General features: G+C 40.9%; 54 protein-coding genes, 2 rRNA genes and 2 riboswitches (2 of these 58 cut by a window edge). Of the genes, 12 read left to right on the top strand and 44 right to left on the bottom strand.

Translation table 11 applies throughout. The annotated features are described in order from the left end of the window. From G8O30_RS00330 to G8O30_RS00320, 3 genes are all read right to left on the bottom strand, one after another. Positions 1-258: the start of a histidine phosphatase family protein gene (locus tag G8O30_RS00330; protein ID WP_239673031.1), read on the bottom strand. The gene continues 309 nt to the left of window position 1, outside the view; only the first 258 of its 567 coding nucleotides appear in the window; its start codon is at positions 256-258; its stop codon lies off the left edge, out of view. A gap of 538 nt (positions 259-796) precedes the next feature. Then, on the bottom strand, positions 797-1,126 hold the full coding sequence (locus G8O30_RS00325) for a hypothetical protein (protein WP_239673030.1): 330 nt from the start codon (positions 1,124-1,126) through the stop codon (positions 797-799). A 403-nt stretch (positions 1,127-1,529) separates the two neighbouring features. Then, the gene (locus G8O30_RS00320; protein ID WP_239673029.1) at positions 1,530-1,763 is read right to left on the bottom strand and encodes a hypothetical protein; all 234 of its coding nucleotides are present in this window, start codon (positions 1,761-1,763) and stop codon (positions 1,530-1,532) included. A gap of 147 nt (positions 1,764-1,910) precedes the next feature. Between G8O30_RS00320 and G8O30_RS00315 the strand changes: the two genes are divergently transcribed. Together G8O30_RS00315 and G8O30_RS00310 are read left to right on the top strand one after the other, a co-directional pair. Next, entirely contained in the window at positions 1,911-2,231 is a 321-nt protein-coding gene (locus tag G8O30_RS00315; RefSeq protein WP_239673028.1) for a PadR family transcriptional regulator, read from the top strand. Next, the gene (locus G8O30_RS00310) at positions 2,224-3,426 is read left to right on the top strand and encodes a DUF2812 domain-containing protein (RefSeq protein WP_239673027.1); all 1,203 of its coding nucleotides are present in this window, start codon (positions 2,224-2,226) and stop codon (positions 3,424-3,426) included. Before G8O30_RS00315 ends, G8O30_RS00310 begins: the two co-directional genes overlap by 8 nt. 69 nt (positions 3,427-3,495) lie before the next feature. Here the strand turns inward: G8O30_RS00310 and G8O30_RS00305 are convergent, their stop codons facing one another. Together G8O30_RS00305 and G8O30_RS00300 are read right to left on the bottom strand one after the other, a co-directional pair. Then, positions 3,496-3,678: a hypothetical protein gene (locus G8O30_RS00305; protein WP_239673026.1), complete on the bottom strand. Its 183-nt coding sequence runs from the start codon at positions 3,676-3,678 to the stop codon at positions 3,496-3,498. Positions 3,679-3,770: 92 nt separating this feature from the next. Beyond that, positions 3,771-4,124: a DUF2200 domain-containing protein gene (locus G8O30_RS00300; RefSeq protein WP_239673025.1), complete on the bottom strand. Its 354-nt coding sequence runs from the start codon at positions 4,122-4,124 to the stop codon at positions 3,771-3,773. A 249-nt stretch (positions 4,125-4,373) separates the two neighbouring features. After that, positions 4,374-4,479, top strand: a riboswitch (TPP riboswitch). Between the two features lie 125 nt (positions 4,480-4,604). Between G8O30_RS00300 and G8O30_RS00295 the strand changes: the two genes are divergently transcribed. Genes G8O30_RS00295 through G8O30_RS00280 form a run of 4 tightly spaced genes read left to right on the top strand, consistent with a single transcriptional unit; the run spans position 4,605 to position 8,024 of the window. After that, positions 4,605-5,246, top strand: coding sequence for a Ykof family thiamine-binding protein (locus G8O30_RS00295; RefSeq protein WP_239673024.1), 642 nt, complete (start codon positions 4,605-4,607; stop codon positions 5,244-5,246). After that, positions 5,236-5,829: an ECF transporter S component gene (locus tag G8O30_RS00290; RefSeq protein ID WP_239673023.1), complete on the top strand. Its 594-nt coding sequence runs from the start codon at positions 5,236-5,238 to the stop codon at positions 5,827-5,829. Before G8O30_RS00295 ends, G8O30_RS00290 begins: the two co-directional genes overlap by 11 nt. Further along, entirely contained in the window at positions 5,819-7,303 is a 1,485-nt protein-coding gene (locus G8O30_RS00285; RefSeq protein ID WP_239673022.1) for an ABC transporter ATP-binding protein, read from the top strand. Before G8O30_RS00290 ends, G8O30_RS00285 begins: the two co-directional genes overlap by 11 nt. Then, positions 7,278-8,024 carry an energy-coupling factor transporter transmembrane component T family protein gene (locus G8O30_RS00280; RefSeq protein WP_239673021.1) on the top strand — a complete coding sequence of 249 codons (747 nt, stop codon included), beginning with the start codon at positions 7,278-7,280 and terminating at the stop codon, positions 8,022-8,024. Before G8O30_RS00285 ends, G8O30_RS00280 begins: the two co-directional genes overlap by 26 nt. An 80-nt stretch (positions 8,025-8,104) precedes the next feature. Here the strand turns inward: G8O30_RS00280 and G8O30_RS00275 are convergent, their stop codons facing one another. The 7 genes from G8O30_RS00275 to rlmD all read right to left on the bottom strand — a co-directional run bounded on the left by G8O30_RS00275 (position 8,105) and on the right by rlmD (position 16,446). Then, positions 8,105-9,442: a glycoside hydrolase family 30 protein gene (locus G8O30_RS00275; protein ID WP_239673020.1), complete on the bottom strand. Its 1,338-nt coding sequence runs from the start codon at positions 9,440-9,442 to the stop codon at positions 8,105-8,107. Between the two features lie 121 nt (positions 9,443-9,563). After that, positions 9,564-10,292: a DUF421 domain-containing protein gene (locus G8O30_RS00270; RefSeq protein WP_239673019.1), complete on the bottom strand. Its 729-nt coding sequence runs from the start codon at positions 10,290-10,292 to the stop codon at positions 9,564-9,566. A gap of 101 nt (positions 10,293-10,393) precedes the next feature. Further along, positions 10,394-11,299, bottom strand: a complete 906-nt coding sequence (locus G8O30_RS00265) for a hypothetical protein (RefSeq protein ID WP_239673018.1) — start codon at positions 11,297-11,299, stop codon at positions 10,394-10,396. A gap of 88 nt (positions 11,300-11,387) precedes the next feature. Next, complete coding sequence (locus G8O30_RS00260) at positions 11,388-12,839, bottom strand: MBOAT family O-acyltransferase (protein WP_239673017.1); 1,452 nt, start codon at positions 12,837-12,839, stop codon at positions 11,388-11,390. Positions 12,840-13,017: 178 nt separating this feature from the next. After that, positions 13,018-14,406: an AMP-binding protein gene (locus G8O30_RS00255; RefSeq protein ID WP_239673016.1), complete on the bottom strand. Its 1,389-nt coding sequence runs from the start codon at positions 14,404-14,406 to the stop codon at positions 13,018-13,020. Continuing rightward, entirely contained in the window at positions 14,399-14,647 is a 249-nt protein-coding gene (locus G8O30_RS00250; RefSeq protein WP_239673015.1) for an acyl carrier protein, read from the bottom strand. Before G8O30_RS00250 ends, G8O30_RS00255 begins: the two co-directional genes overlap by 8 nt. A gap of 422 nt (positions 14,648-15,069) precedes the next feature. Beyond that, positions 15,070-16,446 (bottom strand): 23S rRNA (uracil(1939)-C(5))-methyltransferase RlmD, encoded by a 1,377-nt coding sequence (rlmD, locus tag G8O30_RS00245; protein ID WP_239673014.1) that lies wholly within the window; start codon positions 16,444-16,446, stop codon positions 15,070-15,072. Between the two features lie 171 nt (positions 16,447-16,617). Between rlmD and G8O30_RS00240 the strand changes: the two genes are divergently transcribed. Both G8O30_RS00240 and G8O30_RS00235 read left to right on the top strand, forming a co-directional pair. Further along, positions 16,618-17,142, top strand: a complete 525-nt coding sequence (locus G8O30_RS00240) for an RNA polymerase sigma factor (RefSeq protein ID WP_239673013.1) — start codon at positions 16,618-16,620, stop codon at positions 17,140-17,142. Continuing rightward, entirely contained in the window at positions 17,135-18,403 is a 1,269-nt protein-coding gene (locus G8O30_RS00235; protein ID WP_239673012.1) for a DUF4179 domain-containing protein, read from the top strand. Before G8O30_RS00240 ends, G8O30_RS00235 begins: the two co-directional genes overlap by 8 nt. Before the next feature lie 71 nt (positions 18,404-18,474). Here the strand turns inward: G8O30_RS00235 and G8O30_RS00230 are convergent, their stop codons facing one another. Continuing rightward, the gene (locus G8O30_RS00230; RefSeq protein WP_239673011.1) at positions 18,475-18,897 is read right to left on the bottom strand and encodes a DUF4395 domain-containing protein; all 423 of its coding nucleotides are present in this window, start codon (positions 18,895-18,897) and stop codon (positions 18,475-18,477) included. A 136-nt stretch (positions 18,898-19,033) separates the two neighbouring features. Between G8O30_RS00230 and G8O30_RS00225 the strand changes: the two genes are divergently transcribed. Then, complete coding sequence (locus G8O30_RS00225) at positions 19,034-19,567, top strand: GNAT family N-acetyltransferase (protein WP_420844582.1); 534 nt, start codon at positions 19,034-19,036, stop codon at positions 19,565-19,567. Positions 19,568-19,597: 30 nt separating this feature from the next. On the opposite strand, the gene G8O30_RS00220 is transcribed toward G8O30_RS00225, so the two are convergent. The 7 genes from G8O30_RS00220 to gatC form a co-directional block, all read right to left on the bottom strand. Further along, positions 19,598-20,278 carry a YdcF family protein gene (locus G8O30_RS00220; protein ID WP_239673010.1) on the bottom strand — a complete coding sequence of 227 codons (681 nt, stop codon included), beginning with the start codon at positions 20,276-20,278 and terminating at the stop codon, positions 19,598-19,600. 111 nt (positions 20,279-20,389) lie between these two features. Beyond that, positions 20,390-21,304: a diacylglycerol kinase gene (locus G8O30_RS00215; RefSeq protein WP_239673009.1), complete on the bottom strand. Its 915-nt coding sequence runs from the start codon at positions 21,302-21,304 to the stop codon at positions 20,390-20,392. A 502-nt stretch (positions 21,305-21,806) separates the two neighbouring features. Continuing rightward, the gene (locus tag G8O30_RS00210; RefSeq protein ID WP_239673008.1) at positions 21,807-22,607 is read right to left on the bottom strand and encodes an arylamine N-acetyltransferase; all 801 of its coding nucleotides are present in this window, start codon (positions 22,605-22,607) and stop codon (positions 21,807-21,809) included. A gap of 198 nt (positions 22,608-22,805) precedes the next feature. Then, positions 22,806-23,348 (bottom strand): thioredoxin family protein, encoded by a 543-nt coding sequence (locus tag G8O30_RS00205; RefSeq protein WP_239673007.1) that lies wholly within the window; start codon positions 23,346-23,348, stop codon positions 22,806-22,808. Positions 23,349-23,480: 132 nt separating this feature from the next. Next, positions 23,481-24,911 (bottom strand): Asp-tRNA(Asn)/Glu-tRNA(Gln) amidotransferase subunit GatB, encoded by a 1,431-nt coding sequence (gatB, locus tag G8O30_RS00200; protein ID WP_239673006.1) that lies wholly within the window; start codon positions 24,909-24,911, stop codon positions 23,481-23,483. Between the two features lie 13 nt (positions 24,912-24,924). Next, the gene (gene gatA / locus G8O30_RS00195) at positions 24,925-26,382 is read right to left on the bottom strand and encodes an Asp-tRNA(Asn)/Glu-tRNA(Gln) amidotransferase subunit GatA (RefSeq protein WP_239673005.1); all 1,458 of its coding nucleotides are present in this window, start codon (positions 26,380-26,382) and stop codon (positions 24,925-24,927) included. 12 nt (positions 26,383-26,394) lie between these two features. Then, positions 26,395-26,685 carry an Asp-tRNA(Asn)/Glu-tRNA(Gln) amidotransferase subunit GatC gene (gatC, locus tag G8O30_RS00190; RefSeq protein ID WP_239673004.1) on the bottom strand — a complete coding sequence of 97 codons (291 nt, stop codon included), beginning with the start codon at positions 26,683-26,685 and terminating at the stop codon, positions 26,395-26,397. Positions 26,686-27,025: 340 nt separating this feature from the next. Between gatC and putP the strand changes: the two genes are divergently transcribed. Beyond that, positions 27,026-28,519, top strand: coding sequence for a sodium/proline symporter PutP (gene putP, locus G8O30_RS00185; protein ID WP_275576505.1), 1,494 nt, complete (start codon positions 27,026-27,028; stop codon positions 28,517-28,519). Positions 28,520-28,979: 460 nt separating this feature from the next. Here putP and G8O30_RS00180 read toward each other — a convergent pair whose 3' ends face one another. From G8O30_RS00180 to G8O30_RS00145, 8 genes are all read right to left on the bottom strand, one after another. Beyond that, positions 28,980-30,152: a CamS family sex pheromone protein gene (locus G8O30_RS00180; protein ID WP_239673003.1), complete on the bottom strand. Its 1,173-nt coding sequence runs from the start codon at positions 30,150-30,152 to the stop codon at positions 28,980-28,982. Positions 30,153-30,169: 17 nt separating this feature from the next. Then, positions 30,170-32,173, bottom strand: coding sequence for an NAD-dependent DNA ligase LigA (ligA, locus tag G8O30_RS00175; protein ID WP_239673002.1), 2,004 nt, complete (start codon positions 32,171-32,173; stop codon positions 30,170-30,172). Positions 32,174-32,199: 26 nt separating this feature from the next. Continuing rightward, the gene (gene pcrA / locus G8O30_RS00170; protein ID WP_239673001.1) at positions 32,200-34,467 is read right to left on the bottom strand and encodes a DNA helicase PcrA; all 2,268 of its coding nucleotides are present in this window, start codon (positions 34,465-34,467) and stop codon (positions 32,200-32,202) included. A 63-nt stretch (positions 34,468-34,530) separates the two neighbouring features. After that, the gene (gene pcrB / locus G8O30_RS00165) at positions 34,531-35,220 is read right to left on the bottom strand and encodes a heptaprenylglyceryl phosphate synthase (RefSeq protein WP_239673000.1); all 690 of its coding nucleotides are present in this window, start codon (positions 35,218-35,220) and stop codon (positions 34,531-34,533) included. 479 nt (positions 35,221-35,699) lie between these two features. Further along, the gene (locus tag G8O30_RS00160) at positions 35,700-36,080 is read right to left on the bottom strand and encodes a hypothetical protein (protein ID WP_239672999.1); all 381 of its coding nucleotides are present in this window, start codon (positions 36,078-36,080) and stop codon (positions 35,700-35,702) included. Between the two features lie 229 nt (positions 36,081-36,309). Continuing rightward, entirely contained in the window at positions 36,310-36,624 is a 315-nt protein-coding gene (locus G8O30_RS00155) for a YerC/YecD family TrpR-related protein (protein WP_239672998.1), read from the bottom strand. Positions 36,625-36,639: 15 nt separating this feature from the next. Then, the gene (locus G8O30_RS00150) at positions 36,640-37,680 is read right to left on the bottom strand and encodes a DUF3048 domain-containing protein (protein ID WP_239672997.1); all 1,041 of its coding nucleotides are present in this window, start codon (positions 37,678-37,680) and stop codon (positions 36,640-36,642) included. Between the two features lie 35 nt (positions 37,681-37,715). Continuing rightward, positions 37,716-39,458, bottom strand: coding sequence for an adenine deaminase C-terminal domain-containing protein (locus G8O30_RS00145; RefSeq protein WP_239672996.1), 1,743 nt, complete (start codon positions 39,456-39,458; stop codon positions 37,716-37,718). Positions 39,459-39,567: 109 nt separating this feature from the next. Here G8O30_RS00145 and G8O30_RS00140 point away from each other — a divergent pair, with 109 nt between their 5' ends. Continuing rightward, the gene (locus tag G8O30_RS00140) at positions 39,568-39,963 is read left to right on the top strand and encodes a YgaP family membrane protein (protein WP_239672995.1); all 396 of its coding nucleotides are present in this window, start codon (positions 39,568-39,570) and stop codon (positions 39,961-39,963) included. 453 nt (positions 39,964-40,416) lie between these two features. After that, positions 40,417-40,527 (top strand): EYxxD motif small membrane protein, encoded by a 111-nt coding sequence (locus G8O30_RS16195; RefSeq protein WP_338040646.1) that lies wholly within the window; start codon positions 40,417-40,419, stop codon positions 40,525-40,527. On the opposite strand, the gene purD is transcribed toward G8O30_RS16195, so the two are convergent. The 16 genes from purD to G8O30_RS00060 form a co-directional block, all read right to left on the bottom strand. Continuing rightward, positions 40,484-41,776, bottom strand: a complete 1,293-nt coding sequence (gene purD, locus G8O30_RS00135) for a phosphoribosylamine--glycine ligase (protein WP_239672994.1) — start codon at positions 41,774-41,776, stop codon at positions 40,484-40,486. The genes G8O30_RS16195 and purD overlap by 44 nt on opposite strands. A gap of 20 nt (positions 41,777-41,796) precedes the next feature. Beyond that, positions 41,797-43,332 (bottom strand): bifunctional phosphoribosylaminoimidazolecarboxamide formyltransferase/IMP cyclohydrolase, encoded by a 1,536-nt coding sequence (purH, locus tag G8O30_RS00130; protein ID WP_239672993.1) that lies wholly within the window; start codon positions 43,330-43,332, stop codon positions 41,797-41,799. Continuing rightward, a complete protein-coding gene (purN, locus tag G8O30_RS00125) occupies positions 43,310-43,921 on the bottom strand; it encodes a phosphoribosylglycinamide formyltransferase (RefSeq protein WP_239672992.1) in 612 nt (203 codons plus the stop codon). Before purN ends, purH begins: the two co-directional genes overlap by 23 nt. A gap of 24 nt (positions 43,922-43,945) precedes the next feature. Next, positions 43,946-44,965 carry a phosphoribosylformylglycinamidine cyclo-ligase gene (purM, locus tag G8O30_RS00120; RefSeq protein ID WP_239672991.1) on the bottom strand — a complete coding sequence of 340 codons (1,020 nt, stop codon included), beginning with the start codon at positions 44,963-44,965 and terminating at the stop codon, positions 43,946-43,948. Positions 44,966-44,977: 12 nt separating this feature from the next. Then, positions 44,978-46,399, bottom strand: coding sequence for an amidophosphoribosyltransferase (gene purF / locus G8O30_RS00115; RefSeq protein ID WP_239672990.1), 1,422 nt, complete (start codon positions 46,397-46,399; stop codon positions 44,978-44,980). Continuing rightward, the gene (gene purL / locus G8O30_RS00110) at positions 46,384-48,597 is read right to left on the bottom strand and encodes a phosphoribosylformylglycinamidine synthase subunit PurL (RefSeq protein ID WP_239672989.1); all 2,214 of its coding nucleotides are present in this window, start codon (positions 48,595-48,597) and stop codon (positions 46,384-46,386) included. Before purL ends, purF begins: the two co-directional genes overlap by 16 nt. After that, positions 48,581-49,264, bottom strand: coding sequence for a phosphoribosylformylglycinamidine synthase subunit PurQ (gene purQ, locus G8O30_RS00105; RefSeq protein ID WP_239672988.1), 684 nt, complete (start codon positions 49,262-49,264; stop codon positions 48,581-48,583). The genes purL and purQ overlap by 17 nt, the downstream gene beginning before the upstream one ends. Then, complete coding sequence (purS, locus tag G8O30_RS00100; protein ID WP_239672987.1) at positions 49,264-49,518, bottom strand: phosphoribosylformylglycinamidine synthase subunit PurS; 255 nt, start codon at positions 49,516-49,518, stop codon at positions 49,264-49,266. Before purS ends, purQ begins: the two co-directional genes overlap by 1 nt. Continuing rightward, positions 49,511-50,236, bottom strand: coding sequence for a phosphoribosylaminoimidazolesuccinocarboxamide synthase (purC, locus tag G8O30_RS00095; RefSeq protein WP_275576504.1), 726 nt, complete (start codon positions 50,234-50,236; stop codon positions 49,511-49,513). The genes purS and purC overlap by 8 nt, the downstream gene beginning before the upstream one ends. Positions 50,237-50,320: 84 nt before the next feature. After that, positions 50,321-51,616 carry an adenylosuccinate lyase gene (purB, locus tag G8O30_RS00090; protein ID WP_239672986.1) on the bottom strand — a complete coding sequence of 432 codons (1,296 nt, stop codon included), beginning with the start codon at positions 51,614-51,616 and terminating at the stop codon, positions 50,321-50,323. After that, positions 51,613-52,761: a 5-(carboxyamino)imidazole ribonucleotide synthase gene (gene purK, locus G8O30_RS00085; RefSeq protein ID WP_239672985.1), complete on the bottom strand. Its 1,149-nt coding sequence runs from the start codon at positions 52,759-52,761 to the stop codon at positions 51,613-51,615. The genes purB and purK overlap by 4 nt, the downstream gene beginning before the upstream one ends. Beyond that, a complete protein-coding gene (gene purE, locus G8O30_RS00080) occupies positions 52,754-53,236 on the bottom strand; it encodes a 5-(carboxyamino)imidazole ribonucleotide mutase (protein ID WP_239672980.1) in 483 nt (160 codons plus the stop codon). The genes purK and purE overlap by 8 nt, the downstream gene beginning before the upstream one ends. A 159-nt stretch (positions 53,237-53,395) precedes the next feature. After that, a riboswitch (purine riboswitch) is annotated at positions 53,396-53,497 on the bottom strand. A 74-nt stretch (positions 53,498-53,571) separates the two neighbouring features. Continuing rightward, positions 53,572-53,760, bottom strand: coding sequence for an NETI motif-containing protein (locus G8O30_RS00075; protein WP_239672984.1), 189 nt, complete (start codon positions 53,758-53,760; stop codon positions 53,572-53,574). Then, positions 53,757-54,299, bottom strand: a complete 543-nt coding sequence (locus G8O30_RS00070) for a DUF2179 domain-containing protein (RefSeq protein WP_239672979.1) — start codon at positions 54,297-54,299, stop codon at positions 53,757-53,759. Before G8O30_RS00070 ends, G8O30_RS00075 begins: the two co-directional genes overlap by 4 nt. A gap of 1,622 nt (positions 54,300-55,921) precedes the next feature. Then, positions 55,922-56,038, bottom strand: a 5S ribosomal RNA gene (gene rrf, locus G8O30_RS00065). Between the two features lie 86 nt (positions 56,039-56,124). Continuing rightward, positions 56,125-57,671: ribosomal RNA gene (locus G8O30_RS00060) — 23S ribosomal RNA — on the bottom strand (it continues 1,384 nt past the right edge of the window).

Genomic DNA, 57,671 nt, shown 5'->3' with positions numbered 1-57,671 from the left:
GTCTGCATGCGATAACATACCTTCCCTAAGGCGCTCATCTACTTCTACAACTTGATTAAGTGATTTCGCATACTCCTCCACAGTTTGAACGGCTCTCGTATATGTACTAGAGTATATTCTATTAACTTGTTCTTTCGTCAAAATATCCGTCACTGCGCTGACGTCGTTCCACCCTTTTTCAGATAATTCTCTTAATCTTTCATTTTTAAGGTCGAAATGAGAATGTGCGTGCCGGACGAAGTAGATGGTTGTGTTCATTGTGAGTCTCCTATTTATATATTTGTATATAGTAAGACGAAAATAGTCTGGAAGGAGTTTCATTTTTTCTTAATGTATGGTCTGAAGTTATTTTCTGCTGTCTAGAGCGCAGGTTTTTTCATTATCGTGTGCTCTAGAGTGCTTTTTCACTCGCTTGAACGCACGTTATTCCTTTATCGTGTGCTCTAGAGCGCTTTTCCACTCGCTTGAGCGCACGTTATTCCTTTATCGTGTGCTCTAGAGCGCTTTTCCACTCGCTTGAACGCACGTTATTCCTTTATCGTGTGCTCTAGAGCGCTTTTCCACTCGCTTGAACGCACGTTATTCCTTTATCGTGTGCTCTAGAGCGCTTTTCCACTCGCTTGAACGCACGTTATTCCTTTATCGTGTGCTCTAGAGCGCTTTTCCACTCGCTTGAGCGCACGTTATTCCATGATCGTGTATTCTAACTTCCTTATTTCTCGGCTAGGCACCCATAGAAAAAGTGAATCTGCTTTTAAACAAATTCACTTCCCTATTAACACTTATTGAAAATTAATCACCCAAAATAAACCTGCACTTTCCCTTCTCGATGTGCGGTTTCTTTACAGTTAGTTAAAAAGGTTGAAATTTGTTGGATATCATGGTGGGCGAGACTGCCCGGAGGAATGTTACGAAGATCTTTTGTATGTCCTAAGAATGTTTTACGTGCGGATTCCATTTGATGAAAGTCAAAGTCTGCTACTGCACCAATGCCACTTACTCCGCCATCTTTGTCTTGAGCGTTAAGTACTCGATACAAAATTCTAGCATTACTGTTACTCATACTAAATCTAGCATAAGCGATTTCTTTTCCTTTTTTGTTTAGTCCATAAATATCATGACCCATTACTATCCCTCCTGATTTGTTGTAATTGAATGGTAAGACTTACGTTTCATCCATTACATACCTATCACCTCCTATAAAGAGGACTAGCAACAATGGTAATCAATGTTTTATTAGTTTTAGGGATAAAAATATAGCAGAAGGTTTTAGGGATTTCGAGGTTTGTGCGAAGCTTTCGAGGCTTATAACTTTATTTTTCCATCATAGATATAATATGTCAAATTTTAAACAACCTATCATATAGAATTACATAAACGTTACCACTTGATAACACCGATGGAAAAGAATCTTATAGTAGTTCCCTTTCCATCGATATTGTTTCTATAAATCTAAAAAACAATCACCCACATTTCCACGATGGGAGATAGATAATTTCTTTCAACTCACTGTCTATTAGGTCATAGAGCTAATCACTAGAAACTAATTTCTGATCAATAAAAATACGACAATGGATTTTAAAAATACCACCAAGCGTTACCTTAATTTCTTCTCCCGTACTTAACTTCCCCCATAGTCTAGCTCTAGATGCTACACCAATAAGTTCATCTTGCAGTTCTCCGTTTACGTATAATCTCTCACCAAACCATCTATTTTCTACAGTGACTTTATTATTATTATAATTAATCTCCCAACCTTTCATCTTTTCTCTCCTATACTTTCTATTTTTCCCATTGTAACATCACTTTTTTACCAATCCAACCCAATTTATCTTTACATTCAATCATCAAACCCTTACTGTTATGTCATACGATATATCGCGTAACATAATAATAAATGAGGTGACAATATGGCATACACCGGCGGCCCAATGACCGAAGCTATGTACTATGTACTACTAGCACTCATGCGACCAAACCATGGGTATCAGTTAATGCAGTCTATTTCGGAAGTATCGAGAGGCAGAATTAGCATGGGGCCTGGAACCCTTTATGGCGTTCTCTCTCGCATGGAAAAAGATAGACTGATTTCACTCGCTGAAAATGATGGACGACGAAAAATTTATCAGATTACACCTGTCGGAGAAAAGGCATTACGTCAAGAGTATGTGAGATTACAAGCGCTGATTGAGGATAGTCACATTTTAGAGGAGGGGAACAATCATGGATAAGCATGTCTATAAGTTACGGCCAAGTGACTACTGGAAGATTGGGGAGCATGAGAGTTGGTTTTCCGATATGGCTGCGGAAGGGTTACATTTAAAGAAAATCGGGGTCTTGTTTGCAAAATTTGCTAAAGGCGAACCGAAAGACATGAATTATAGAATAGAGCTCACATCAAAAAGATATATATCTTCAGAACAGAAACAATTCTATCAAGAAAATGGTTGGGATTACGTTGCGAAGTATGGAATGTATCATATATTTGCCTCTCCTGTTAAAGTAAACGCTCCAGAGTTACATACAGATCCTGCAGAGCAAGCCTACACTTTAACGGAGTTAGACAAAAAATTAAAATCTAATGCTATCACTTCAGTTGTAGCTGCCATTTTCTTAACAGGAATGTTAGGAGCAAATCTCTTTCTAGACGGCACACCTTTCCTACAATTGATAGATGGTGGATTACTTCATTTGAACTTAATTTCCTTATTTTTAATCTTTGCAACTTACCAAACCATCATAGGTGCTAAATCTATCCATACATTGAAAAAAGACTTGGCTGCAGGGAAATCCATAGATCATAGAGCAAAATGGAGTAAAAATAGTAAAAGACGAACCATTATCTCTCTCCTATTTACTATTCTCTTACTTTTCAGTTCCATAGTTCCTTTTTATAAATTAGTTCAAGATACTACGGAGACTTTACCAGAATCCACCCCATCTCTACCAATTGTACGACTTGCTGAAATTGAAAATAATCCAAATCTTCTTAGACAAGAACCTGAGTATTTTGGTGGCGATGATGTAGACTGGGCTAACCGCTTATCCATCAGTTGGGATCCATTAGCACCAGTACAATATGAAACAGATGAAAATGGATATGTGCCAGGAGAACAATGGGCTGATCAAAGTGGTGAATACTCTCCTTCGTTATCAACTGAATACTATCAATTACAATTCTCTTTTTTAGCAGAACCGTTACTGAATGACTTGAGAAAGAGAAATCACTACCCAGGAAGAGGCATAAAATTAGTCCATTCAGAAAATAAATCTTTTGATACCTTCTATGCTTATGAAGAACAAGAATCCAAGGAAGTATACGCATCTATAGGAAATGTTGTGGTTTACGTTCGCTATCATGGATTCGCAAAAATAGAAGATATTATTATTAAAATGGAAGAAAAAGTTACCCTTATGGAACTTTAAATTTACTCTTTTCATCACATACAACAGCTAACAAAGGTCTAACCCACGTCGGATTAGACCTTTTCTGAATTATTGCATCCCATTCCATTCCCCTTGGTTTTTGGATGCTTTTTCTTTCTTAGCTTTCTCTTTATGTGCTGCATTAGCTGCTGCACTACCGAATTCTTTTGAGAACTCCGAATCTGTTTGACTAGAGTCAAAGCCTTTTTTATTCTTTTGTTGTGCATCAGTTTGACCGTTACGTTTTGCCATATCTCTCACCTCTTTTCACTATTATTATGAGAATTTTGATGAGATTTATTCGGCAAGAACTGTAGGCTTTAATAACTCCATACTAAATTTCTTTACACACTCCTAAGTATCTTCTCCATCTTCTTTCCTTTTGCCAATTCATCAATTAACTTGTCCAGATAACGAATTTCTCGCATTATTGGCTCTTCAATATCTTCTACTCGAACTCCACAAACCACACCTTTTACTAATGCTCTTGCAGGATTCATATTTGGCGCTGTCTCAAAGAACGTCTCAAAGTCTTTCTTCTCTGCCAACACTTCTGCCAACTGCTCTTCCGTGTAACCTGTTAACCAGTAGATAATTTCATCGACTTCTTCTTTTGTTCGTCCTTTTCTTTCTGCTTTGGAAATGTAATGAGGATAGACACTTGCAAAACTCATGGTGTAAATTTTATGTTTCGTCATGAAATTTTTCTCCCTCTCTAATTATCAAAATTGGTATAACCATTCTTAAGGCCATTACCTCTACAAACTCACATAACAATCATTTAACTTTTATCATTCTCAGAAAAATTTCAAAGATCTAACCAGCGTCATACTTACTCTCATCTTACAAAAAACAACCTCATTAAATCAATTCGTGATTAGTACACCCCTTTACAAACTACTTGTACCAAATGTACAATGACTTAGAAAACGATTAACAACTGCATACTTGTGCACTAGGGGAGCTCCATTACGGGGCTGAGATAGGTTCGTGCCTAGACCCTTAAGACCCGATCTAGATAATACTAGCGTGGGGAAGTGCAGCGACGACACGAATCGCTTTTACTAGTTTACTAGGCTATTGTCTAGTAGGTTATCTACATATCGTGCTCCGACACTGCATCTTTCTAACAAGGTGCAGTGTTTTTTCGTTTATCTCGAAAGTAGGAGCTGATAGTGATGACAAATCAACCAGTAGTTTGCGGTACTAGCCGTATTGTAGGATGTAATATCTCCCTACATCCAATGACAGACAATTTTTTAAACATTATTTTAGGTACTTTAGAAAAGGTGGATACATCACGAGTATGGATGAAAACAGATGATGTCAGTACATGTATCCGTGGTAAAGCTCATCATGTGTTTGCAACAGCAAAAGCAATCTTGGCTTACGCTTCCACTCATGAAGTACATGTAGCATTCCACGCAACATTTTCCATTGGTTGCCCTGGAGATACAGCAGGTGATGCTTACATGGAGGCAGATGACTCTGTTCCTAATAAGGAGCAAGTGCGTGAAGTAGCTGACTCTATTTATGTAGGAAGCCAGTTTGCTCTTTATCCAATGAATGAACCAAACTATATGGGGCTTATATACGACGCGATCGGTACCGCTACCAAGCATGGAACGTATTCTCAAAGTAAGCATTACGCTTCTCGACTAGATGGGTCTATTGAGGAAGTTTTCCATTCCTTAGAACAAACATTTACAGAAACAAGTGAGAAAACTAGTCATGTTGTGATGACGTTTCATGCCTCTGTCCATAGTCCATCACACAGTGGCAATGAGCTAGAAATACGAGGTAGCGCACATGTTAAGTAAATGGTCTCTTCGTGAAGTAATGGTGATGTCTGCTTTGGCAGTTGTCTTTGCTGTCGTCTATTTATTATTTTTACAAGTTGGAAATGTATTGTTCGGCGTCATGGGACCGATGGGATACGAAGTGATTTTTGGGATTTGGTTTATCGTTTCCATCATTGCCATGTACATTATTCGCAAACCTGGAGCTGCTGTGATTTCGGAGACAATGGCAGCCACAATTGAAGTGCTAATTGGTAATGCCATAGGACCGTCCTTAATTTTATCTGGTTTGATTCAAGGGCTCGGGGCAGAAGCTGCTTTTGCGCTAACACGATATCGTAGTTTCTCCACACTTACCCTTATCATGTCTGGTGTAGGTGCAGCTGTATTCAGTTTTGCATGGGGATTTTATGTATCAGGTTTCGCTCAATTAAATCCTTGGCTTCTAGGTAGTATGTTTGCGGTACGCTGCCTATCTGGTGCCCTTCTTGCTGGTTTACTTGGAAAATGGTTAACGGAGAAACTTGCTGATACTGGAGCATTAAATAGCTTCCCAATCGCCAAAGAGAGAAAAAATCGAGGAGGCGGTTCGCATGCCGCATAACGAAATCATAAAGGTTGACAATTTATGTTTCTCCTACGAGGAAGAGAGCCCACCTCTCTTTCCTCCTCTTTCTTTTTCTTTACAAAAAGGTACGATAACACTCTTAAAAGGTCCAAGTGGAAGTGGTAAAAGTACCATTCTACGATGTATAAATGGGCTTTATCCTCGTGGTCATGTAGAAAGTAAACTTGACGGAGAGATAACTGTTTTTGGAAAAAAGGTAGAAGACTATCCTCCAGGTGAACTGGCAAAGCATGTTGGCATGGTTTTTCAAAACCCTCGTCATCAGTGGTGTATGCGAACGATCCGAGAAGAAGTGGCCTTTGGACTAGAGAATATCGGAATACCAAGAGAAGAGATGGATCTTAAAATCGATGAAGTCCTTCGTTTAGTTGGTTTGACACCTTTCGGAAACACTCTGATTGATCAATTATCAGGGGGCTATCAACAACGATTGGCATTAGCTTGTGTTCTTGTTATGGAGCCTAGTATATTACTACTTGATGAACCGACGTCTCAACTTGATCCGTATACACGCAAGAAGTGGATAGATCTGCTGTTACACCTGAAGAACACTCTTGACCTTACTATATTGGTAGTAGAACACAATACACGTGATTGGTTACCGATAAGTGACCAGGTAATTTCTATAGGTCAGCAGTCACCTGATTCCCAAGTTACCTTTTCCCCTTCCTTGAGAAAAAGAAGCATAGGAGACGAGATCATACGGTTGGAAAGAGTAGACTTTCGTTATCATAAAAAAGCTCCGTTACGTATCAAAGATATCAGTGCCTCCGCCAAAAAAGGAGAACGTATTGCAATAATCGGGGCAAACGGTTCTGGAAAGAGTACTGTATTGTCCCTTCTCGCAGGTTTGAGGAGACCAACAAAAGGAGATTGCTACTTAGAATTAAAAGGTTATCAAAAGTGGAAAGAAACAATACTTCATGAGCGGTTAGGATTTGTTTTTCAAAATCCTGATTGGCAATTTGTTGAGGACACTGTTTTAGAAGATGCACTTGTATCTGTTGCTACTAACCCAACATTAGTAGAAAAAGGAAAAGAGTATTTGAAAAACTTTGGGCTTGGTGAAATGTTTTACCACCACCCTTTGTCTTTAAGCGAAGGTCAGAAAAAAAGATTAAGCGTTTTAACAGCAATTCTTCCTAATCCCACAGTACTTCTACTGGATGAACCGACGTTTGGTCAAGATGCCAACACAACAGCAATACTCTGGAAAACATTAGAAGAGTATACGGAGGCAGGTGGTACGCTAATTTGTGTCACACATGACATGGAGTGGGTAGATGCATTTTTCGATCGGGTATGGTTAATAGATCAAGGGTCCGTGATTTTTAACGGGGCGCCAAGACAGTTATGGAAGCATAAAGACTTGGTAGAAAAGTGTCACTTACTCCCGCCAAAGGAAAAAAAGGACGGTGATTACCATGCAGAATTATTTGTACCATGTTAACCCTTTGGTGAAAATGGGGATGATAGTTGTTCTTATTTTTTGGCTCACTACTAAATTTTCCATCTATGAACCTCTCATTGTATGCATCTTCGCAATTGGGTTAACTTGGATTTTGGGTAAGATAGATGGAAAACGTTGGTTGTTATCCTTCCTACCCTTCTTGTTCGTTTGTGTAATTTACATATGGAATGCGCTGTTGTTCCCCTCTCAACAATTAAAAACTAGTGGAGAAGTACTGATGGAGTGGGGCTTTGTTATTGTTACGACAAAATCATTAACTTATGCTCTCTCTCTTGGCTTACGGGTGCTAGCGTTTACTAGCTTATCTTTACTTTTTATTCACACCACAAAGCCTGAAAATCTAATTTTGAGTATGGTACAGCACGGGAAATTATCTCCCAAAATAGCTTATAGCATTCTTGCAGGCTATCAGTTTCTCCCTTCCATGAAAGAGGAATTCTTTTTGATTCAACAAGCAAATATGGTAAGAGGTGTTCCTAAAGCGCGCTCTATACGAGGTAAAATCTTAGAGATGAAGAGATACGCCATTCCAATGATGGCAAATGCCATAAGAAAAGCAGAACAGACTGCTTTTGCTATGGAAGCACGTGGATTTACTGGAAATCGAGAAGGACGAACGTATTACCATTGGGTACCTTTTAGCTGGAGAGATCCGTTGTTTGTAGCACTACTCACTATTCCGATTGTAGTTAGTTTGTAAATGGTGAAATTAGTATGTATTTCTAGAAATTAAAAAGAACAAACTCCCCTGAGTTTGTTCTTTTTTACTCTCTTGAACTCTTATTCTATAATACCTGTCAAAATTGTATTCGCAGCAATAGTAAACTCTGCAACCTGTCCTTTCCATCTTAGAGCAACAGGCATATCTTCCTTAGTGCGATTGAGTGCAACAAGTACTATCTCCCCTGTGGGATTCTTCATGGCTACTAGTTCCACCTTGTCTGAATACCTGGTAAAAGCAATTCTCTTCGCACCAGGAGCAATATAACGACTAAAATGTCCAATGTAGGAGAATGAAAGGTTTTCTAGTATCGCATCATTCTCCGTATCACACATAATCGGCGCATTACAATAATTCCCCACATGGTTTGGACCACCTTGTTGATCCAAGATAATATTCCAATCAATGAAAGAATTCATTCCCGCATTGATATTCCCAATAATGTCGTGCGCGTACATTTGAGCATATTGCAATTGGCTTGCATCTGCAAATCTACTATATTCCACACAACCTTCTGTGAAATAAAGCTTCTTATTCGGGAATCGTTCTCTCACTAATTGGATTGCCTCAAAGTGATCGCCAGAATACCAGTGAAAGGCTACTCCATCTACCATTTTATCCGTCTCTTCATCTATAATAGCAGCCGCTCTTTCATACATTCTTTCTTTATTATGATCCCAAATAAACACTTGAATATCTTGCATTCCATTCTTTTGAAACGCAGGGTAAAGATAGTCTCGTAAAAATACTTTCTCTTCTTCTGCAGTATAAAGACAAGAATCCCACGTTTGCCTTGCATTTGGTTCGTTTTGAATCGTCATCATCTTAATAGGGAACCCACGTTTTTGATACTCTTTAATATAATGAGCAATATACTCCGCCCAAAATGCTCGGTATTCTGGCTTCAGAGAACCTCCATCAACACGTTGTCCATTTGTTTTCATGAATGCTGGAGGTGACCATGGTGATAGCATCATCTCTAAATTTTGCGTAGAAGTTTCTTTTACTTTTTCTAGCAAAGGAATAATATATTCTTCATCACGCTTTAATGAAAAGGATGTAAATGCTCGATCTGTAGGATCACTCATCGCTTCATATTGCCCTAGAGAAAAGTCACAGCTATCGATATGCGTGCGAATCATATTATAGTTATTACCACTCTCACTAAAATACGCATCTACTAACTTTTTCTGTGATGCTTCACTCATCTTGGAAAACGTATAGGCAGATGCTTCTGTAATCGCTCCACCAAATCCATCAAATGTTTGATATTCTATCTCTGGATAAATGTTAATGACGTTCATTTCTACGTTGTTGTCCGTTACAAATCTAACTGCGGCTTCGTTTGTTTCTTTTTGGTTATCTTCATATGTTGTGCTAATAAGTTTTAGTTCCATCACATAAATCTCCTAACATACTAATTTATGAAAACGTTTTATTTACAATAACATTCACCGCGAAGGAACACAAACGGTATATAGAAACCTAAAAAAAAGAACAAACTGCATCAGTCTGTTCTTAATGGTATATCGGGGCAAGTCCTTCCCCATTTTCCTTATAACCTTTTAAAGATACGTGTAACTCCTGTTTATCATTAACAGATGCAAAGAAGATCTCTTCTTTCGTGGTAAAACCAAGATTCACTAGCTGATCTTGCAGCCATTTTTCACTCAATTGTAATTTCTCTAATACATCCACATATATCTTCCCGTCTACAATGACTGGATAAGATATGGTCGCGGATTTTTTCTCTAAATTCATATCCTCTAGAGTAACAGTAGCCTTTGTTTCCTTTTTCAAGATAGAAATTCTACCATTCGCCTCAATGATACCTAAATGTACATCGCTAATATCAAAGACATCTTTTTCCCTTAGCATTTGCAACACATTATCGACAGAGTATCGAAGTCTTTTTAAATTTTTAATGACTAACTGTCCATCTTGAATAACAATGGTAGGCTCAAAAGTAATTAAGTGCCCTAGTTTTCTAAATTTGATAATGGATTTAGAAACTATTATTTGAAAAATACCTATAAAAACAATAGCTACTCCTGTATGGATATGTGGTATATCTGGGTCAGCGATATCTGCTCCAACCACCGCTCCAAGAATAATGATGACTAGAAAATCAAAGACTGGTAGCTCACCAATAGACCGCTTCCCCATCAATAAAGCTACGATGAGCATCAGAGGAATAATGGTCACTATTCTTCCTATTACCATGACCAATTCTTTCATTAATTCCATTTCATATCAACTCCAAAGTACTTTCCTACTTGTTAGTATGATCTATTAAATGGAATTTATTACTTGAAAGGAAGATGGAAGTTAATTATTGGTTCATTTACTTATAAATAACCCAAATCCTTGAGGTCTTTATACACTATCCAAGATAACTTCTTTCTTCCATCACTATTCAAATGGTCCGGGTCCAGATAATAATTTTTGTTAGTGGAAAATCTCTCATCCCTCATATAATTTAAAAACGGGACATCCAGTTCATGAGGTTTTAAGTACTGAAAGACTAGTTGATCCATGACTTCCTCATTAAAATACTCTTGATAAGACTGATGCACAGGCTCCATCGTTAAAACTACCTGATACCCTTTGTCTTTACAATATTCAACGATATCTACTAACTTCTCTACACTTTGTTTTATGTTATTAGTTTCAGAAGCTTGTCGGTATTGTTCTTGTACCATCTCAAACTTTCTTTTCGAATAGTTTTTACCGTTGTTCGCCCATGTTTGATGAGCATTCCATTTAAATGTTTTCCATTTACGTGAGAGCGCTGAAGTAAAGATCCCACTGTTTGTTCCAGGTACGTACATATAACTGTAATAATCCACTAAGTGAAAAGGGTCAATATCATTACGATCTAATATTCTGTAATACTTACCGATACTGTCGACCTCAGAATCGACGAAAGAAATTTGGGAAATAGAAATAAGCACTATTCCATTTGGTTTAAGATATTTTCCATACTCCTTTATCAGCTTTAAATCGTATTCAAATGTCTGACCAGGAAGCGCTAAATCTAAATGGGCCAACCCAGTCGGTTTAAAATAATAACCGTACATAGAATGAGATGCACCCAAATTAACGATATCAATGGAAATTGGGTTCTTTTTAAAACCTTGTATTTCATGACTTATGTTGTAATCATAAGAATTCTTTACAAAGTTATTTACTGGGATGAATAGTAACAAAACGCCAGTAACAATCATTGTTACCTTCATGAATAAACGTTTCATAGTAGATCCTTTCCATACTGTGTTTCTTTTACTTAAATGACAAAACATCACTGTTCATCTGTGTTAGATAAACCTGATTGCACCTTTATTAAAACCTTCCATAAACAAACCCATCACCAGAAACACCAAATACAAGTACTGATAGGATAATAAAAATATAAAACGCATATCTAGTAATAAGGGAACGCTGGGATAGCAATTTCCATGTGGAAACTTTTTTTCTTTCGATATATTGAAACAGCTGTAAAATAATAAAGAAGAAACTAAAAACGACAAAATCTAGTAACGTAAATAATTCCAATGCCTTGAAGATTCCAACTGGGCTCCATGAACTGATAGATAAGAATAATTGCGCATTTTCAAAAGCTTGTGAGACGGAATCCGATCGGAAGAAAACTCTTGCAAAGCATATTAGGAAGAAAGTGATGGAAATCTTCATCCATCTGTGTAGCGTCGGACTTCTATCCAAACGAGTGAATGAAACCACTTTTTCTCGATAATGTTTTGTATAATCCCCAAATACTCTATAGATGCCGTGAATAAGACCCCATAAAACAAAAGTCCAAGCAGCACCGTGCCAAACACCACTTACTAGAAAAGTGATGATAATTGCTACATAAATGTCACTTCTTTTCTTCTTGCCCTTACAAAGTGGGAAGAAGATATAGTCTCTTAGCCATGTAGAGAGCGTTATATGCCATCTATTCCAGAAATCCGAAATGGATACGGCAAAGTGCGGTTGCTTAAAGTTTTCCGATAATTTTATTCCTAGTATTCTAGCACAACCGATTGCGATATCACTAAGCGCTGAAAAGTCAGCATACAGTTGTATGGAGAATAATATAGTACCTACCACAACCTCGGAACCAGTCGGATTAGGACTATCGAATACACTAGATACAATAGGTGCTAGTCGATCTGCAATCAGTGTTTTCTTAAAGAACCCCCATGCAATACGTTTCATCCCATAACTTATATTTTCATACTCTAAACTTTGTTCCGCTCTCAATTGTGGAAGTAACTTCTTCGCGCGTTCTATTGGTCCAGCAACCAATTGTGGAAAGAATGCAAAATAAATGGAGAAATAGCCATAATGTCTTTCAGCCTTTTGCTTCCCCTTAGAAACATCTACAAGGTAACTTACTGCTTGAAAAGTATAAAAAGAAATTGCTATTGGTAATAGTATTTCTTGGTATGGTATGGAATAATTCCAATTAAAATATTCTGCAACCGCTCGAAGAGATTCATTTACGAAATTAAAATATTTAAACCAACCGAGAAAGAATAGTAGAATAGAAATGCCCAAAAGCATAACGTGTTTTTTTTGTTTTTTCGTCTCCTGCTTCTCAATTACTATTCCAAAAAAATAAGTACACACTGTACTTAAAATGAGTAACGGTAAAAATTGAACATTGATCATTCCGTAAAATACATAACTTGCTACTAATAAGAGAATCCATCTAAATTGATGAGGAATTAAATAATAAATACATACAATTATTGTGAAAAATAACAGAAACTCAATAGATATGAAACTCATATAACCACCTGATAAAAGTAAACTTAAAACTCCGCAATATGTTGACAAATAATGTAGAACTCCTATACCATACACCACTGTGGCTTAACATTTTTAAATGTAGGTAGTACCCACCGTTTTATTATGAACTAGTTAGGTTTGTCCGTAGTACATATTTACTTAGTACGGTTTTTAATGATTATTTTGGTAACTCTGCATAAAGAATTTTCCCATATTGATTACGAGGGATCTCATCGATTTTCATAATAGTAATGCCCTTTAAGTTTACTTTTTCCTTCATTATTTTTTTAATCTGAACATCATCATCTTTTAACGTGTAAATATACAACTTGTCATCCGTGCCAGCGCAAATACACTCATGACCATACTCAGATAAAATTCCTTCTACTTCGTCAAGACTGATACGGTTCCCATAGTTTTTAATCATTCTTTTTATCCGACCACATATAAAAAAGTATCCATCTTCGTCAAAATAAGCTATATCACCTGTACGTAAAAAACCTCTGTTTTCATCTGGGTTTGAAAGATCATCTATCGACTCTGCATACCCCATAGAAACATTTTCACCTTTGTAGATTAATTCACCCCTACTATTAGGTTCTGTAATAGCGTTCCCATGTTCATCTTGCAGACTTAGCTCTCCACCTGGAATAGCAATACCAATACTTCCAACTTTCTCAACGTTTTTTTCGCACGGTAAATAGGCCATACGCGCTGTCGCTTCCGTTTGACCATACATGGAGAAAAATTGTATCCCTTTTTCCCTACATACTTTAGCAAATTTAGTAGAAAGAGAATCACTTAATTTTCCACCTGCTTGCGTTAGCTTCTTTAGACTTGGTAGTTGAAAATTTTCGAACTTAAGTCTATCGAGCATCTCATACAAGAAAGGAACTCCGCCAAAAGTTGTTGCTTCTTGGTCTCTACATAAGTCCCAAAATTCTTTAGAAATAACAGATGCATTCGTAACAATTATTGACGCCCCACAGATCAGATGACTATTAATGATTGATAGTCCATAGGAATAATTCATCGGTAATGTGGTGATAGGTTTATCCTCTGCAGTAATGTCCAGGTACGTTGCTATTGATTTAGCATTTTCAAAAATATTTTCATAGCTTAGTCGAACAAGTTTGGGACTACCTGTACTACCAGAGGTTGTCAAAAGTAAGGCTAGGCTTTCATGAAGATTATGTTGATGTGGTGACGGGGACCTAAACAAAGTATAATCTCCAAAAGAAAATGAACTTTCCATTGTATTTACTAAATACTGATCTTTGCTTTTTGCCCAAATATACGTAGGCTTATATAGGTCTATCAATCTTCTCAACTGATCCATTTGAATAGAAGCGTCAAGAAGAACAGGCACAACACCACCTCTAATAAAGCCCACGTAGCCAAATAAAGATTCTTTATTGTTGGAACATAGGCAAAAAACAAGCGTTCTACCACCTACATTACTACCTATATCATCAGCAATTTCTAGCATTTCAGAGTAAGAGTAATTTCGATCAGCATATACAGCGGTGTTGTTCCCAAAATCATCTAGTGTTTGGAAACTATTCATTAATAAAGTCCACTCCTAAGCGTTTCAATAATTCCAGCCCTGAACTATAAGAGTTAAATTCTGTCATCCACTCCGCATCGATGGAAACGTCAAACACATCTTCCATCTCAGAAATAAGTCCCATATGTCCAATAGAGTCCCATTCTCTAATATCGCCAAGTGCTAGATCTTCTCTTACTTCACTTTCTTCTATATCGAGTGCAGTAATAAATGCATGTTTATATTTGTCTATGTTTCTCATTTCATTACATCCTTCCCTTTATGTTCATTAGTGTAGTTATCCCTAGTCTATAAGCGAAAGAAAATGATGAGTGAATTGTGCCCCCACCAATTCCCAATAATCGATTGATAACAATTATCATTTTCATAGAGAATTTTAGCATATTGCTTTTTATATGGTCAATGACTCATGAAGCTTTTTTAATAGTGGCTTACGAATTCGGAGGATAATGGATATCCAAAATCGAAAATATGACCATCTGAAACTTCACATCGAATAATCAACCAAGTATATAAAGGAAACTTATCTGAGTAAGGACCACATCACGTGGTCAATGATGAGTTGTTGCTGTTCACGTAACAAAAAATGTCACTCCGGTATTATAATACCGAAGTGACACACGATAAAATATAAGTAAAATATTCCGTTTATATACTTTGTTCCTATTTTAAGGTCAGCATGGCGACTGCCTCGACATGACTTGTCTGCGGGAACATATCTACAGGCTGCACTTTCACAGTCTTATATCCACCATCTTCTAACACGCGTAAATCTCTAGCTAACGTTGCTGGATTACACGACACATACACCACACGCTTTGGTTTCATAGCCATAATGGTATCTAATAAAGCTTGATCGCAGCCTTTTCTTGGTGGGTCTACTACTAACACATCAGCCGTAATTCCGTTTTTATACCAATTAGGAATAACAACTTCAGCAGGTCCCGCCTCAAAAGTAGCATTGGAGATGTTGTTTAACTTTGCATTTACCTTCGCATCTTCAATAGCTTCTGGAACAATCTCCACTCCGTATACATGCTTTGCTTGCTGTGCCAAGAATAACGAAATCGTCCCAATGCCACAATATGCATCGATGACATTTTCTTCACCAGTCAACTGTGCATACTCTAACGCTTTATCATATAACACCTTTGTTTGAACCGAATTAATCTGGTAGAACGAACGTGCTGAAATAGCAAAGCGAATGTCGCCAATGTTATCATAAATAACATCCGCTCCCCATAAAGTATTCGTTTCCTCACCAAAAATCACATTTGTTCGCTTATTATTAATATTGTGGACAACTGAAGTAAGTCCAGAGATCTTTTCGGTTAAAGCACTTACCAATGCTTCTTTCTGCGGGAAAGATGGTGTTCGAGTAATCAGCACCACCATAATTTCTCCAGAAGTTCTTCCAACCCGTGTCATCACGTGGCGAAGCGTTCCCTTATGTGTTTTCTCGTCATAAGGACGGACCCCTAATCGTTCCGCTTCTGCTTTCACAATTTGCAATACTTCATCGTTCTTCTCCTGCTGAATTAAACAATGATCCATATCAATAATCTCGTGCGTACGCTTCGCATAAAATCCAGCCACTAACTTTCCATCCTGCTCTCCTACTGGCATCTGCGCTTTATTACGATAGTTCCAAGGATGCTCGTCCATTCCGATTGTTGGATGAACAGGAACGTCTGGTAGTTTCGCAACTTTCTTCATTAAGTCTTTTACCTGTTTTTGCTTCGCTCGTAGCTGCCCATCATAGGAAAGATGTTGTGTTTGACAACCTCCACAACGACTATAAATAGGACAAGGTGGCTCTACTCGATCTGGGCTTTCTGAAATCAATGTCTGTAAACGACCAAACGCATACCCTTTTTGCGTCTTCACAACGCGGATTTCAGCTTTTTCACCTGGTAAGGTATTGGGTGTGAATATAGGATACCCATCTACTTTCGCGACTCCTAACCCTTCATGCGTTAAATCCTCCGCGGTTACTTCCACGACATCATTCTTTTTGACTGGTGCTGTAAATTTACTCATTTCATTTCCTTCACTTTCCGTTCGATTTCGATTTGTTTATTTTATCACACGAAAGGCTATTGGAGAAATGTCTCTCTTTACACTTACAATTATTGTTACAATAAAATTAATTTTCCTTTTAATGAACTTTTTCCATACTTATATACTCTTATTAGGGAGAGAGGTGAGGCAATGATTATCAAGGATTTAGTAAAGAGCGCAAAACAAGGAAATAAAGAAGCGCTCCTGACACTAATTTTAGAAGATAAAGACGATTACTACCGATTAGCCTATTCCTATGTTGGAAACCAACACGATGCGATGGATGCAATGGAAGATATGATCGTAAAAATATATGAAAAGATACATCAATTAAGGAAGCCTGAGATGTTTTATAGCTGGAGTCGTTCGATTTTGGTCAATAGTTGTAAAGATCAGTTAAGAAAAAGAAAGAAAATTATATTAGTAGATGAATTTGCCACTACGGCGGATGCACATAACCCACATACACAACAAGAAGCAGTGCTGGAAGTTCACTATTTGCTTGAACATATAAATGAACACCAACGGGAAGCCATCACCTTGAAGTATTTGCACGATCTAGATTATAAAACTATCGCTGCTATCACCAATGTTTCTATCGGAACAGTGAAGTCAAGGATTTTTCAAGGAATGAATAAATTGCGTGACATCGTTAGGAGGGATTTAAATGACTAGATTGGAAGATCAATTCTTAAAAGACAAGCAAAAATTGGAGCAATTGCAGGTTCCAACTGACCTAGCAGACCGATTACAGGGAGCGCTTGATCAAGTGCCGACTAGAAAGCCAAAAAAACCATTCCGACCAATGGTGCTCACTTCAGCAGCTATTTTGTTCTTATCTCTTGGGACCTATCATTATAGCGGATTAGCTTATTACGGAAAGCAGATTATAGGGTATGATGAAGTTTCTCGAGAAACGTTAACATCCCTACACGAAGAGGGAAAAGGTCAGGTAATAGATGAGCAGATTACGTTGAGCGATGGGACTGTTGTCTCTTTTGATGCCATTCTGTCGGATGAGAATCAGTTTATTTTTTACTATTCGATGGAAAATGACGAAGAAATCGAACATTCAAATTTCACTATTAATAAAATTTCTGGATTTTTAACTGATAGCATGCGTACTTACAGTGTATCTTCAAAAGTTAGAGGCACCCAAATAATCACAACTCAAGCTTTTGAACCGGTCAATGGGTTTGCAAAAAAATTAACATTGCATTATACAGACTCTACCGGAGAAGCAGGAACATTTACATTTAATTATGATGCCAACAAAGCTTTACAGACTACTTTAAAGAAATCGATTAATCATAAAGTTCAGGTGGACAAAGGACATTTTGTCATTAACGATTTGATTGCGACTCCGACAGAAACACTCATTACTGGTAAAGTACATGTTAGCAATTATGGACGTATATCTACTTCTGGATCTGGTTTGGCTTTATACGCTAATGGAAAACCTCTAAATCCTCTAGGTGGTGGTTCCTCTTCTAACGGAATTACTACGAAAGCTGAATGGCGATTTGACGCTTTACCAAAAGATTTAACTAAACTTGAAATTGTGGTAGAAGAGTTTATAGGATATAAAAATTTAGACACTTTCGTTTCAATGGATTCCATACCAAAAACACATAGCTTCAATAATTCTCTATATGTGCTATTTAAGGAGATAAAACTGCAAGACAATAATATGCACGTGACAATTCAAACAGAAGAAAATGTATTATTAGATGATGTATCAATCAGTACAATTAGCGGAGCAAAGATAGATTTACAAACAACTATTAATTCGGCACTTATAAAAACGCAAAAAGGAGAACTTCTAAAAGAAAGGACACTAGTTTTTCCAACTAATGAAAAAATGGAAGAATTATATATTGGAGGAATGCATTACTTAAAGGATTACCAAGAAGTAGTCGATGTTCATTTAAAATAATGCTTGATTAAGCAAAACAAAAAAGCTTGAGAAGAAAATACACCTTCTCAAGCTTTATTTGTCGATATTATCTATGCACTTTTTTGACTTCTACGGTATCTATATTGTTGCCATTGGAACCTTATAAAACATCCAACGCAAAATCCTAAAATTGCTACAAACGCTGCAGTTGCAACCATTCCAGAGAAGATGAAGTATACTGCAGTAATTCCAGAGTATGCACCTACTAGAGCCACCGCTTGGCAAATTACCGCAATCCACTGATTAAACTGCTGTTGCGCTACATCTTCTTGTGGGTATTCATTAAATGGTTTCTTTAAAAAAGGTTTGGCTAATTCTATAACAACATTCTTTTTAAAAAATAAACTAATCAGTCCTACAACTAGTGGAATAAATAAAGTTGCTGGTTGGTTGGCGATCCATGCCACAAGGACGGATGCCACGATGAACCATTGATTCGTCAATACTAATGGTTTAGGTATCGAGGTCGGCATCTTTAATCCCTACCTTTCTTATCTTCTTTATTGGTTATTATACACAGTTACGTAAAAAGAGTGAAGTAAAATAACCTATTGTTAATAACTTCCTACTTTGCTAGAATAGGAGAAATTATCGTTAGGGGGATGATGAATGATGTTGCAAATTAAAATTGACGACGAGTTAAGCCTACGGATTTTGGAGGAAAGGCACGCAGAGGATTTATTTGCTGCTGTTGATAACTGCCGTACATATCTACGCGAGTGGTTACCGTGGGTGGATGCAACCAGAACAGTGCGAGATTCCAAAGACTATATTAAGTTTGGGTTAAAGAAATTCGCAGACGGTCAAGGTCCTGAGTTTGGGATATGGTACAAAGGGGAACTGGCTGGAGTTATCGGATTACACTATATTCACTGGCAAAACAAGAAAAGTAGCATCGGTTATTGGTTAAGCGAAAAGTTTCAAGGGAAAGGTATTATGTCTAGAGCAAATGAGGCGATGCTTTCCTACATCTTTGAGGAATTAGATTTAAATCGAGTGGAAATACGTGTAGCTACGGAAAACAAAAAATCAGAAGCTATTCCTGAACGCCTTGGATTTGAGTTGGAAGGCATTGCACGTAAAAGCGAAATCATTTATGGGCGTACTGTGGATCATAAGGTGTTTGCGAAAGTTCGAGATTAAGATAAAAACCTACCGATATTGGTAGGTTTTTTACTTGGTTATTTGCTTTTCCACTTCATCAACCCAGGTTCTAGCTTTCGCCACAACAGAATCTAAATCATTCTCTTCGCCTAAGATGGATTCTGCAGGGAAAGCAATCATATAACCCATTACGTACACAACTTCTTTAATAAAGAAAGGGATCTTTGTTTCATTTGTTTGATAAGCAGATGTCGGAGTTGGGGATGGTTGAGCATCCAGACCAACATATTCTGCCAGAAGACTAGCTCGTTTCATGTGATAAGGGTCACTTACTAATACGACACTTTCTAGACCTTGTTGATCTACTAAGTTTTTGGCATTACGCAAGTTTTCCTGCGTGACTTGTGATTCATTTTCTAGTAAAATCGCATGAGCAGGAACCCCTTGTTCTATGGCAAAATTTCTACCTGCTTCTGCTTCCGAAAAATCACTACCTGTTCCTCTTCCACCCGTAAATATCAACTTATCCACTTTCTCTTCTTCAAAAAGAGAGATACCATGAAGAATTCGTTGTTCATAGACAGGAGATGGCTTTCCATTCCACTCGGCAGCACCAAGTATAATTGCTGCATCCGCCTCTTCAACTTCTCTTTCTTTTCCATAGTCCCATACACTCCACGTAGCGTATCCGACAAAGCTAATACAAATGATCATCACAACTGTAATGATTTTTTTAATCAAACGAAACATCCTGTCCCACACCTTTACAACTCTTCGCTTCAGTTCTATATCTCTTCTGTTACTGTATCATGAATAAGCAGTAATTTCATCCACAAACCCAGGAATGAAGCGTACTAATTATTATATCTGATCTTGAGGTCTCACGTTTTCGATTGGAACAAACACTTCAAAATGACGATACAAGTTCGTAAATTGTGCTGGCAAGACTCCACCGAATTCTCCATCCAAGTTTAACTGTACTTTTTCTTCTGTCGTAGTAACATTGATACGATTAGCTTTTGTATAGATTACATGATCATCATAGATATGTTCACCTCTTACAGCTAATGTCGCAATTCGAATAAAGTCCGCTAAAGACGTTTTCTTTAGAATTAGCAAAGTAAAGAGACCATCATTAATAGAAGCATCTGGTGCAAGCTTTTCAAATCCACCTACGGAATTTGTTAATCCAACTAGGAAAAGCATCACTTCTCCTTCGAATACTTCGTTATCATATTCAATTTTCACATGCGAAGCACGGATAGAAGGAAGCATTTCGATTCCTTTTAAGTAGTAAGCTAGTGCCCCTAGCATAGTTTTTAATTTACTAGGAACTTCATACGTTAGCTCCGTCAGACGTCCTCCACCAGCGATGTTGATAAAGTAGCGATCATTCATTTTCCCAATATCCACTGGAAGCGTATCACCTTTTACAATGATGTTGATCGCTTGATGTACATCTCTTGGAATGTGTAATGCACGTGCAAAGTCATTTGTTGTACCCATCGGAACAATACCAAGCTTCGGCCTATTTTCAAAATCAGCAAGACCGTTCACCACTTCGTTAATGGTCCCATCTCCACCAGCGGCAATAACTAAATCAAATCCTCGCTCAGCAGCAGCTTTAGCAGCTTCCGTAGCGTCCCCTTCACATTTTGTTGCATGACAAGATGTTTCGTACCCTGCATTCTCTAATTTATCTAATACTTCCGGTAAATGTTTTTTAAAAAGTTCTCGTCCAGACGTGGGATTATAGATAATTCTAGCTCTTTTCATTTTGTACCCCCTTGTCCTTTCTTTGCATAATCTATTTTTATTGTTTCCTAAGAAGTATGTTCTTCAAACTTCTTTTAGACGAAGGTTATCATACTAAATTTAGACGTAAAAAGCACTAGGAAAGTTTCGTTAATATGGTATTTTTCTAATTTTATACATTTTCGTGACACAGGAATGCCTTATTCTCTTCTCGGCACCCAGTTCCCCGGCCGAGATGTGTATAGAGCACTCCTATTCTCTTCTCAGCACCCAGTTCTCCGGCCGAGATGTGTATAGAGACCTTCTATTCTCTTCTGAGCACCGAGTTCTCCGGCCGAGATGTGTATAGAGGCCTTCTATTCTCTTCTGAGCACCGAGTTCTCCGGCCGAGATGAGTATAGAGGTCTTCTATTCTCTTCTCAGCACCAAACCCTACGTCCGAGATGAGTTTACAATTCTCTCTCTAACATACAAAAAGAGAATCGACAGGCCAGACCGAATGATTCTCTTCCATTACTCTCTATTAAGATAAAAATAAATCTAGTTCCTTCTCTTTCAAGACTCCGACGGCACTTTTTAATGTCTCTTCGTCCACTTGATACACTTGTTGTACTGTATGTAGCCATCGTTGCTCGTCTTTTAGTTTTAATTCTCGGCGTGCGCGATACGTCATGATCTTTATTGTGTCATTTCTTAAAAAGTAACACTCGTTGCCACTAAAACGAACTGCTGTTAGACGGTTCATCGTCACGTTTTCTACGTCGTCTCTATAGGAAGCCTTCATATCTTCTATAAAGTCCTCTTCCTGCAAGGCAGTCCACTCAATTTCTTTGGTAACGAATACTTTTCCATTAAAGGATCTTTCAATCGTGTATCGGTTGTCACCGGATTGGATAAAACGGATTTTTTCACCGAATCCTTGCATCGTTTGTTCCCGACGACTTTCTAGTTCGATCGGCTTCATTAGAGGAGAACCATACCCAACATCGACATAGAACGCCCGGTTCTCTAGTATTACTTGAAGTCCTACATGTCCAGGATTAACGCGAACTAAGTGGACGTCGAACCCTAAGTACGTTAATAACCTGGCAAAGTTGAAATTCAATGTGTAACATGTCCCACCCCAACCACGGCGTAATGCTTCGTCTACATATCGCTCAAAACTTGGAACCAAAATTCCTTCTACCGCATAGTGAAATTTACTAAAATTCTCGTATGGCACTCGACTTAGTTGCTGTTGGATTAATCGTTGTAAATAGTTCACGGTAGGCACTTCTTTTTTCATACGCAACCCTTGTAAATAGCGCTCTACTGCTTTCTCCAATGTTGTTCTCCTCCTTTCTCTAAATATTGCCCGTTCTCTTACTTTCTCTCAATCTACCACAATTGAAATAGCTTACACAACTGTCAAGTTAAAATGTTACAAACATTTCAGTAACAAGACAAAATGCGACAGATTTCTCACTAAATGCTACAAGAAAAAGCTGTCTAGGCAAGAATCCTAGACAGCTTTAATAACTACTCAAAATATACGCTTCATACTTTCATACACGGCATTCCAAAGTTCCTTATCAGAGACATACTTTTGCTGTATTCCAGCATACAACTCTTTCGTTGCTTCTTCAAAGTTCTCTGCCTCTTTTGGCGGTAATGTTGCTCGCTGTTGATCAACAAATGCTTGCGCTTCTGGCGCACGTGGTCCCCATTTTGCTACTTCTTTTCCTTCTTCGTCAAAGACTACCATAATGGGAATTGCTTTCGCCGTTCCATTTGTTAAGTAGTGATCGATTAATTCTGTGGAATCACGATACACTACTCGCGTTGGGATGTTAGCTGCTTCTGTGATTCTGAAGAAAATCGGGACATTCATCATCGCGTCTCCACACCAGTCTTCTGTAATCACTACTGCGTTCCATTCTCGTTTAGCAACATCATCCCAGAATGATTGGTCATTAGTTGGAACCGTGAACTGTTCGTATACTTTCATAAAAGGTTCTTGTAACTTTTCCATTCTGTTCATGTAATTTTCCGGAATTAGTCCGTTTTCAAAATGTTGTTTTAGCATCTTTATCCTCCTCCAACCATTTACTGTCTCTACCATACGCCAAAGTAAATACACATAGCAAATGTTAGATTTATATATGAAAAAATCCCAAAAGAACATCTAACGGTCCTTTTGGGATGAATATTGCTATTCTTATCTCTTTTGAATTTCTTCTAAAAGAATTTTATTTACCATTGGCGGATTTGCTTGGCCTTTGGATTTTTTCATGATTTGGCCTACTAAGAAGCCGATGGCACGGTCCTTACCGTTTTTGAAGTCTTCGATAGATTGCGGGTTCGCATCAAGCACTTCAGAGATCATCGGGCGTAAGACACCTTCGTCAGAGATTTGAACAAGCCCTTGTTCTTTTACAATCTTCTCTGGGTCTCCACCTTTTTCTGCAAGTGTTTTAAATACTTTTTTCGCAAGCTTAGAAGATAGCGTACCGTCTTCAATAAGCTTAATCATTTTCGCAAGTCCTTCTGGCGTTAACGCACTGTCTTTTAGCTCTTTTTGCGCAGAGTTTAAGTATGCAGATACTTCACCCATTAGCCAGTTAGATGCTAACTTCGCATCAGCGCCTTCGTTAACTGTTGCTTCAAAGAAGTCAGACATGTCTTTTGTTAACGTTAGTACCATTGCATCGTAAGCAGGTAAGCCGAGCTCATTTACATAGCGAGCTTTACGAGCATCTGGAAGCTCAGGGATTTCCGCACGAACACGGTCAATCCATGCATCATCAATTTGAAGGTGAACTAAGTCTGGCTCTGGGAAGTAACGGTAATCGTCAGATCCTTCTTTTACACGCATCAAGATTGTTTTCCCAGTAGACTCATCGAAACGACGTGTTTCTTGGTCAATTACTCCACCTGATAAAAGAACTTTTGCTTGGCGCACTTGCTCATGCTCTAATCCTTTACGGACAAAGTTGAACGAGTTTAAGTTCTTTAGCTCTGTTTTTGTACCGAATTTCTCTTGACCGTATGGACGAAGAGAAATGTTCGCATCACAACGAAGAGATCCTTCTTCCATTTTACAGTCTGAAACACCTGTATATTGGATAATAGATTTTAGTTTTTCAAGGTATGCATATGCCTCTTCTGGCGTACGAATATCTGGCTCCGAAACGATCTCAATTAGAGGCGTTCCTTGACGGTTGTAGTCTACTAAAGAATAACCATTGCCAGAGTGCGTTAGTTTTCCTGCGTCTTCTTCTAAATGAAGACGAGTGATACCGATTTTTTTCTTTTCTCCGTTTACTTCGATTTCAATCCAGCCGTTGTAGCCGATTGGTTGGTCAAATTGAGAAATCTGATATGCTTTCGGGTTATCTGGATAGAAGTAGTTTTTACGGTCGAACTTCGTATCACGTGCAATCTCCATGTTTAACGCTAGAGCTGCTTTCATTCCCCAGTCGATCGCCGTTTGGTTCACTACCGGAAGAACTCCTGGATATCCTAAGTCGATTACGTTTGTGTTTGCATTTGGTTCAGAACCGAAGTGATTCGGTGCTGGTGAAAACATTTTAGAATCTGTTTTTAACTCTACGTGTACTTCTAGACCAATAATCGTTTCAAAGTTCATCTGAAGTCCCCCCTTACAAGTTTGGCTTTTCTTTATGGAATGAAGTTGCTTGCTCATATGCATGTGCAACTTTATATAGTGTAGCTTCATCAAAATGACGTCCGATAATTTGTAATCCTAGTGGTAAACCGTTAGAGAATCCACATGGTACAGAGATACCTGGCACTCCTGCAAGGTTAACTGGGATTGTTAAAATATCATTTGCATACATCGTTAATGGGTCAGAAATTTTCTCTCCAACGTTGAATGCAGGTGTTGGTGTTGTAGGTCCAACAATCACATCATACTTTTCGAATACATCTTCAAAGTCTTTTTTGATTAACGTACGTGCTTGTTGCGCTTTACGATAGTAAGCATCGTAGAAACCAGAGCTAAGAGCAAACGTACCAAGCATGATACGACGTTTTACTTCGTCTCCAAATCCTTCTGCACGAGTCTTTTTATAAATTTCTAATAAGTTCTCTGCATTTGGAGAACGGTACCCGTAACGTACGCCGTCAAAACGCGCTAGGTTTGCAGATGCTTCTGAAGAAGAAAGTAAGTAATACGTAGCCACACCGTATTTAGAATGCGGAAGAGATACTTCTTCCCAAGTAGCTCCAAGTCCTTCAAGAACTTTAAGCGCATCTAAAACAGATTGACGTACTTCCTCTTGTACACCTTCACCTAAATATTCTTTAGGTACAGCGATACGAAGTCCTTTGATGTCACCAGTTAGAGCTTCTGTATAGTTTGGAACTTCCGCAGGATAAGAAGTCATGTCTTGAGGGTCATGTCCCGCAATCGCTTGTAATAAGTACGCATTATCTTCAACAGATCGTGTAATTGGTCCAATTTGATCTAAAGAAGAAGCAAACGCAATAAGTCCATAACGAGACACACGGCCGTATGTAGGTTTTAGTCCAACCACACCACAGAAAGAAGCTGGCTGACGAATCGAACCACCTGTGTCAGAACCTAGTGAGAAAGGTACTTCTCCAGCTGCTACCGCTGCTGCAGAGCCCCCGGAAGATCCTCCTGGTACAGCATCTAAATTCCATGGGTTACGAGTTTTGTTATACGCAGAGTTTTCTGTAGAAGAACCCATTGCAAACTCGTCCATGTTTAATTTACCGATTGTAATAGAACCTGCTTCCTCTAATTTACGAACAACTGTTGCATCATAAATTGGGTCAAAGTTCTCTAAAATTTTACTCGCAGCTGTTGTGCGAAGCCCTTTTGTCACAATGTTATCCTTCACACCGATAGGCATACCGAATAAAAGGCCTTTCGCCTCATCCGTGCCTAAAAGCTCGTCTAATTCCTTTGCTTTCGCACGAGCGTTTTCTTCGTCTAACGTGATAAAAGCTTTTACTTTGTCTTCCACAGCGTTAATACGTGTATACGACTCGTTGACTAAATCCGTTACACTAATTTCTTTTTTATGTAGTTGTTCCATTGTTTGGGACAAACGTTGATCAAATAACGACATGGTAAGCCCTCCTTATTCTAAAATGGATGGAACACGAACTTGTCCATCTTGATGATCTGGTGCATTTTTTAATACTTCTTCACGTGGCAATCCAGCAATTGATTTATCTTCACGCATCACATTTTTTAGCGTAAGAACGTGTGTAGTTGGTTCTACACCAGTTGTGTCTAATTCATTTAACTGTTCCACAAATCCAATAATGGAACCAAGTTGTTCTGCAAATTTATCCACTTGTTGATCATCTAATTCTAGACGAGCAAGATGAGCAACGTGCTTTACTTGATCTTTTGAAATCTTTGTCATGATCCTTGCACCTCCAATATGGTTACGAACACTCGCAATACCTTTGATAATAGCAAAGAAAGGCTATACCTCGCAACTTGTGTGAGTATTTTGTGCATAGATCTTTCTATATTAGGACAAAGTATTCGTGCGACCTCCGATAGGGTTGTCTAATTTTCAGAATATTTTTATTTTAATTTGTTTATGGTAACGCTTTCATTACTGGTTTAATGGTAATTATAGCTTGTCACAAATTTGTAACATTACGTTTACATGGTTGAGACACTGGGTATAGTTTGTTAGCGTTATATAGGAAAGTGCGTTTTTAAGCGTGCTTAAAAAACTTGAAAGGGAGAGATGTATGGATATAGGAATAGGTATATCGTTAGCCATTTACTTTATCGGGATGCTACTTATCGGTGTCTATGCGTACAAAAAATCTACGGGTAACCTATCGGAGTACATGCTAGGAGGACGTCAATTAGGACCTTGGGTAACTGCTATGTCAGCAGGAGCTTCTGACATGAGTGGTTGGATGCTTATGGGTCTGCCAGGTGCGATGTATGCTACTGGTCTTTCCAGTGCGTGGATTGCGATCGGTCTCTCTATAGGAGCATATTTAAACTATTTACTACTTGCTCCAAGATTACGTGTTTACACAGAAGTTGCAAACGATTCAATCACAATTCCAGATTTCTTGGAAAATCGCTTTGGAGATAAGAAACGTATTTTACGACTAGTGTCAGGTATAGTAATCATTATTTTCTTCACACTTTACACAATGTCTGGAATGGTTTCAGGTGGTACGTTATTTGAATCGGCATTTGGGTTAAACTATCAAGTTGGACTATGGGTAACAGCAGGTGTTGTAATTGCCTACACGTTATTCGGAGGATTCCTTGCTGTAAGTTTAACGGACTTCGTTCAAGGATGTATCATGTTCTTCGCTTTAATCTTAGTACCAGTTGTAGCGTTTACTGACTTAGGTGGCGTTGGAACGGTATTAGATACGGTAGAAAGCGTTGACCCATCACTATTAAGTTTCTTTACTGGTGTTGGACTACTTAGTATCATTTCTTCCCTTGCTTGGGGACTTGGATACTTTGGTCAACCACATATTATCGTTCGATTTATGGCGATTAAATCTGTTAAAGAATTAAAGCCTGCACGTCGTATCGGTTTATCATGGATGATTGTTTCCATCATCGGTGCTCTAGCAGTAGGTCTTGTCGGGGTTGCATATGTAACGGTTAATGGAGGAACGTTAGAAAATCCAGAAACTATCTTTATTTATTTCTCTGATGTATTATTTAACAACTACATTACAGGTTTCTTACTAGCAGCAATCCTTGCAGCTATCATGAGTACGATTTCTTCTCAGCTACTAGTTACTTCTAGTGCTTTAACAGAAGACTTCTACAAATCATTCCTACGCCGTAATGCTTCTGATAAAGAATTAGTATTAGTTGGTCGTATCTCTGTATTCTTAGTAGCCATTGTGGCGATCTTAATGGCTATTAATCCAAGTGATACAATCTTAGGATTAGTTGGTAACGCATGGGCAGGATTCGGTGCTGCATTCGGTCCAGTAATTCTAATGTCTCTATACTGGAAAGGTATGACTCGTTGGGGTGCCCTTGCAGGTATGCTTGTCGGTACATTCACCGTTATTATCTGGATTAGTATTGAAGCACTTAAATCCACGATCTATGAGATGGTACCTGGTGTAATCCTTGCTGCACTAGCAGCTTACGTTGTTTCTCTAGTTACGAACAATGGTAAAGAAATTAGCGATGAAACACTTGAAACATTTGATCGTTACGAAGCGAAATTGAAAGAAGAGCAAGCGAAGTAATTCGATTGTGGAGAACCGCCTAACATTGCGTTGGGCGGTTTTTTTGTTTGTAGAGATGTAGTCATGATGTGCTTTACACTTACTTTTCCTTTTCATGAGCACTCGTTATTCTCGTATCGTGTGCTCTACACTTGCTTTTCCTTCCCTTGAGCGCACGTTATTATCATATTGTGCGCTCTACACTTGCTTTTACTTCCCTTGAGCGCACGTTATTCTCATATCGTGTGCTCAACTCTTGCTTTTCCTTCCCTTGAGCACTCGTTATTCTCGTATCGTGTGCTCTACACTTGCTTTTCCTTCCCTTGAGCGCACGTGAAACCCCAATATTCGGACTCAATATATAGAGACTCCTCTAAGAGCAAGCCATATCACGTGGCTAACGAGGAGTTGTTACTGTTCACGTAACAAAAACGCCGTCTAAAAAAGCTACTCACCAACTTTTTCTGACGACGTTTTTACTTTATCGATAAATATGAACATAAGGCTCTTGCGCATTTGCCTCTTTGACAACTAGCGACTCCGCACCACTTACAGAAGAGATGTTTACCTCAACATGTAAATACTCTGGGAAGTGCTCTGTTACTAAGCCTGTCACATATTGTGTAAATCCAATTGTTTCTGCTTGTCCGTAAAACTGGATTGGAATATCAATGGTCAACCTATTTAACTGCTCACCTTGGTATAATCCTCTACCTACTACCCCATTATAGTTAGGGTAATATTCATCAATATCCTGTTTAAAGTTTAAGAAGCGCATGTAATCATCACGGTGATCTCTTTGTGCCGCATCTGATGGGAACAACATATACTTCTCATTCCATTTTTTCCAGGAACCTATATTGTTACTCCCCTTCTCCACTTCTGTGAAAGAAACGAAGTTACCAGGTGTTACAGAATGCTTTGGACGTTGCTTAAACAAAGCGATGGTCACAGGTACTTCTTGTAAGTCTTCTCTAGCTCTAATACGATTTAGAATTTGTTGCGCCATCTTCTTTCCTTGCTCTTCTACTTGCTTATCCCTATCTGCAAGGTTCACCTCATACGTAGCACCAAACTGTTCTTTTTGGTAGTAATGAGTAGTGTTTAAAGCAAGTCCAATAACTAAACCACCTAATTCCAAAGAATCCTCTTTTTGCACTAGATAGTTATGTTCTAAAATATGAGCAAGATACAACGGGCTATCTTCCTGCACTTCGTCATTCGTTGGATCTCCCTGTAAAACAGGATTAAGCCCCAGGTTTTGGTCTTCTGTCATCTTTTCTTCTGCTAATTGCTTCTCTGTTTTCTTCCTAGCTAACCATGACCTAATTGTATCTCTGTCTAAATATTGACCTTCTTGGAACAAGAATCTCTCTGGAGAAAATGACTCTTGTGCAATTCTCATCAGTCCTCGTTCAAACTCTTCAATATCATATTGCGTGTTTAAGTTTGCTGCAATCAGACCACGTGATGCACTAGGTCTAAATGGTGTAATTGTTCGATAATATTGATCGGATATTTGCACACTAGGTATTACTGCTTTTTCTTGGGAATCATCTGTTTCCTGTACTACTTCATTCTCTCGATCAAAGCTCGGTGCGCATCCCCCTAACACCAGCAAGCAAGCTATCAAACTGGCCGTAAGCTTCCTCATGCCCTCACCCTCTTACCTTACTTATTTAATTCCTCTACAAGGCGATTTTCATTCCAGATCTCAATTCCTAAACTTTCTGCCTTCGTCAACTTCGAACCAGCATCTTCTCCTGCAATAAGTAAATCTGTACTCTTACTCACACTTCCGGTTACTTTTGCACCCAATGCCTCTAATTTTTCTTTTGCTTCATTTCGTGTCAACTGTTCTAGTTTACCTGTTAACACAACCGTTTTACCAGCGAAAACTGAGTCGATATCTTCTACTTTTACCTTTTTCGGTCCTTTGTAGGATACGTTTACTCCATGGTCTTTTAATCTTTGGATCAATTGTTGTGCTTCTTCGATTTGGAAATAAGCAACGATGGACTCAGCCATCTTGTCTCCAATTTCGTGGATAGCCGTAATATCTGCATGCGTGGCGTTCATTAATTGATCGATGCTCTCAAACTCTTCTGCAAGTGTTTTGGCTGCCTTTGCTCCTACATGACGAATACCAAGTCCAAATAATAATTTCTCGAGTGAATTCTCTTTTGATTGTTCAATTGCAGCTAACAATTTCTCAACAGATTTTTGCCCCATGCGATCTAATTCTAGTAGCTCTTCTTTTTGTAACTTGTAAAGATCCGCTACGTCTTTAATAAGTTCATGTTGGAACAATTGCGTAATGACTTTTTCACCCAAGCCATCGATATTCATAGCAGTCCTGGAAACAAAGTGTATCAATCCTTCTCTTATTTGAGCTGGACAGGCAGGATTTACACACCTCAGTGCTACTTCTTCTTCTAATCTTACGAGTTCACTTTCGCACTCTGGACAATTCGTTGGCATAGTGAATTCTTTTTCTTCCCCAGTTCGCTTTTCAACCAGTACATTTACTACTTCTGGAATGATGTCCCCAGCTTTTTTAATAATCACTTTATCACCAATTCGCAAATCCTTTTCGCGAATAAGATCTTCATTATGTAAAGAAGCTCGCTGTACAGTAGTTCCCGCTACTCGAACTGGTTCTAAAATAGCAGTTGGGGTTACGACACCCGTTCTGCCAACGCTAAGTTCAATATCCAGTAAAGTCGTTTCTACCTCTTCCGCTGGGAACTTATAGGCAATAGCCCAACGTGGACTTTTGGCTGTGAATCCTAACTCTTCTTGATGCGCTAAAGAGTCCACTTTAATCACCATGCCGTCAATATCGTAAGGAAGGTCTGCACGTTTATCCGTCCAGCCCTCTACAAATTCAATGACATCCTCCATAGAGTCAAACGTTTGTCGCTCTTTATTTGTCTTAAAACCTAGCGTATCTAAATAATCAAGACCACCAGAATGAGAATCGATTGGCGCGTCTCCTTGGTTTGCAATGGAATAGACATAAATGGATAGATTACGGGAAGCTGCAATCTTGGTATCTAATTGACGAAGGGATCCCGCAGCAGCATTACGAGGGTTTGCAAACAGCTCTTCCCCGTTTTCTTCTTTTTGTTTATTTAAAGCGTCAAAAGATCGTTTGGGCATATACGCCTCACCGCGAACTTCTAGCGTCACAGGCTCTTTTAACGTTAATGGGATAGACTTAATTGTTCGTAGGTTAGCGGTAATGTTCTCCCCAACCGTTCCATCACCACGAGTTGCTCCTCTGACAAATTGACCGTCTTCATAGCGAAGAGAAACAGCTAATCCATCAATCTTCAACTCACTCACGTATCGAACATTTTCTCCCACTGCTTGTTTGACACGCTGGTCGAAACTACGTAAGTCATCTGCATTAAATGCGTTACCCAAACTTAACATGGGCGTCTCGTGTGTAACCTTTTCAAAAGCATCCAACACCGCTCCCCCAACTCGTTGTGTAGGGGAGTCTGGTGTGACTAACTCTGGATGTTCTTGTTCTAACTTTGACAGCTCTCGTAGTAATTGATCGTATTCTGCATCTGATACTGCAGGTTTATCTAACACATGATAGTCATAGTCATACTGTTGAAGGAGGTTTTGCAGTTCTTTCACTCGTTGTTCCGCTTGATTTGTCATGGAATCACCTTATCCTTCCGTATCCGTTAGCTCTTTTTCTGTATTGGCGCATATTTAGCCATTAGTCGTTTTACACCAGTTGGTGCTGGGAATGCGATATCTAGTTCCAGTCCGTCACCTGAACCTTTTACACTTACAACTGTTCCAGTTCCCCACTTTCCGTGTTCTGCTTTATCTCCCACACTCCATGAACTTTGCGTAGCAGCATTGTTCACTTGTGGGCGTTTTACAGGAGGTCTTGTAGGTGCTCCATAAGAAGTTGTTGATCTCATGCCACCATATCCACCAGAACGAGAAGAACCAAATGGAGTGTTTAGCGTAGATTGTGACTCTCTCTTGTTTCCTACTTCCACTGTATCAATTAATTCTTCTGGAATTTCTTTAATGAAGCGAGAAACAGGATTCATCTTGGTTTGTCCAAAAAGGGTACGCATTTGTGCATTTGTGATAAATAGCTGTTCCTCTGCACGAGTAATACCTACGTATGCTAGGCGGCGTTCTTCTTCCATTTCCTCTTCTTCCATTAAGGAACGGCTATGCGGGAATACCCCTTCTTCCATACCCATTAGGAATACAACAGGGAACTCTAGTCCTTTAGCAGAGTGTAGAGTCATTAAGATAACAGAGTCTGAAGATTTCTCTTCATCTTCATCCGAACGATCAATGTCGGCAACTAAAGCTAAGTCCGTTAAGAAAGCTATTAAGCTTTTATCGTCTTGAGACTCTTCAAATGACTTGGTAACTGATAAAAACTCGTCGATGTTCTCTAATCTACTTTGCGCTTCTAGAGACTTTTCAGCCACTAACATATCTCTGTATCCAGACTTCTCAATTACTTGCTCTACTAATTCCGTTACAGATAGGTATTCTTGCATGTCGTGCAGATTTTTTATTAGTTGTCTAAACTCCGTGACAGCTTTGGAAATCTTCGGACTTAAGCCTATTAAGTCTAAATCTTTCAATGCTTCAAACATGGACACATCTGCCATATCTGCAAAACGACCGATTTTATCCACACTCGTTGCTCCAACGCCTCTTTTCGGAACATTTATCACTCGTTGTAAACTAATATCATCATCTAAGTTCGCAATTAAGCGTAAGTAAGCAAGTAAGTCTTTAATCTCTTTTCTGTCATAGAACTTGATACCGCCAACAATGGAGTATTCGATATTCGACTTTAGTAGCATTTCCTCCATTACACGAGATTGTGCATTTGTTCTATATAAAATTGCGAAATCAGAGAATTTACGATTATCTTGCTTTTTCAGCTCTAAAATTTTACCCGTAACGTACTGCGCTTCTGTTTGCTCACTGTCAGCACGGTAGTAGGAAAGTTTCATTCCTTCGTCATTGTCCGTCCACAGATTTTTCGGCTTACGGTTAGAGTTGTTTTGAATGACTTTGTTTGCTGCATCTAGAATTGTTTTGGTGGATCGATAGTTTTGCTCTAATAGGATTACTCTTGCTCGAGGATAATCTTTTTCAAACGATAGGATGTTCGCAATATCAGCACCACGCCAACGATAAATGGACTGATCAGAGTCCCCTACGACACAAAGATTTTGGTATCGTTGTGCAAGCATCTTTACTAACTGATATTGTGCTCTGTTTGTATCCTGGTACTCGTCCACATGGATGTATTGAAACTTACGTTGATAGAAAGTCAGTACTTCTGGCACACGCGTGAATAGTTGGATGGTAATCATAATTAAATCATCAAAGTCTAATGCAGAATTCTTTCGTAGACGACGTTGATATTCTTTATACACATCTGTAATTGTTTGATCATAGTAGTTACCAGCTTGCTTTTCGTATTCATCGGCATCGATCAGTTCATTTTTTGCTGAGCTAATGGTATTTAAAATAGCTCTAGGCTCAAATTTCTTCGGATCAATATTTTTATCTTTTAAAATACCTTTTACGACAGATTGTTGGTCAGTCGGATCGAGAATGGTAAAGTTCCTGTTGTAACCAAGTCTGTCGATATCACGACGTAAAATACGAACACACATGGAGTGGAATGTGGAAATCCAAACATCCTCTGCGGCCCCACCCATGACTGCACCAATACGCTCTTTCATTTCTCTAGAAGCCTTATTGGTAAACGTAATAGCTAGAATATTATAAGGATTTACTCCTTTTTCTACCATCAAATACGCGATACGTTGTGTTAACACTCGCGTCTTACCACTACCAGCACCAGCCATGATTAGTAGCGGTCCATCTGTTTGTTGTACTGCCTCTTTTTGCTCTTTATTTAAACCTTGTAATAGTCGTTCCACAAGGGATTGCATACAAGCACCTCCGTTAATTACGAACGTTTGTTCTATTTTAACACATTACTTTTCAAATTGCATTTATTTACCTTTCACAGCTTGAACGGTTTTTAACGCTCCTGCTAAATCATCATATAAATAGTTTCCTACAACTACTACATCTGCATACGCAGCCATTTCTGTAGCCTTCTCTGTAGACGTGACTCCACCGCCGTAAAACACAGTTATGTCATCCGTTCGAGTTTTTACTTGCTTCACTACTTCTGGGTCTCCATACGTTCCGCTATATTCTATATAGAAGATTGGCAGATGAAACATCTTTTCCGCCATTTGTGCATAAGCAACAACATCTTCCGTATCAAGTTTTGTATTAGCTTCTGTCACTTTCGCCGCTTTACACTCTGGATTTAAAATGCAGTAGCCTTGAACAAGGATTTCTTCCCAGTTCATGATCTCCCCGTACTCTTTCACGGCTGCATGATGGAGTCCAGTAATCCAGTCCGTCTTTGTTGTATTAAGGACTGTCGGGATAAAGTAAAGGTCGTAACCTGGTGTGATCGATTCTAAGTTTGACACTTCTAGAATAACTGGAACAGAATATCTTCTTATTCTTACTAGAAGATCTAATACTTGATCTAACGTGACTCCGTCCGTACCTCCTACCATAATAGCGTCTGTACCAGATTCACAAATTGCCTCTATAAACTCATCCGAATTCTCTTTGTTCGGATCTACTTTAAACACATGTTGCCACTCTTTAATATCGTACATTTTACATGTCCTCCTTACGCTTAATGGATTAAGCGTCTATCTCCATCATCAAATTATAACAAAAGTCGAGGGCAGACCATAGGGATAGTTAGATGGTGGAAGGAATTTCGTTGGTAGTGGTTATTGGAAGATTTTTTGGTGGGGCTTGGGGCAAGGATGTTTGGTGCTTAAGCGCTTTTGCCGCATGGGATTTTCTCTTTTCTTGACGGCTTAGGCCGTTTGTCGCCTTACGTTTTCTCTTCTCCTGGCGACTTCGGCCGCTTGTCGCCTTGCGTTTCCTCTTCTCTTGGCGGCTTCGGCCGTTTGTCGCCTTGCGTTTCCTCTTCTCTTGGCGGCTTAGGCCGTTTGTCGCCTTGCGTTTCCTCTTCTCCTGGCGACTTCGGCCGTTTGTCGCCTTGCGTTTCCTCTTCTCTTGGCGGCTTAGGCCGTTTGTCGCCTTGCGTTTCCTCCTCTCATGGCGGCTTCGGCCGTTTGTCGCCTTACGTTTTCTCTTCTCTTGGAGGCTTCGCACGTTTGTCGCCTTGCGTTTCCTCTTCTCCTGGCGGCTTCGCACTTTTGTTGCCTTGCGTTTCCTCTTCTCCTGGCGACTTCGGCCGTTTGTCGCCTTGCGTTTCCTCTTCTCTTGGCGGCTTAGGCCGTTTGTCGCCTTGCGTTTCCTCTTCTCCTGGCGACTTCGGCCGTTTGTCGCCTTGCGTTTCCTCTTCTCTTGGCGTCTTCGGCGGTTTGCCCCTTGGATTCCCTTCTTCTCTCAGCGGCTTAAGCGCTTTTGCACCTTGAATTCCTTCCTTCTCTCGGCGGCTTCGGCGGTTTTCCCCTTGGATTCCCTTCTTCTCTTGACGGCTTAAGCGCTTTTGCCACAAAGATTCCCTTCTTCTCTCGACGACCTAAGCGCTTTTGCCGCATGATTTTACTTCTTCCCATGGCGGCTTAAGCGCTTTTGTACCCCGATTCCTCCCGCTTGCCTTTAAACATTAAACTAACAAAGGAGACTCATCTAAGTACAAGCCACATCACGTGGCTAACGATGAGTTGTTACTGGTCACGTAACAAAAAAGAACAAAACGCCTCAACGTTTTGTCCCATCACTTCTTATTTTTCTGCTGCTTCCGCTTTGTCTTCGTGTACACGCGCAAGCATTTCTTCGTATGCGTCGTTTCCGTAGTTTAGGCAACGCTTAACTCGTGAGATAGTTGCCGTACTTGCTCCTGTTTCTGTTTCGATTTTGTGGTATGTTTTTCCTTCACGTAGCATTCTTGCAACTTCTAAGCGTTGTGCTAGTGATTGGATTTCGTTTACCGTACACAGGTCATCAAAAAATCGATAGCATTCTTCTAGATCATTTAAAGAAAGAACCGCTTGGAATAGTTGGTCAAGTTCGCGACCTCTTAATTTATCGATTTGCATGTATTTCGCTCCTTTTTAATAGCTTGCAAAGGATAGTTCCGGCACGAGATGTATCCACGTCTTCCCTGGTAGCAGCTTGATGGGTTCTCCATTGCTGTATGGCACAAGACGGCCATCTTCATTTTGCCATTCTATCTCTTGGACAGTTCCTTGTTGGAAAAGTAGGGCGTTTCCACCACTTTCTAAGTCAATCGTTCTTCTTCCAACGTCGTCTACTATTTTATGTTTTGCTTCCATTATAACTATATTCCTCAGCTCAACTGGTCTCTCGTCTTCGTTGTTCTTGGTTTGTTCTCCCTTTATAGATCGGTGAAAGGCATTGGTTCCTTCATCGTATGTATAAGTGGAGGTAAAGCTAGCGTCATTATAATACGAAACTGTGAATTCTTTTGCAATGGAATCGCTTGAATTTCCAACTTGTAACTCTTTTACAAAGTCATTAGCGCTTGGCGGTGTGTCCATGGATGCACTCACCATTTCGGCACCTTTTTCAATGTTTGCCCAAGTAATATACGAATTATGAGGTGCTCTACGCTCACTAGAACGATTAAATAGACTACCATCATATTGCATTCCGTTGATATGATCGATTTCACCTGCGTCTAATTTAGATTTCGCATCAGGGCTATAGCCGTGCGAAACGTAAAACGCATCATATCCATTTGCTAAGTCAATAAAATAATCCCTTGAACTTCGCACCGGGCCGATTTTCTCTGGTTGTTCACTTTGGTATATGGCTAATAGTCTCGTAACGGACCCTTCCGCTAACATCTCCAGCACGATATCTGCTTCTGCTAAACCGGATTGAGGTCTTGCTTTTGGGTGATTATTAATCGTTACTGCTACTGCTCGCTGTGTAGTTTCTTCTTCTAGAAGTTCTCCTGACAATGGTGCTTCGAAACCAGCTTCTACTTCTTTACCATCTTCTGTTTCTTCTTTATTGTCTACTACTTCTTCAGCTGGAACACTGACTGGTTTCACCGCTTCTTCCTTAGAACAAGCAGTTAACAGCCATATACTTAAACCAGCTCCAATCATGGAACGCAAATAACTCATGGCACTCTCCTTCATCGCTTTTCTTATATATAATATTAACGCATTATTGTCGGAAAGAGTATTGTTTTCTTCATGACATCATAGATTCCTTGCGATGTTAGACGAATATAAGGCAAGTGCGTGCTACAGAAAAATAATAGAGAGTAGATAGGATCTTGGAATGAGTACCCGTGCTCCTTCATTTTGGCGGAGAATTTACTCTCCTCTATCATTAATTCTTCCAACGGTTTATCGGACATTGTACCAGCAATTGAAAGGGAAACCCTTGCTTCCACTTCACCCTTTTGTACAAGTACAATTCCACCTTTCATCCGCTTCATTTCCTCAAACGCTTCAAGCATATCTTCTTTACTTTTACCTATCAATAAAAGGTCTCCGGAGCTAGAAAAAGACGAACATAGCCCTCCAATCGATTTAGCAAACCCTTTTAATAGAGTGTTTATTCGCCACCTGCCTTCTCGATCAACTAACATCAAGAAGCACTCGTCTCCTTGTTCTAGCAGTGCATCCGTATAAGGATCAATGCCGATTGAATAAGGTTTAGTGATAACTGCATCAACCATCTCTAATCCAAATGGCATGGAAAATTGCAAGTCATCCGATTGTAAGCTCCAATCTAACGATAACGGAGCTAAGTCATATTCCTTCCAGTTTACCTCTTCTGGTTCGTATTGATTTCCTTCCATATCAACTATCCAAACACCTTTTGAAAGTACCGCTGATGGCTTTGGCTCTAGCATATGATCTAGAATGTTTACATTCGCCACTTGACCCGGGGCAATTTCTCCATGCAGATGATCGATGCGATAGTATTTGGCGACATTGGCAGTAACCATTTGATACGCGTCTACTACTGGCACTCCGTTATCTATTGCAAGTTTAACTAAGATATTGGAGACTCCTTCTTTATAGAAAGAAGGGGAGGATCCATCTGTTGTCATCATAAAATCATCGTAATTTGTTAAATCATACTTTTTAAGCTCTTCCAGAATTTTAGGTATATCTGGTCGAATAGACGAGTGTCGTAAGGAAACTGTCAAACCTGCTAGCAGGCGCTGATACACATCTTCGCCACTGATCGATTCATGGTCGCTATCGACTCCAGCAAGGGCCATTTTGGTTAACGTTAGCGGAGATGCTCCAGGTAAATGGCCTTCCACTCTTTTTCTCATTCTTTTCGCTTCTTGAACCCAGTGAAGCAACATATCGTCGCCAGCCAAAAGTTGAGGCCATGCCGTAAGCTCTCCACCTTGTAAAACCGCATCGTGTTCTAACCAACTTTTTACGTTGGCATGGGTAAAAGGGTCGTCTTCCATACCGAGTACCGTTTGAGAGTCAAAACGACTCCACCAGTATAACGATACAGGCAGTTGACGGAATTTTCTTAATAAGGTAAACGCTTTCTTTTTTTCTAACAATAAAGCAAGCATTAAGTTGTCTTGTATAAGGGTAGTCGTTCCGAACTTTGATGCATACAGCGCGAATGACTGGGGATTATATAACTGAAATGGATGCACATGAGGCTCAATGTATCCAGGTACCACCACTTTTCCTTCTAATGAAATGATGTTACTTTCATTTATTTTAGAAGGGAGTTCAGGGCCGCAGTATACGATACGATCTTCATGAATCCAAATATTTTGTGTTAGGAAACGACGTAACTTGCTGTGAAGATAAGTAGCGTCTTTTAGGACAAGAGTCGGTGTTACTTCTTGTGAAAGGACGGATAACTGTTCGCGAATCTGTTTATTTTTCCAACGGTAGCGCTGCTCGATCAACTTGTCCCCTCCTCAAACTGTTTATGACGTTATCGTACCATATTTCTGACTTTAACGCATAAACGGATTGGAATTTTAATGTAAAACATATGACAGGAGTGAGAGAATTATGTTTAAAGTATCTCAGAATATTGGCCTTGTTAACGCGCTTATCCGCATTACACTTGGTTTAACGTTAGTTGTTTGGTCTGCAGCAAAGTATACAAAGCGACCTTGGAAAGAGCATTACGTTTGGTACATTTTAGTGGGAGCAATGAAAGTGGCGGAAGGAATTGTACGCTATTGCCCAGTGACAGCATTATTTGATGATAATGATGATTCACTAAAACGCGGTACAGAGAAGGTAAAAGGATTTTTCGGCGGTAATGATGCTGATGAGCGCAAACAGATGTCGCATACACCAGAAGCTAGCCCAAGCGAGATTGCAAAAGAAGCTGGGTTACCTCCTGAAATGTTACATGAATTTGCTGAGCAAGCTGGGATTGAGAAGAAGGATAACCTGTAAGAGGAACGAGGCGTGATGAGCTTCGTGGGAAGCTGATGGTCGTCTAGCGTTTGTATTTTAACTTTTGACAACCATCTCAGCTCGCTGACGGTCGTTTAATCTTCATGCTTCACCTTTTTACAACCATCTCAGCTTGCTGAAGGTCGTCTAATCTACATGCTACACTTTTTGACAACCGTCTCAGCCCGCTGACGGTCGTCTTATCTACATGCTACACCTTTTGACAACCGTCTCAGCCCGCTGGCGGTCGTCAAACCCACATGCTACACCTTTTTACAACCGTCTCAGCCCGCTGGCGGTCGTCAAATCAACCTGCTCTATCTTTTAACGACCGTCTCCAACGGCTGACGGTCGTCAACTAAAGAAAGCCGCACTTTCACGACCATCAGCCAAACCAAAAAAGGGTGCACGCCGCAGCGTCACCCTTTTATCTCACATTAGGAGGTGTTACTTATGTTTATGGAATACGTAACCGACATGGTGTATGTCTTAGGAAGTGTCATTGGCGGTATTGTTGCGATTACTTACGTATTTGTCCGACGCTCTCGGAGACGAACTCGATAAGTTTGTTTCCGATATCGCGTCTTGCTCTTACGCTACCAGACGCTACGACCTGATCTACCACTTGATATACTAATTGCTGCGCTTCTTGTAGAGTGTTTCCAAACGCTTGATACAATGCCACTCTTCCACCGTTCGTTAACCAGCCACCACGCTCGTTAGACCAAGTTGTTCCCGCGTGATAAAGATTTCCATCTGCAGTTTCGATTAACTCTACCGCTTCCCCATAAGATGAACTTACTGGATAGTTGCTGCCTGCCAACACAACACCGATGGAAAAGTCTTCACGCCACACAACTTTCTCTACCTTTTCTTCGTTCAGCAGTTGCAGCATCGTCACCACTAAGTCACTCTCCGCCATTGGCAACACGACTTGTGTTTCTGGATCACCAAAGCGTGCGTTAAACTCAATAACTTTCGGACCATCCTCCGTAATCATTAAGCCTGCGTAAAGTACGCCTTGATACGTAATTCCGTCTGCTAGCATACCGCGAAGCGTAGGCGTTATGATGTTTTCTTCAATAAAGGACTGCCACTGGAACCTCACATGTTCTAGCGGTGCAATCACTCCCATTCCACCGGTGTTGGGCCCTTGATCTTCTTCCAACAAACGCTTGTGATCTTGGGAGATTGGTAATGTTACGAAGTTCTCTCCGTTCGCCATGACCATGAAAGAACATTCTTCGCCATCCAAATATTCTTCCAGTACAATCGTTTTACCCGCATCGCCTAATTGTCCGTCAAAGAAAGATAATGCCGTATCTACCGCTTCTTGCTTCGTCAACGCAATGACGACACCTTTCCCAGCAGCAAGTCCGTCTGCTTTCAACACGTATGGTGGTGCGACCTTGGCACACCAAGAAATAACCGCCTCGATTCCCGTCGCTACCTCATATGAAGCTGTCGGAATACCGTGGCGATCCATAAATGCTTTGGCAAAAGATTTACTTCCTTCTAGTTGCGCTGCTTTTTGGGAAGGACCGAAGATAAGCAATCCTCGTTGTTGGAACTGGTCCACAATGCCTGCTAGTAACGGAACTTCAGGACCAACAATCGTCAAACCAATGCCTGCTTCTTCTGCAAATGTTGCTAGTCCCTTTACGTCCGTTTCTTGTACATTTACAAGTTGTGCCATCGCACCAATCGCATCGCTTCCTGGTGCGCAATATACTTCCTCTACTAAAGAACTTTTTGTACACATGTGAACGAGCGCATGCTCACGTCCACCACGTCCAATTACTAACACTTTCATGTAACGCCCTCCTCACATGATTAATGTTTAAAATGTCGTACTCCAGTCATGATCATGGCAATACCGTATTGATCTGCCATGTCGATGCTATCTTGATCCTTGATGGAACCACCTGGCTGAATAATGACTTTAATCCCTGCTTTCGCAGCCGCTTCCACTGTATCATTCATTGGGAAGAACGCATCCGATGCCATCGCTGCACCTTCTGCTAATTCACCAGCTTGTTCGATAGCGATTTTCGCTGCACCTACACGGTTCATCTGTCCCGCACCAATTCCCACTGTCTTCTCATGTGTTGCTAGTACAATTGCATTGGATTTCACGTGCTTCACTACATTCCATGCAAGTTCTACAGCATTCCACTCCTCTTCCGTAGGCTGACGTTTTGTCGGCACTGTTACGTTTTGAAGGTCCAGTCTCTTTTCATCTTGCTCTTGTACTAGTAATCCACCTTCTACAGATGTTAACCAGTACTCAGACTTTTTCTCTCCTTCAAACGGAATGGTCAGTAGACGGATATTTTTCTTTTGCGTCAAGATTTCTAATGCTTCATCTGTAAAGGCTGGTGCAATAACAATCTCCAAGAAGATCTCGTGTAATTGCATTGCCACATCCTTATCTACTATGCGGTTAAGCGCAACGATTCCGCCAAAGATGGAAACAGGATCCGCAGCGTATGCACGTTCGTAAGCTTCTACCAGTGTTTCTCCCACACCGACACCACAAGGGTTCATATGTTTCACTGCAACAGCAGCTGGTTTCTCAAATTCTTTTACAATTTGAAGAGCTGCGTCTGCATCGCGAATATTGTTAAACGATAGCTCTTTCCCATGATGTTGCCTTGCATGTGCGATCGAGAATGCAGATCCAAGTGGATTCGCATAGAATGTCGCTGCTTGGTGAGGATTTTCTCCGTAACGTAACGATTGTTTTCGTTCATATGTAACGGTGAAACGTTCTGGGTTCTCTTCTCCCACTAGCTCTGTAAAGTAATTTGCAATATACGCATCGTATGCTGCTGTATGTCTAAATACTTTTGCTGCTAGAGCTTTACGCGTCTCTAATGAAACTTCTACAGCACCTTTTACTTCTTCCACGACTTTATCGTAATCACGTGGGTCCACTACTACTGTGATCGAAGCAAAGTTCTTTGCTGCTGCACGAAGCATTGTCGGTCCACCGATATCAATATTCTCGATTGCATCTGCCTCTGTAACCGTTGGGTTTGCTATGGTTTGTTGGAACGGATAAAGGTTAACGATGACAAAGTCGAATGGTGAAATGCCACGTTCTTTTAGTGTTTCCATGTGGTCTGCACGGTCTCTTTTTGCTAGTAGTCCACCGTGAATGTTCGGATGAAGTGTCTTCACTCTTCCTTCTAGCATTTCTTTCGCACCAGTCACCTCTTCTACACCGATCACTGGAACGTCAAATTGCTGAAGCATTGTTTTCGTTCCACCAGTTGAAACGATTTCTATACCTTGTTCCACTAATGCTTGAGCTAACTCCACCACTCCTGCTTTGTCTGATACACTAATTAACGCTCGCTTTTTCATGCTTTGTTCCTCCTCTGTTCTTCTGGTCATCTAGCCATGATCGTACGGTTTTCGGATACCATTCATGTTCGACAGCTTGAATAGCTTTTTGCATCTCTACTAATGTCATTCCCTCTGTCCTCGGAACGGAAACCTGTTGCAATATCGGTCCTGTGTCCATCCCTTCATCCACTAAATGAATACTGATGCCAAGTTCCTCTTCACCAGCTTCAAACGCTCGTTCAATCGCCTGTAAACCAGGGTAGTAAGGCAGTAACGATGGATGGACATTCACTATTTTCCCCTCATAAGAATGCAAGATGGTTGGACCAATTAACCTCATATATCCCGCTAAAATCAGTGCATCCACTTGTAAGGAGTGGAGTGTTTGAAGGATACACGTTTCATACTCCTGCTTGGTAGAGAACAAAATGGGACTGATCGCCAAGACAGGCACGTGCAGAGAGCGGGCTCTTTCTATGACATAAGCACTTGGTTGGTCACAAACCACTAAGACCACTTGCTCTTCCCACTTTTCTTGACGACTCGCTTCAATCATTGCTTGTGCATTGGATCCATTTCCTGATGCAAAAATCGCTAACCGTTTCATTGTATGACCTCTTTCTTTATCTTACTAAAGAACTAAAGAATTCTCCAGTGTTACTCCTTCTGTAGCCGTCACTTCTCCCATCACAACTGCTTCTGGCACTTGAGCTAAGATAGACAATACGCTTTTCGGATCCACGGCAAGTACCATACCGATTCCCATGTTAAAAACCGAATACATTTCTTCTCTTTCAAGAGAACCTACTTCTTCTAACCAAGTAAAAATTGGAGGAACACGCCAGCTATCCACATCTACTTTTGCCCCTACTCCTGCAGGCATCATACGTGGAATATTCTCGATAAATCCTCCTCCAGTGATATGCGCCATTCCTTTGACGTATCCTTTTCTCACTAGAGGTAAAACGGTTTTGACGTAAATTTCCGTTGGCGTTAACAATGCTTCCCCAAGAGTCATTCCAAGCGCCGGGACTTCCATTTCTAGATCCATTCCTTTGACAATTTGACGAACTAACGAAAAACCGTTGCTGTGTAAGCCTGAAGAAGGCAATCCAATTAGTACATCACCTTCTGCAATAGTTTCACCCGTTATATACTCACTCTTTTCACACACACCAACTGCAAATCCAGCAAGGTCGTACTCTCCCTCTGGATACATGCCTGGCATTTCTGCCGTCTCCCCACCGATAAGTGCACTTCCTGCTTGCACACAACCATCCGCTACTCCTTTCACGACTTGTTCTAGCAAAACAGGATCAGCTTTTCCACACGCCAGATAATCTAAAAAGTACAGTGGCTCAGCTCCTTGTGCAACAATGTCATTCACACACATTGCTACACAATCGATGCCAATAGTGTCATGTCGACCAGTTTGAAAAGCTAGCATCAATTTCGTTCCTACACCGTCTGTTCCAGAAACCAACATCGGCTCTTTTACTTGTAAAGAAGACAAATCAAACGCTCCACCAAATCCGCCAATCATCCCCATCACACCTGGACGATTCGTCTTTTGGACATGCTTTTGAATTCGAGAGACGGTCTCATATCCCGCTTCTAAACTAACACCTGCATCCGCATAACGTTTTGACATATAAGACACTCCCTATCTCGTAAGTTCTTTTTCGTGCGGTAAAACCGTATCTGGATAAAGTTCTGTAGGATATTGACCAGTGAAACAAGCGACACATTGTCCACGGTGCTCTCCTTGATCTGTTCTACCAATTGCTGTCACCATATCTTCTACGCTTAAAAAGGTAAGAGAATCTGCTCCAATCATTTCGCGGATTTCTTCTACAGAATGCTTAGAAGCAATTAACTCTTCATGCGTCGATGTATCAATGCCGTAAAAACATGGGTCTTTGATAGGCGGAGAACTAATACACACATGTACTTCCGTTGCTCCTGCTTCCTTTAACATCGTCACAATCCGCTTACTCGTCGTTCCACGAACGATGGAATCATCCACCATGATGACGCGTTTCCCTTCTACTACACCGCGAACAGGAGACAGTTTCATTTTCACCCCTTGTTCACGCAGAGACTTCGTAGGTTGAATAAACGTTCTACCAACATAACGATTTTTAATTAGCCCTAACTCATAAGGAATACCCGCTTCCTCTGCAAATCCAATTGCAGCAGATATACTGGAGTCTGGCACCCCCGTTACCACATCTGCTTCAATGTCTACTACTCTCGCTAATTGCTTACCTAAATTTTTGCGGGCTGTATGGATATTGACTCCTTGAATATCGCTATCTGGTCTTGAGAAATAGATATATTCCATTGAGCACATTGCTCGCTTTGCGCCGTAGGAAAAGCGCTCCGAACGAATGCCTTCTTCATTAATAATGACGAGTTCGCCAGGTTGCACGTCGCGTAGATACTCCGCTCCGACTACATCAAACGCGCACGTTTCAGACGTTACAACATACGCATCTCCAATTGTCCCAAGGGATAGTGGTCGCAATCCGTTTGGATCTAGTGCAACCATCATCTCTGTTTCCGTTAATAAAAGAAGTGCGTACGCTCCTTTTAACATCGTTAAGGCATTCTTTACGCGGTCTGAAAAAGTAGAATACCCACTTCTCTTAATTAGGTGAGCGACCACCTCTGTGTCTGATGTGGACTGAAAGATACTGCCTTGTCCTTCTAGCTGATGCTTTAAGGCATTGGCATTTACTAAATTTCCATTGTGTGCAATGGCTAAGCTACCTGTTTGTGAGTGAAACAGAAGAGGTTGGACATTTTCATATCCGCCTCCTCCAGCTGTTGCGTATCGCACGTGACCGATGGAAGCATGGCCTTTTAGTTCGGACATATCGTGTTGTTTAAACACCTCTGTTACTAGTCCTTCGCCTTTTAATCCGCGAAGCACATCGCCATCCGTCGTGACGATACCAGCTCCCTCTTGACCACGATGTTGTAAGCTATGAAGTCCATAGTACGTAATGGACGCGGACTGGGGATGCCCCCAAACACCGAATACGCCGCACTCTTCATTCAGACCTTTTATTTCAGGTAACATGCGATAGCCCCTCTCCATGCTTCTTCCAGTTTCTGAACTGGTGTTTGGATTACTGTTTCCCCGTCTTTATTAGTAATAGTCAAAGTCCCATCAGCCGTTACCATTCCAAGCTTCGTCACAAGGTGTGCATTGTCTTGTAGGAAAGCTGCTTCCTGCTCCGGTTTAACTGTCACGATAATACAAGACGGTGTTTCACTGAATAATTGTTCTTTTGAAAGTGTCATTTCCACGTCCATGCCAAGTCCTTCTGTTCCAAAGCACATTTCGCTTAACGCAACCGCTAATCCACCTTCTGCAATGTCATGAGCTGCTGTAATGAACCCCGCTTGGATAGCACTCAATACTGCTTCTTGTACGTTCTTTTCTTTTTCGATCGAGAAGTCTGGTGCTTTTCCAGAAGTTTCCCCATGTAACACTTTTTGCACTTCGCTACCACCGTAATCGTGACCAATCTCTCCAACTAAGTACACCGCGTCTCCCGCTTCTTTGACTTGTTGGGTAGTGACGTTTGCAATGTCTTCGATTAATCCAACCATACCGACGATCGGCGTTGGGTAAATTGCTTGCCCATTTGTCTCGTTGTAAAGAGAAACATTTCCACTAATTACTGGTGTAGACAAAGCGTTACAGCTGTCTGCCATTCCGTTGATTGCTTGTTGGAACTGCCAGAAAATTTCAGGTTTCTCCGGACTTCCAAAGTTTAAGCAGTCTGTTACCGCTAGTGGTTGCGCTCCCGAACAGACCAGATTACGCGCTGCTTCTGCAATCGTTAATTGTCCTCCCACAAAAGGATCTAAATAAACGTATCGACTGTTACAATCCGTCGTCATCGCAAGGGCTTTTTTCGTACCACGAATTCTTACTACTGCTGCATCGGAACCAGGTGTCACGACTGTATTCGTGCGAACTTGCGTATCATACTGTCGATATACCCACTCTTTGCTTGCAATCGTTGGCTGTTGTAGAAGCGTTTCTAGCATCTCCTCTGGTTGTTCCACTTCGATTGTTACTTCTTTCGCTTGCTCAAAGTACGTAGGTACGGCTGTTTTTGGTGAATAAACAGGAGCTTCTTCGGCTAATGCGTCTACTGGTGCTTCCGCGACTACTTCTCCGTGGTGTAGTAAACGAAGAACTTTTTCTTCGATAACGGTACCGACTGCCACTGCATCAAGAGAGTAGCGCTCGAATAAGTCATAAAACGGTTGTTCCATCCCTTTTTCTACTACTAAAAGCATTCGCTCCTGTGATTCAGAAAGCATCATTTCATAAGCTGTCATGCCTTCTTCGCGTTGCGGAACGAAATCAAGATTCATTTCGATTCCTGTTCCCGCCTTACTCGCCATTTCTGCCGAAGAACTAGTTAGTCCAGCAGCTCCCATATCTTGAATACCAACTAGGCCAGGTAATGTAATAGCCTCTAAACATGCTTCCATTACCAGCTTCTCCATGAACGGATCACCGACTTGTACACTTGGGCGCTTTGCTTCTGAACTTTCGTTTAGTTCATCGGAAGCAAACGTTGCTCCGTGGATGCCGTCGCGACCAGTCTTTGCACCAACGTACATCACCGTGTTACCAATTCCTTTTGCGACACCTTTTTGTACTTTGTCATGTTCGATAATCCCAACACACATCGCGTTTACAAGTGGATTTCCTTTATATGTAGCATCGAACTGCACTTCTCCTCCAACTGTCGGAATTCCAATACAGTTCCCATAACCAGCGATTCCCGCTACGACACCTTTCATCGTCTGACGAACAGCAGGATCTTGTAATTCTCCGAAGCGAAGCGAGTTTAATAGAGCAATAGGACGTGCGCCCATGGAGAATACGTCGCGAATAATACCGCCTACACCAGTTGCAGCTCCTTGGTACGGCTCAATGGCAGAAGGGTGATTATGGCTTTCCATCTTAAACACTACCGCTTGATGATCACCGATATCCACTACCCCTGCACCTTCACCAGGACCTTGCAGCACACGTTCACCTGTTGTCGGAAAAGCACGTAATGCTTTTTTGGAGTGCTTATAACTACAATGTTCGGACCACATAACAGAGAACAAACCTAACTCTGTGTAATTTGGTAAACGTCCTAGGGTTTTTGTCACTAAATCAAACTCGCTATCTTTTAATCCCATCGTTTGATACAGTTTTTCTTCTTGGATCTGTTGTGGACTTGGTTCAAGCATGGTAAGCATATTCATTCCTCCAATTTTTGATCATGGATTCAAATAGACGTTTCCCATCTGTACTGCCTAAAAGTGCTTCTACCGCTCGCTCTGGATGTGGCATCATGCCAAGGACGTTTCCTTGTTTATTTGTAATTCCAGCAATGTTTGCCATACTACCGTTTGGATTGTTCTCGTATTTAAAAGCAATTTGACGATTGTCATGTAGTTCTTGTAACGTCTCCTCACTGCACACGTAATTCCCTTCTCCATGCGCAATTGGAATCTCTATTTTTTCACCTACTTCATAGTTTGTTAAAAATAGAGAATGATTGTTTTCTACTCGTAACGTCACAGTTTCACACAGGAATGTTTGCCCTTCATTTTGAAGTAATCCTCCTGGTAAAAGTCCAGCCTCTGTTAGAATTTGAAATCCATTACAAACGCCTAATACTGGTTTTCCTTCATCTGCAAAGCGTTGTACCTCGCTCATCACAGGAGCAAATCGAGCAATGGCTCCGCAGCGTAAATAATCGCCGTAAGAAAAGCCGCCTGGCAGTAAAACGCCATCGAATCCTACTAAACTAGTAGCAGTCGAAGAGACATACTCCGCTTCTTCTCCAAGTGCATCTACAACAGCATGGTACATATCCACATCACAATTGGATCCAGGAAACACGATGACAGCAAATTTCATTACAAAGCCATCTCCTTTACGAAAATCTCGTAATCTTCCATTACTGGGTTAGCAAGTAGTTGATCTGCTAGTTGCTTCGCTTTTTCCTCCACTTCTTGCACGGAGTTTCCTTTCATTTGTACTTCAATTAATTTTCCCATCCTTACTTCTTGCACCATCTCTTCACCAGAAGATTGAATCGCTTGAAGAACTGCTTTCCCTTGAGGATCTAAAATACTTGGACGAAGACGAACGTGAATTTGAACATTAAACATGAGCGGACACTCCCTTAATTGTTTGATAGAATTCTTCATAAACGCTTACCATATCTCCAGTACCTAAACGGAACACATCTTTATCCAATCGTTCCTTTGTACCTTTTCTCCAAAAGCGACACGTATCTGGAGAGATTTCATCTCCAAGCATGATGCTGCCATCTTCTGTACGCCCAAACTCCAACTTTCCATCTATTAACTGAAGTCCTGATTGATCACATAACTTTTGCAAATATTTAAAAATGATAATTGCTTCGACTTTCACCTTTGCATATTCTTTTGGCGAAAGAAGTTCTAGGTACTCTAAATGGTCTTCCGTTAGGAGTGGATCTCCTAACTCATCATTTTTGTAATAAAACTCAATAATCGGCTGAGGGAATATTTCTCCTTCTGGTATCCCTAGTCGCTTAGATAAGCTACCAGCAGCAACAAAACGGACAACTACTTCTAAAGGAATCATACTTAATGGTTTAATCAACTGCTCTGTAGGACTGACTTGTTCAATAAAATGTGACTGCACCCCTTGCCTACGAAGATAAGCAAAAAGTTCACTTGAAATTATGTTCGTTAAAGACCCTTTGCCCGAAACTTTCTCTTTCTTTTCTCCATTGAAAGCTGTTGCTTCATCTTTATACTCCACCCAAAGAACGGAAGAATCGTTCGTTTTGTAAAGTTTTTTTGCCTTCCCTTCGTAGAGAAGTGATCCTTTTTCCACCATCTTAACCCCTCCGATTATTAACTTTTCTGACAATTTAAGCATACAAAAAGAGGCAGGTGACATTTACCTACCTCTTCACTTGTCTTAGTTCAGTCCTAGTCGCTCAAAAATCATGTCCACCTGCGCTAAGTGGTATGTGTAATCAAAGCATTGATCTAGTTCATCGCTAGAGAGTGTATTTGTTACTGCTGGTTCCTCTTGAAGTAATTCTTTAAAAGGAACACCTTTCTCCCAAGATTCCATCGCTTTTGGCTGCACGATGTCATATGCTTCTTCTCTACTCATCCCATGGTCGATGAGAGAAAGAAGAACTCGTTGGGAATAGATTAACCCGTGCGTACGCTCCATATTACGTTTCATGTTCTCTGGGAACACCGTTAAGTTCTTGATAATGGAAGCAAAGCGAGTTAGTTGATAATGTAGAGCAATCGTAGCATCTGGTAAAATGATACGTTCTGCCGAAGAGTGAGAAATATCTCTCTCATGCCATAAAGCAACATTTTCGTAAGCCGTTTGCATGTACCCGCGAAGGACACGTGCTAGTCCTGTCACGTTTTCAGAACCAATTGGGTTACGTTTATGTGGCATAGCAGAAGACCCTTTTTGCCCTTTTGCAAAGTACTCTTCCACTTCACGTGTTTCAGATTTTTGTAAGCCACGAACTTCCACTGCAAACTTTTCAATAGAAGTTGCCACTAATGCTAGCGTCGCCATGTAATGAGCGTGACGATCACGTTGAAGTGTTTGCGTAGATAGTGGAGCTGGTGTTAAGCCTAGTTGCTCACACACAAACTTTTCAACGAACGGATCAATATTGGCATACGTTCCTACAGCTCCAGATAACTTACCGAACTCGATACCTTTTGCTGCGTCATTGAAACGATCTAAATTACGTTTCATTTCTTCGTACCAAAGAGCAAGCTTTAAGCCAAATGTCGTTGGCTCTGCATGAACGCCATGTGTACGTCCCATCATAACGGTATGTTTATGTTCTTTCGCCTTATCCGCTAACACGTCGATCATGTTTTGGATAGCATCACGAATTAGATCATTCGCTTGTTTTAACAGATAAGATAATGCCGTGTCTACTACATCTGTAGACGTTAATCCGTAATGAACCCACTTTCTTTCTGGTCCAAGCGTCTCCGAAACTGCGCGAGTGAATGCAACCACGTCGTGACGAGTCTCTTCTTCAATTTCTTTAATACGGTCTACATTTACTTTTGCGTTTTGACGAAGAGCTACCACATCTTCTTTTGGAATTTCACCTAGTTCTGCCCACGCTTCACAAGCAACGATTTCGACTTCTAACCAAGCCGCAAAGCGATTATCTTCCGTCCATATGTTTGCCATCTCTGGACGTGAGTAACGTTCTATCATGTATGTAGTTCCTCCCTATTACCTGGCCATATACCAGAGTTTCTAATTTCGCTTAACGTTTTCTGGCGTTCTTGCGAAAGAATCGTGACATGACCCATTTTTCGAAACGGTGCAGGTGTACCTTTTCCATACAAATGCACGTGCCAATCTACGAAAGAAGGCATTCTCTCTTCCAAACGAGCTAAGTCCTGTCCTACTATATTTACCATGAAGGCTTCTTGATGTAAAACTGGTTGTGGGAGGGATCGATTGCATATAGCTTGAATGTGTAGATCAAACTGAGACCAATCACACGCTTCAATCGAATAGTGCCCACTATTGTGAGGTCGTGGAGCCAGTTCATTAACGTAGATGGAGCCATCTTCCATTAAGAACAATTCAATCGCTAGTGTTCCAACCAATTGCAGGTGCTGCACCAATCGCTGTGCTTGCTCTTCAATATCTTGTAACACGTGCTTTGATACGAGAGCAGGTGCTTCTGTCAGCCAAAGTTGTTGATGACGATGGTGATTCTCCACAACTGGCAACATGACTGTTTCCCCACGTTTGTTACGGTGAACCATGATGGATAGTTCCTTTGTAAACGGCATCCACGCTTCTCCGATACATGCTGCTGTTTGTATTAAGGATAATGCTTCCTTCATGTCGCTCTCGCTCTCCACTACGACTTGCCCTTTCCCATCATACCCACCCTTAACGGTTTTCACTACAAGTGGTAATCCGAAGAGCTGCATGGCTTCTTCAAGGTCTTCTTCGTTTTCTAACGGCATATATGGAGCGACGTGCAGGCCAGCATCTTCTATCATTCTCTTTTCTACTAAACGGTGTTGCGTCCACTCTAGTAAAGCAATCCCTTGTGGCACATTACCTTTAGCAGCAAGTTTTCTCATAAAAGATAAAGGCAAGTGTTCAAACTCATACGTGATTACGTCACACTTCTCCGCAAACCAATCTAGCGTTTTACCTTCTTCAAACGGTTCTTGTATATGTAAATCTGCCACCTGGCCAGCCGAACAATTCTCTGTCGGATCCCAAATAAAGACGATGTAGCCCATCTGTTTAGCGGAAAAAGTCATCATTCTACCTAACTGCCCGCCACCTATAATTCCAATTGTTTGTCCTGGCTTCACCCAATCTCTAAACAAGTGCATCACTACTTTCTAATGCCTGTTCGTGTTGAGCAGCTCGGAATGATTGTAGTGCGGCTTGATAGGTAGTGTTATGGATTGCTAGGATTTGTGTTGCTAAAAGCGCAGCATTTTTGGCACCAGCTTCTCCAATAGCTACCGTTGCCACTGGAACTCCCGCTGGCATTTGAACGATAGATAGCAAAGAATCCATTCCCTTTAAATATTTAGAAGCGATGGGAACTCCGATTACCGGTAGTGTTGTCTTTGCGGCAACCATACCTGGAAGGTGAGCAGCTCCACCAGCTCCTGCAATGATGACACCTATATCTCTTACTCTAGCAGTCTCTGCATACGAAAACATCTCATCTGGTGTTCTGTGAGCAGATACCACTCTAGTTTCGTATGGTATTCCTAACTGATCTAATAAATCACATGTATTCTTCATCGTAGACCAATCTGATTGGCTACCCATGATAACGCCGACTTTCATGTCATTTCCCCCAATCCACTTTATTGTAGGAGAGAGAGGGAAGCTCGATTTTCCCAAAAGAAAAAACCGGAGCCTCACTCTCTCTAGGAGAAAGCGAGAATCCGGTGACAAAAGAAACGTATAGTGAACCTACACTATCGTTCTCATACTATCATTCGCCAGAAACGTTCACTTCCTCATAGTCCAGCCATTTACGGTAGCCAGGTAGAAACTTATGGGCCATATTCCCAAGATTATATGAGGTCATTTAATTCTCTTTTATCTTACCAATAGTGATGGGGAACGTCAAGCTATTTTCGAACAATTTATACTTATTTTTAACTAATGTTCGTGATTTAGTTCTTTTTTACTCCTTCAAAGACAATTTTCTGTCTGATTGGACGATAATCAACTTTACTTCCTTCACGAATTTCTTCAAACACTGGCTCTTCCATACGTCGAACAGGCATAAATCCTTCTTTCGCCATACGGTCTAAACAATCGCCAATCGTCTCGGATTCCAAGACTTCGAATTTCTTCTTCAAGACTGCAGCCTCCCTTTCCGAACAGCTTTTACCCAGAAGCCGCCATGTATCGTTTTCGGTTCATAAGCGATGATAAACGCTTTTGGATCCAACTCTTTAATGGTATCGTACAACTTTAGCTCGTATTTACGAGGAGTGAGGATCTGCATTGCCATACGATCACCTTCCAAACCTTCTGCCGCCCAATTTGTCACGCCATATCCTTTTTGACGTAGCACCTCTGGTAACTGCTTGTCATACTCTTTCGTAATCACATTAACAGTAATATACCCAAGTGCCATCTTTTCTTCAATTTTCATCCCGACAACAACACCAATACCATATCCTACTGCATATGCAATGACATTTTGTATTTGATTTAAATTGTCTAACACCAACCCAAGTCCAATGACATAAATAATAACTTCAAACACGCTGACAAACGCAGCCATATATCGATACCCTTTTAACGTAAGAATCATTCTAATGGTAAAAAATGACACATAAACAATATTGATAGCAAGGATGATCAAAACCATCCACAAACCATTTTCCAGCATACATACACTCCTTTATAAACCTGGCCTTGAGCCTACATTTTACTAAACATTCTAGTAATGTGGAAGGGAATTGTGGATAATGACATTTTTTCTCTATTATCGGTGGTGGATAAGTCCGGTTGTACACAGAGTTATCCAAGTGTTTTGGATAACTTTTTGGGAGAAGGAGAATTTTTGTCCCTTTTGTTAGGGGTAAGGTGTGGATAAGGGGAGTTATGCACAGGACGTGATAGGAAAATCCTTGGTTGGGAGAGTCAGTGTGTGGATTACTTGGGGATTTGGCTGGTGATTTAGTGATAGAACTGCTAGGGGATTTGTTTGCGGAGCACCTGTGCGTTGGTTTTCTTCTTTTGGTGGTCTGCGAGACGTTCTTGCGGGACACCTGTGCATTGGTTTCCCTCTTCTCGTGGTCTGCGAGACGTTCTTGTGGGACACCTGTGCATTAGTTTTCCTCTTCTCGTGGTCTGCGAGACGCTCTTGTGGGACACCTGCGCATTGGTTTTCCCCTTCTCGTGGTCTGCGAGACGCTCTTGTGGGACACCTGTGCATTGGTTTTCCTCTTCTCGTGGTCTGCGAGACACTCTTGTGGGGCACCTGTGCATTGGTTTTCCTCTTCTCGTGGTCTGCGAGACACTCTTGTGGGACACCTGCGCATTGGTTTTCCTCTTCTCGTGGTCTGCGAGACACTCTTGTGGGGCACCTGTGCTCTGAGTTTGCTTCTCTCATGGTCCGTGAGAAACTATTACTAATTCTTGATCATTTATTTAATTTTCAATTAAACGGCATATAATTTTTCCTCTGATATAGCTAACGACGATTCTTGACTTCTTCTATACCCCGGGAAGCTCCTCTGGTATACCTAATCGAGCTTTTTCGGCTTCTACTATACCGCTGGAGCTTCCTGTGATATACCTAATCATGTTTTTTCCGCTTCTGCTATACCGCGGGAAGCTCCTCTGATATACCTAAATATGCTTTATCCGCTTCTGCTATACCGCGGGAAGCTCCTCTGGTATACCTAAACATGCTTTTTCCGCTCCTGCTATACCGCGGGAACTTCCTCTGGTATACCTCATCATGTTTTTTCAGTTTCTGCTATACCGCTGGAAGCTCCTCTGATATACCTAACAATGCTTTTTCCGCTCCTACTATACCGCGGGAGCTTCCTGAGATATACCTAATCATGTTTTTACGGCTTCTGCTATACCACGGGAAGCTCCTCTGATATACCTAACCATGCTTTTTCCGCTCCTGCTATACCGCGGGAAGCTCCTCTGATATACCTAATCATGTTTTTTCAGTTTCTGCTATACCGCGGGAAGCTTCTCTGGTATACCTAACCAAGCTTTTTCGGCTTCTGCTATACCGCGGGAACTTCCTCTGGTATACCTAATCATGTTTTTTCAGTTTCTGCTATACCGCAAGAGCTTCCTGTAATATACCTCATCATTCATTTATCTTTTCTACTATTAGTCTCTCTACGCATTGCTAAAAATATGTATCTATGAAAAGAAATATATAATTACTAAAGTATATAATAACTATCATTTAAATCTAAGATTCTATTTTTCCAGAACAAAAAAACACTCTCCATCTACGTAAGTAAATGAAGAGTGCTTGTTGCCTGGCGACGTCCTACTCTCACAGGGGGAGAACCCCCAACTACCATTGGCGCTGAGAAGCTTAACTGCCGTGTTCGGGATGGGAACGGGTGTGACCTTCTCGCTATCGCCACCAGACTATGTACATGTAAAAGAACGTTGTTCTTTCAAAACTAAATACTGCGCGCCACCAAAGCGTATTGCCGAGAATCACCAAGTTTGACTTGGTTAAGTCCTCGATCGATTAGTATTCGTCAGCTCCACATGTCGCCATGCTTCCACCTCGAACCTATCTACCTGATCATCTTTCAGGGATCTTACTTCTTACGAATGGGAAATCTCATCTTGAGGGGGGCTTCATGCTTAGATGCTTTCAGCACTTATCCCTTCCGCACATAGCTACCCAGCGATGCCTTTGGCAAGACAACTGGTACACCAGCGGTGCGTCCATCCCGGTCCTCTCGTACTAAGGACAGCTCCTCTCAAATTTCCTACGCCCACGACGGATAGGGACCGAACTGTCTCACGACGTTCTGAACCCAGCTCGCGTACCGCTTTAATGGGCGAACAGCCCAACCCTTGGGACCGACTACAGCCCCAGGATGCGATGAGCCGACATCGAGGTGCCAAACCTCCCCGTCGATGTGGACTCTTGGGGGAGATAAGCCTGTTATCCCCGGGGTAGCTTTTATCCGTTGAGCGATGGCCCTTCCATGCGGAACCACCGGATCACTAAGCCCGACTTTCGTCCCTGCTCGACTTGTAGGTCTCGCAGTCAAGCTCCCTTGTGCCTTTACACTCTACGAATGATTTCCAACCATTCTGAGGGAACCTTTGGGCGCCTCCGTTACCTTTTAGGAGGCGACCGCCCCAGTCAAACTGCCCACCTGACACTGTCTCCCACCCCGATAAGGGGCGCGGGTTAGAAGTTCAATACAGCCAGGGTAGTATCCCACCAATGCCTCCACCGAAGCTGGCGCTCCGGCTTCCAAGGCTCCTACCTATCCTGTACAAGCTGTACCAAAATTCAATATCAGGTTGCAGTAAAGCTCCACGGGGTCTTTCCGTCCTGTCGCGGGTAACCTGCATCTTCACAGGTACTATAATTTCACCGAGTCTCTCGTTGAGACAGTGCCCAGATCGTTACGCCTTTCGTGCGGGTCGGAACTTACCCGACAAGGAATTTCGCTACCTTAGGACCGTTATAGTTACGGCCGCCGTTTACTGGGGCTTCGGTTCAGAGCTTCGCGTGAGCTAACCCCTCTCCTTAACCTTCCAGCACCGGGCAGGCGTCAGCCCCTATACTTCGCCTTGCGGCTTCGCAGAGACCTGTGTTTTTGCTAAACAGTCGCCTGGGCCTATTCACTGCGGCTCTCTCGGGCTTTCACCCTATCAGAGCACCCCTTCTCCCGAAGTTACGGGGTCATTTTGCCGAGTTCCTTAACGAGAGTTCTCTCGCACACCTTAGGATTCTCTCCTCGCCTACCTGTGTCGGTTTGCGGTACGGGCACCTTCTTCCTCGCTAGAGGCTTTTCTTGGCAGTGTGAAATCAGGTACTTCGGTACTATAATTCCCTCGTCATCACAGCTTGACCTTACGGTAACGGGATTTGCCTCGTTACCAGTCTTACTGCTTGAGCGCACATATCCAGCAGTGCGCATACCCTATCCTCCTGCGTCCCCCATTGCTCAAACGGAAGAGAGGTGGTACAGGAATATCAACCTGTTGTCCATCGCCTACGCCATTCGGCCTCGGCTTAGGTCCCGACTAA

This window comes from Mangrovibacillus cuniculi (genome assembly GCF_015482585.1).
GTDB lineage: Bacteria > Bacillota > Bacilli > Bacillales > R1DC41 > Mangrovibacillus > Mangrovibacillus cuniculi.
Note: the sequence above shows the minus strand (reverse complement) of the source record. Positions and strands in the feature narration are given on the sequence as shown.

Coding starts and splice junctions, on each gene's coding strand:
- purB (WP_239672986.1), bottom strand. CDS start 51,616: ATGATAGAACGTTACTCACGTCCAGAGATGGCAAACATATGGACGGAA.
- purE (WP_239672980.1), bottom strand. CDS start 53,236: ATGAAAGTCGGCGTTATCATGGGTAGCCAATCAGATTGGTCTACGATG.
- G8O30_RS00070 (WP_239672979.1), bottom strand. CDS start 54,299: ATGCTGGAAAATGGTTTGTGGATGGTTTTGATCATCCTTGCTATCAAT.
- purS (WP_239672987.1), bottom strand. CDS start 49,518: ATGTTTAATGTTCAAATTCACGTTCGTCTTCGTCCAAGTATTTTAGAT.
- G8O30_RS00285 (WP_239673022.1), top strand. CDS start 5,819: ATGCCGCATAACGAAATCATAAAGGTTGACAATTTATGTTTCTCCTAC.
- pcrB (WP_239673000.1), bottom strand. CDS start 35,220: ATGTACGATATTAAAGAGTGGCAACATGTGTTTAAAGTAGATCCGAAC.
- G8O30_RS00305 (WP_239673026.1), bottom strand. CDS start 3,678: ATGGCAAAACGTAACGGTCAAACTGATGCACAACAAAAGAATAAAAAA.
- putP (WP_275576505.1), top strand. CDS start 27,026: ATGGATATAGGAATAGGTATATCGTTAGCCATTTACTTTATCGGGATG.
- purC (WP_275576504.1), bottom strand. CDS start 50,236: ATGGTGGAAAAAGGATCACTTCTCTACGAAGGGAAGGCAAAAAAACTT.
- G8O30_RS00250 (WP_239673015.1), bottom strand. CDS start 14,647: ATGAGAAACATAGACAAATATAAACATGCATTTATTACTGCACTCGAT.
- G8O30_RS00310 (WP_239673027.1), top strand. CDS start 2,224: ATGGATAAGCATGTCTATAAGTTACGGCCAAGTGACTACTGGAAGATT.
- G8O30_RS00255 (WP_239673016.1), bottom strand. CDS start 14,406: ATGAATAGTTTCCAAACACTAGATGATTTTGGGAACAACACCGCTGTA.
- purN (WP_239672992.1), bottom strand. CDS start 43,921: ATGAAACGGTTAGCGATTTTTGCATCAGGAAATGGATCCAATGCACAA.
- purH (WP_239672993.1), bottom strand. CDS start 43,332: ATGAAAAAGCGAGCGTTAATTAGTGTATCAGACAAAGCAGGAGTGGTG.
- ligA (WP_239673002.1), bottom strand. CDS start 32,173: ATGACAAATCAAGCGGAACAACGAGTGAAAGAACTGCAAAACCTCCTT.
- G8O30_RS00240 (WP_239673013.1), top strand. CDS start 16,618: ATGATTATCAAGGATTTAGTAAAGAGCGCAAAACAAGGAAATAAAGAA.
- G8O30_RS00290 (WP_239673023.1), top strand. CDS start 5,236: ATGTTAAGTAAATGGTCTCTTCGTGAAGTAATGGTGATGTCTGCTTTG.
- G8O30_RS00140 (WP_239672995.1), top strand. CDS start 39,568: ATGTTTAAAGTATCTCAGAATATTGGCCTTGTTAACGCGCTTATCCGC.
- G8O30_RS00225 (WP_420844582.1), top strand. CDS start 19,034: ATGATGTTGCAAATTAAAATTGACGACGAGTTAAGCCTACGGATTTTG.
- G8O30_RS00230 (WP_239673011.1), bottom strand. CDS start 18,897: ATGCCGACCTCGATACCTAAACCATTAGTATTGACGAATCAATGGTTC.
- purF (WP_239672990.1), bottom strand. CDS start 46,399: ATGTTACCTGAAATAAAAGGTCTGAATGAAGAGTGCGGCGTATTCGGT.
- gatB (WP_239673006.1), bottom strand. CDS start 24,911: ATGAACTTTGAAACGATTATTGGTCTAGAAGTACACGTAGAGTTAAAA.
- G8O30_RS00295 (WP_239673024.1), top strand. CDS start 4,605: ATGACAAATCAACCAGTAGTTTGCGGTACTAGCCGTATTGTAGGATGT.
- rlmD (WP_239673014.1), bottom strand. CDS start 16,446: ATGAGTAAATTTACAGCACCAGTCAAAAAGAATGATGTCGTGGAAGTA.
- G8O30_RS00325 (WP_239673030.1), bottom strand. CDS start 1,126: ATGGGTCATGATATTTATGGACTAAACAAAAAAGGAAAAGAAATCGCT.
- purM (WP_239672991.1), bottom strand. CDS start 44,965: ATGTCAAAACGTTATGCGGATGCAGGTGTTAGTTTAGAAGCGGGATAT.
- purL (WP_239672989.1), bottom strand. CDS start 48,597: ATGCTTACCATGCTTGAACCAAGTCCACAACAGATCCAAGAAGAAAAA.
- gatC (WP_239673004.1), bottom strand. CDS start 26,685: ATGACAAAGATTTCAAAAGATCAAGTAAAGCACGTTGCTCATCTTGCT.
- G8O30_RS00260 (WP_239673017.1), bottom strand. CDS start 12,839: ATGAGTTTCATATCTATTGAGTTTCTGTTATTTTTCACAATAATTGTA.
- pcrA (WP_239673001.1), bottom strand. CDS start 34,467: ATGCAATCCCTTGTGGAACGACTATTACAAGGTTTAAATAAAGAGCAA.
- G8O30_RS00280 (WP_239673021.1), top strand. CDS start 7,278: ATGCAGAATTATTTGTACCATGTTAACCCTTTGGTGAAAATGGGGATG.
- G8O30_RS00150 (WP_239672997.1), bottom strand. CDS start 37,680: ATGAGTTATTTGCGTTCCATGATTGGAGCTGGTTTAAGTATATGGCTG.
- G8O30_RS00235 (WP_239673012.1), top strand. CDS start 17,135: ATGACTAGATTGGAAGATCAATTCTTAAAAGACAAGCAAAAATTGGAG.
- G8O30_RS00315 (WP_239673028.1), top strand. CDS start 1,911: ATGGCATACACCGGCGGCCCAATGACCGAAGCTATGTACTATGTACTA.
- G8O30_RS16195 (WP_338040646.1), top strand. CDS start 40,417: ATGTTTATGGAATACGTAACCGACATGGTGTATGTCTTAGGAAGTGTC.
- purD (WP_239672994.1), bottom strand. CDS start 41,776: ATGAAAGTGTTAGTAATTGGACGTGGTGGACGTGAGCATGCGCTCGTT.
- G8O30_RS00205 (WP_239673007.1), bottom strand. CDS start 23,348: ATGCTAAAACAACATTTTGAAAACGGACTAATTCCGGAAAATTACATG.
- G8O30_RS00300 (WP_239673025.1), bottom strand. CDS start 4,124: ATGACGAAACATAAAATTTACACCATGAGTTTTGCAAGTGTCTATCCT.
- G8O30_RS00270 (WP_239673019.1), bottom strand. CDS start 10,292: ATGGAATTAATGAAAGAATTGGTCATGGTAATAGGAAGAATAGTGACC.
- G8O30_RS00275 (WP_239673020.1), bottom strand. CDS start 9,442: ATGGAACTAAAACTTATTAGCACAACATATGAAGATAACCAAAAAGAA.
- G8O30_RS00215 (WP_239673009.1), bottom strand. CDS start 21,304: ATGAAAAGAGCTAGAATTATCTATAATCCCACGTCTGGACGAGAACTT.
- G8O30_RS00265 (WP_239673018.1), bottom strand. CDS start 11,299: ATGAAACGTTTATTCATGAAGGTAACAATGATTGTTACTGGCGTTTTG.
- G8O30_RS00155 (WP_239672998.1), bottom strand. CDS start 36,624: ATGCAAATCGATAAATTAAGAGGTCGCGAACTTGACCAACTATTCCAA.
- gatA (WP_239673005.1), bottom strand. CDS start 26,382: ATGTCGTTATTTGATCAACGTTTGTCCCAAACAATGGAACAACTACAT.
- G8O30_RS00220 (WP_239673010.1), bottom strand. CDS start 20,278: ATGTTTCGTTTGATTAAAAAAATCATTACAGTTGTGATGATCATTTGT.
- G8O30_RS00320 (WP_239673029.1), bottom strand. CDS start 1,763: ATGAAAGGTTGGGAGATTAATTATAATAATAATAAAGTCACTGTAGAA.
- purQ (WP_239672988.1), bottom strand. CDS start 49,264: ATGAAATTTGCTGTCATCGTGTTTCCTGGATCCAATTGTGATGTGGAT.
- G8O30_RS00180 (WP_239673003.1), bottom strand. CDS start 30,152: ATGAGGAAGCTTACGGCCAGTTTGATAGCTTGCTTGCTGGTGTTAGGG.